This is a genomic window from Nonomuraea bangladeshensis, from assembly GCF_039529455.1.
GTDB lineage: Bacteria > Actinomycetota > Actinomycetes > Streptosporangiales > Streptosporangiaceae > Nonomuraea > Nonomuraea bangladeshensis.
The window spans coordinates 389,964-447,634 of the sequence record NZ_BAAAMV010000010.1; the positions used below are offsets into that span (position 1 = coordinate 389,964).

Below are 57,671 nucleotides of genomic sequence, written 5' to 3' on the forward strand. Positions count from 1 at the left end.
CCCCTCGCCGGACGCCCCTCGTCGGAGGAGGTACGGGCGGGCGTGGCGGGTCTGGTAGACGTTATGCGTGACCGACTCCGACGACGCCCTCCTGCCGCTCGACGCCGTGCGGCCCGCGGCCTCGTCGAAGGACACCAAGGGCGCCGTCGTGCCCGCGCCCGAGCGGCCCGTGGCCCGGGTCGCCGTGGACAGCCCGCTGCCCCACCTCGACCGCCCCTTCGACTACCTGGTGCCCGCCGCCCTGCACGAGACGGCCGAGCCCGGGGTGCGGGTGCGGGTGCGGTTCGCCGGCAAGCTGGTCGACGGGTTCCTGCTGGAGCGGGTGGACGAGAGCGACCATGAGGGGCGGCTCATGCCGCTCGAACGCGTGGTGTCCCCCGAGCGGGTGCTGACCCCCGAGATCGCCGGGCTGGCCAGGGCGGTCGCCGACCGCTACGCGGGCACCTTCACCGACGTGCTCCGCCTCGCCATCCCGCCCCGCCACGCCAAGGCCGAGTCCGAGACCCCGAAGCCGGACCGTTCCACGCGGCCGGACGCTCCCGAGGGGACGGACGTCCAGGGCGAGGGCGCGGGAAGTGCCCAGGACGGCGAAGGCGGCGGGGCGGTGGGAGGTGTCCGGGGCGGGGAGAGTGCCTGGGACGCCTATCCGATGGGGCCGTCCTTCCTGGATGCGCTTCGCCACGGCAGAGCCCCCAGGGCCGTCTGGTCCGCGCTGCCCGGCGCTCTCGGCTGGGCCCGCCCGATGGCCGAGGCCGTACGGGCGACGCTGGACGGCGGCAGGGGAGCGGTCGTCGTGGTCCCCGACGGCAAGGACGTGGCGCTGGCCGACGCCGAGCTCGCCCGCGTGCTGGGGCCGGGCAGGCACGTGGCGCTCACCGCCGACCTCGGCCCCGCCGAACGGTACCGCCGCTGGCTGAAGGTGCTGCGCGGCCAGGTGCGGGCCGTGGTCGGCACCCGGGCAGCCATGTTCGCCCCGGTCGCGGAGCTGGGGCTGGTGGCGATCTGGGACGACGGCGACGACCTGCACGCCGAGCGGCTGGCCCCCTACCCGCACGCGCGGGAGGTGCTGGGCCTGCGCGCGCACCGCACCGGGGCGGCCATGCTGATCGGCGGCTACGCCCGTACCGCCGAGGCCACCCAGCTCATCGCCGGGCGCTGGGCCCGTCCCATCGTGGCGGCGAGGACCACGATCAGGAGCCTCGCGCCGCGCGTACGGCCCGCGGGCGAGGACGCCGAGCTGGCCAAGGACCAGGCCGCGCGGCAGGCCCGCCTGCCCAGCCTCGCCTGGCGGGCCCTGCGGCACGGGCTGGACGGCGGCGGCCCGGTGCTGGTCCAGGTGCCGCGGCGCGGCTACCTGCCCGCCCTGGCCTGCCGGCACTGCCGTACGCCCGCCCGGTGCGTGCTCCCGCCCACCCGCACCCTCCTCGTCCCGCCCGGGACGGACGCGTCCCCGGCCGTCGCCCCCTCCGGCCCGTCGTCGGGCTTCCCAGGGGGCGGGGGAGAGGCGCGTGGGCGCGCGGGTGGTGGACAGGACCTGGGCCGTCTCCCCGGCGGTCCGGCCCGCGTGCCGTCGGGCATCGCCGGTGGTGGGCAGGAGGCGCGTCACCTCCCGGGTGGTTCGTCCCGCCCGGCGTCGGGCCTGGCCGGTGGCCAGGAGGCTCGTCACTTCCCGGGTGCTTCGTCCCTCGCGCCGTCGGACCCGGCCGGCGGTGGACAGGAAGTGCTTCACCTCCCGGGCGGCCCACCGGCGGACCCGGTGCGAAGTGGGGAGAGCGAGCGCGGCTTCTCCGGCGATCCGGACCGTCAGGGCCCTCCGGGGTCCGATGATCGGGCCCGTCATGTTCGTCCGGGGTCCGGTGATTCGGGACGGGAGGTCGTCGGCGAGGGGGCCAGCGCCGCGCTGCCGCTGGAACTGGCGGGGACGCCGGCCGCGTCGTGTCACGGGCCCCTGGCCCTGCGGGGCGGGTACGCCGCGCCCTACTGCCGCTGGTGCGGCCGGGTGGACGCCGCGTGGCGCTGTCCGTCGTGCGGCAGCCCGCACCTGCGGGCCGTGGTCATCGGCGCCCGCCGTACGGCCGAGGAGCTGGGCCGGGCCTTCCCGTCGATCCCCGTGCGCACGTCCGGGCGGGACGGGGTGCTGGCGACCGTGCCCGCCTCCCGCGCGCTGGTCGTCGCCACGCCGGGGGCCGAGCCGGTGGCCGAGGGAGGGTACGCCGCCGCCGTCCTGCTCGACGGCTGGGCGCTGCTCGGCCGGGCCGACCTGCGGGCCGGCGAGGAGGCCGTACGCCGCTGGATGAACGCCGCCGCCCTGCTGCGCCCCGGCGCGGAGCTGGTGGTGCTGGCCGACGCCGCGCTGCCCGCCGTGCAGGCTCTGGTGCGCTGGGACCCGATCACGCACGCCGAGCGCGAGCTGGCCGACCGGGCCGAGCTGGGTTTCCCGCCGGCCGTCCGGATGGCCACGCTCACCGGCCCGGCGGCCGCCGTCCGGCAGATGATCGACGAGGCCCACCTGCCCGCCGAGGCGCAGGTGCTCGGCCCCGTGCCGGTCGACGACGAGGGCCAGGAGCGGGCCATGATCCGGGTACGCAGAACCGGTGGTGCGGCGCTGGCGGCAGCGCTCAAGGGGGCCAGCGGGGTGCGCGCGGCGCGTAAGACGCCGGATGTCGTGAGGGTGAGTGTCGACCCACTCGACCTGATTTAGACCGTTTCCCCGATTCGCTCATCCGGAGACCAGCCGTTAGCGTGCCCCTGTGTCGATCGAATGGGTGAACCAAGCCATCGACGACCTGCGCGCCTGGGGGCGCGCGCGGGAAGTCGAGGTGGACGCGGACGAGGTCCGCCTGCTCTGCGACTACGCCAGCGACTACCTCAACGTCAACGAACCAGGTGATTTCACTCCCGAGACCTTCGACGAGCTGCTCCTGTCCATCTATCCGCGCAAGGTCATCGCGCCTCCGGAGAGCGCCCCGGAGACCATCGCCGCAGCCCGCACCCTGGTCGCCTACCTCACCGAGACGGGCGCCGTTCCCGAGGAACGGGCGGCCCGCATGCGCGAGCGCATCGCCGACATCGAGCCCCGCCTGTCCGACGCGCTCGCCGACACCGCCAACTTCGGCATGGCCAAGAGCCTGTTCAGCTCCATCGGCCCCGAGTCGCTGGAGCAGTCGATCGCCATCCCCTCCGGCGAGGTGCCCGACCTCGGCGAGGCGCCCTGCGACTGCCCCGGCTGCACCCCGCTGCCCGCGGCCCGCCTCGCCCCGCCCGAGGAGCTGACCGCCGCCCTGGGCGAGGTCCCGATGCTGCGCGAGCGGCCACTGCCGGGGGCCGGCGAGCCGCTGCGCGAGTGGGCCGACGTCGTCACCGGCGTTCTCGAACGCGACCCGCGCGGCTCGGTCACCGGCTCCGCCGAGCTGGACGAGGGACTCTACGACCTGTTCGACATGCTCTACCGCCTCCAGGTGCGGGTGCCGGTCGGCGTGATCGGCGACTACCTCGACGACCTGTCCTGCGAAGGCGAGGTCGACCTGGACGCCGTGCTCGACCGGCTGTCCTGGTGCGGCCTGCTCCGGGTGGAGGACGGCGAGGCCGAGCTCACCCCGCTGGCCGTCTGGGGCCTGCGCGAGCACTACCTCGCGCTCGGCCTCGACGCCCCGCTCGCCCCCGACCTGGCCGAGGCCGACGCGTTCGGACTCATCCAGGGGCTGCTCGAAGGCGTGCCCGCCGAGCTCGCCGAGGGCGACATCGACCGCTGGCTGAGCGGCCGCACCCCCGGCGAGGCGGCCGGCGAGCTGCTGGCCGCCGCCTCCGGCGCGCCCGCCGTGGCCCGCGGCATCGCCGTCACCATCGTCGACCGGCTCGGCGCCGAGGCCGAGCCCCAGGTGCGCGACCACCTCGACGACGCCGAGCTGCGCCCCCACGTCATCCACTGGCTGGCCGCCCGCCGCCTGCCCGCGCCGCAGCTCACCCAGGACGAGCTGCTGTGGGTCAGCGTGGACATGCTCGCCCTCGCCATGCCGGCCGCCGAGGAGGACCCGGAGATCTTCGCCGAGAACATGGCGGCGTCCGGTCCGCCGGCGCATATGATCGAGGAGATGTGGCGGGTCGACCACCCTGACGTCGTCGAGGTCCTGGAGCTGCTGGGACGCTCGATCCCCGACGGCACGGTCGCCAAGGCCGCCCGCAAGGCGGCCTTCAAGGCCCGCTCCCGGACGATCCGTTGAGTACGCTCATGTGACTGCCGTGCAGTAAGTTTCGTGAGTGGCCAACAACGTCTTCGACCTCGCCGAGCTGCGCAAGCTGATCGATGAGCAGGCTGCCGTGCCCCCACGGCAGGCCGAGGCGGCTCCCGCCGAGGAGCACGAAGCGCTGACCTTCCCGCCGGTCCTGCTGGCGTCCGACGCCGAGCTGGCCCGGGCCGTCCCCGCGGTGCCGCTCGTGGCCGACGCCATCAGGCTCACCGCGTGGACGGGCGAGCGCGCCGTCGGCCCCGACGGGCACCTCGGCGAGTCCGACGCGGCGGCCGCCGCCGCCCGGTTCGGCCTGAGCGCCGCCCGGCTGCGCCTGGTCTGGATCGTCGCCGTCAACACCGGCCTGCTGCGCATCACGGCCGGACGCGCCGCGCGGGGGCCGCTGTCGATGCAGCTCACGGTCGAGGCCACGCTGGAGTTCTGGGACGGCGTGGTCATGGACGTCCTCGACCGCGCCGACGAGGGCCTGACCGGCTCGGCCGTGGTGGACGGCCACCTGGCCGAGATGCTCGCCACCATCTACTCCGTACGCTCCGGCGTCGCCACCGCCAACCTCGCCCGCGGCATCCTCCAGTCCCACGAGGTCGCCTGCGCCCCCGGGGCGGCCGAGATGCGCAGGCTGGCCGCCGCGCTGCCGGCCGAGCTGCTGGAGGCGCTGTCGCTGCTCACGTACTGCGGACTGGTCGAGCAGACCCCCGCGGGGCGCACCGCGCTCACCCCGCTCGGGGTGTGGGCCGTCCGCCGTGACCTGCTGCGTGAGGGGCACGACGCGCCGACCGCGGAGGAGGTGGAGGTCTTCGCCGACCTGTCGGCGGCCGAGCTGGTCGAGGCGCTGGTCAAGGGCACGGCCACGCAGAGCGCCGTCGCCGGGTGGCTGGAGCGCCGCTCGCCCGAGTCGGCCGCGCGCGACCTCGTCGCGATCGCCGCCTCCGGCACCGCCGGGCAGCGCGGCGCGGTGGGCGCGATCCTGGAGGAGCTGGGTCCCGAGGCCGAGGCCCCCGTGCGCGAGGCGCTCGACGAGCCCCTCCTGCGCCGCTACGCCGCCTCCTGGCTGCACATCCGCGACCTGCCGGCCCCGGCGCTCGGCCCCGAGGACCACACCTGGCTCGCGGTCGACTCCCTGGCGGCCCTGCTGCACCTGTCCGGGCCCGCCGCGGCGCGGCTCGACCCGCCGGAAGACCTCGTCAAGCTCGTCGCCGAGATGCCCGCCGTCGGCCACCCCGACACCATCGCCGTGCTCGACCTGCTGGCCGGCCGCCACGACGACGAGTCGGTGGCCAAGGCCGCCCGCAAAGCCGCGATGAAGGCCCGCTCGCTCCAGCACACTAAACTGGGCTGATCCCTCGCGACGAAACGGAGTGACCCCTTTGGCGATCCAGTCGATCCGGCTGTTCGGAGACCCGGTGCTGCGCACCCCGGCGGCCCCGGTCGTCGATTTCGACAAGGAGCTCCGCAAGCTGGTCAAAGACCTCACCGACACGATGATGGACGCGCCGGGCGCGGGCCTCGCGGCACCGCAGATCGGCGTCGGTCTGCGGGTGTTCACCTACTACGTCGACGACCAGCTCGGCCACCTGATCAACCCCGACCTCGACCTGTCGTCCGAGCTGGACGAGGAGGGCGAGGAGGGCTGCCTGTCCTTCCCCGGGCTGTCGTTCCCGACGCCGCGGGCCGTGCGCGCCGTGGCCAAGGGCTTCAACATGCACGGCGAGCCGGTCACGCTGGAGGGCACCGACCTCATGGCACGATGCTTCCAGCACGAGACCGACCACCTCGACGGCATCCTGTTCATCGACCGCATGGATCCCAAGCAGCGCAAGCTCGCCATGAAGGCGGTCCGCGAGGCCGAGTGGAGCGGGCTCGCCGCGCCCGTCGTCAAGTTCTCGCCGCACGCGACCGGCGGAAAGGCACTCTGACAAGCATGCGTCTGGTCTTCGCGGGCACGCCCGAGACGGCTCTGCCGTCGCTGCGCACCCTGATCGACTCGCCCCGGCATGAGGTGGTGGCCGTCGTCACCCGGCCCGACGCCCAGTCCGGGCGCGGGCGCAAGGTCCACCCCTCGCCGGTGGCCGAGCTCGCCGAGGAGGCGGGCATCGAGGTGCTGCGCCCGCAGAAGGCCGGCGATCCCGCGTTCCTCGACCGGCTGCGGGAGATCGGGCCCGACTGCTGCCCCGTGGTGGCCTACGGCGCGCTGCTGCCCCAGTCCGCGCTCGACGTCCCCCGGCACGGCTGGATCAACCTGCACTTCTCGATCCTGCCCGCGTGGCGCGGCGCCGCGCCCGTCCAGCACGCGGTCCTGCACGGTGACGAGATCACCGGCGCGACCACGTTCCAGATCGTCAAGGAGCTCGACGCCGGGCCCGTCTACGGGGTCGTCACCGAGGAGGTCCGCCGCGACGACACCAGCGGGGCGCTGCTGGAGCGGCTTGCGGTGTCCGGGGCGGGGCTGCTGGCCGCCACGCTCGACGGGGTCGAGGACGGCACGCTGGAGGCCCGGCCGCAGCCGGCCGACGGCGTCACCATCGCCCCCAAGCTCAACGTCGCCGACGCGCGGGTCGCCTGGGACAAGCCGGCCATGCACGTCGATCGCCTCATCCGGGCCTGCACGCCCGGCCCCGGCGCGTGGACCGAGTTCCGCGGCACGCGGATCAAGCTCGGGCCGGTGCGGCCGGTCCCCGGGGAGCGGCTGGCTCCCGGCGAGGTCGCCGCGGGCAAGTCCCGCGTGCTCGTCGGCACCGCCACGGACGCGGTCGAGCTGGGCGAGGTGCAGCCCCAGGGCAAGCGGGTCATGGGGGCCGTGGAGTGGGCTCGGGGAGTCCGCCCGGAGGGCAAAGAGATCTTCGCGTGAGCGGTCAGCACAACGACGGGGGCCGCGACCGGCCCCGCGGCGGCGCGAAGAACCGCGCCGGCGGCCAGTCCCGCGACGCCCAGGCCCGGGGTGGGCAGGCGCGTGGCGGGCAGGCCCAGGGCGGGCAGACTCGCGACGGCCAGGCCCGTGGTGGGCAGGGGCGGGCGCAGGGCGGGCGTGGGGGGCGGCGGGTGCCTCGGGATGAGGCCAGGATCGCCGCGTTCGACGTCATCAGGGCCGTGGACGAGCGTGACTCCTACGCCAATCTGCTCCTGCCGCGCATCCTGCGCGAGCGCGGCATCAGGGGCCGTGACGCCGCCCTCGCCACCGAGCTGGCCTACGGGACGCTGCGCGGGCTCGGCACGTACGACGCGATCATCGAGATGTGCAGCGACCGCGCGCCCGATCCCGACGTGCGCGACGCCCTGCGGCTCGGCGCCCACCAGCTCCTGCGCATGCGGGTCCCGCCGCACGCCGCCGTCGGCACCACGGTCGACCTCGTACGCCTGCGCGTCGGCCCCGGCCCCGCCAAGTTCGCCAACGCCGTGCTGCGCAAGATCGCGTCCAGGACGATCGAGGAGTGGGTGCCCATCGTCGCGCCCGACGCCGGCACCGACCCGGTCGGCCACCTCGCCGTCGCCCACGCGCACCCGCGCTGGATCGTCTCGGCCTTCCGCGACGCGCTCGGCGGCGACGCCGAGCTGACCGACCTGCTCGCCGCCGACAACGTCCGTCCCCTGGTGACCCTGGTCGCCCGGCCGGGGCGCAGCTCGGTCAAGGAGCTGGAGGAGGCCGGGGCCACGCCGGGCCGCTACTCGCCGTACGCGGCCTATCTGGGTGAGGGCGACCCCGGGCAGATCGAGGCCGTGGCGGGCACCCGTGCGGCCGTCCAGGACGAGGCCAGCCAGCTCGTGGCGCTCGCCCTCACCCGCGTCCCGCTCGACGACGGCGACGCGCCGGCGGGCGGTCCGGGCGGCGGCGGGGAGCGGTGGCTCGACATGTGCGCCGGGCCCGGAGGCAAGGCCGGGCTGCTCGACGCCATCGCCACCCACGGCGACACGGCCGCCGACGGCCCGGCCGGGTTCCCCGGCGGGGCGCGGCTGCTGGCGGCCGACGTCCAGTTCCATCGCGCGCGGCTGGTATGGCAGACCACCCGGCACGCGGACGTGATCACCGCCGACGGCACCGAGCCCGCCTGGCGTCCCGGGGTGTTCGACCGGGTCATGCTGGACGCGCCCTGCACCGGGCTCGGCGCGCTGCGGCGGCGGCCGGAGGCCCGGTGGCGCCGCGACCCGTCGGCCATCGCCGAGCTGGGCCGGCTGCAGCGCCGGCTGCTCGGCACCGCCCTCGACGCGGTCCGGCCCGGCGGGGTCGTCGCGTACGTCACCTGCTCGCCGCACCTGGCCGAGACCAGGGTCGTGGTGGGCGACGTGCTCGCCCGCCGCGACGACGCCGAGCAGCTCGACGCGCGCGCCTACCTGCCCGAGGTCGACGGCCTCGGCGACGGCCCGCACGCGCAGTTCTGGCCGCACCGCCACGGCACCGACGCGATGTTCCTGGCGCTCGTCCGCAAGCGCCGCACGTGACGCGGCGGGGGCACGTCTCCCGCCGTTCACTAGACTGGGCGAAATCATGGCCGTACAGATCTCGCCCAGCATCCTCGCCGCCGACTTCGCCAGGCTCGCCGACGAGGCCGCCGCCGTGCCCAACGCCGACTGGCTGCACGTCGACGTCATGGACTACCACTTCGTGCCCAACCTGACCCTCGGGCTGCCCGTCGTCGAGGCGCTGCGCAAGGCGACCGCCACGCCGCTCGACTGCCACCTGATGATCGCCGACCCCGACCGCTGGGCGCCGCAGTACGCCGAGGCGGGCGCGGGCAGCGTCACCATCCACGCCGAGGCCGCCAAGGCGCCCGTCCGCACGCTGCGCGAGATCCGCGCGCAGGGGGCGCGGGCGGGGCTCGCGCTCAACCCGGCCACGGCGGTCGAGCCGTACGAAGACCTGCTGCCCGAGCTCGACATGCTGCTGCTGATGACCGTGGAGCCGGGTTTCGGCGGGCAGAAGTTCCTCGACATGGTGCTGCCGAAGGTCCGCCGGGCGCGTGAGCTGGTGCGGCGGCACGGCGGCCGGATCTGGGTGCAGGTCGACGGCGGCGTGGACGCCGAGACGATCGGGCGGTGCGCCGAGGCGGGGGCGGACGTGTTCGTGGCGGGCAGCGCCGTCTACGGCGCCTCCGACCCGGGCGCGGCCATCGACGAGCTGCGCGCGGCCGCCACCCGCGCCCAGGGCTGACCATCCCGCGCCCAGGGCTGACCATCCCGCGCCCAGGGCTGACCATCCCGCGTCCACGGCTGAGCACCCGCGCCCGGGGTTGAGCCGCCGGCGTGGAGGTTTCCATGCCGGGCCGGGATTGACACCCGACGGGGCCACAATCGACACATAGATGTCACCCAACCTGGGTAATTATCCACTTATGAGTGACCATGGCATCTTCGGCCCCGGCTCGGTCACCTGGCGGGTGATGGGCGAACCCATCCTGCTCGTCGGCGGCTTCCGCGCCCTGCTCATGCAGGGCCTGCACCCGCGGGCGATGCGCGGCGTGCTGCAGAACTCCGCGCTCATGGACCCGGCCGAGTCCTGGGCGCGCTTCCAGCGCACCACGGAGTTCGTCCGGGTCCGCACGTACGGCACCACGGAGGAGGTCGAGCGGGCGGGCCGCCGGGTACGCAAGATCCACGCCAGCCTCACCGCCCACGACCCCGACACCGGAGAGACCTACCGTCTCGACGACCCCGACGCCCTGCGCTGGGTGCACGTCGGCGAGGTCGACTCCTACCTGTCGGTTGCCCGGCGGGCCGGCGTACGGCTGAGCGACGCCGAGGCCGACACGTTCGTGGCCGAGTGGCGGCGGGCCGCCGAGGTGGTCGGGCTCAAGGCCGAGGACGTGCCGGGCTCGGTCGCCGAGCTGGAGGACTACATCCGGGCCGAACGGCCGGGGCTGCGTTTCGTCCCGGAGGCGGCCCATCCGCTGCGCCTGTCGCTCAACGCGCCGCTGCCGCTCCTGCTGACCCCGCTCAAGCCCGCCCTGCCGGCGCTCACGCTGCTGGCCTTCGCCACGCTGCCGCGCTGGGCCCGGCGGCTGTACGGCCTGCCCGCCACCCCCGTCGGCGACCTGTGGGCGACGGCGACCCTGCGTACCCTGCACACCGGGCTCGGGCTGGTGCCCCCGCAGGTCAGGTACGCGCCGGTGGCCCGCCGGGCGCGCCGGATGACGGCCGCCTGAATCCCCGCGCAGGGGGCGGTCGCGCTCGGCGTTTCGGACATGGCACACTGATGGGAGAACAGAGCTAGCGTGCTCCGGGGTCGGTGAAACTCCGAACCGGCGGTTACAGTCCGCGACCCGGCCGATGCCATCGGCCGGTTGACCCGGTGAAATTCCGGGACCGACGGTTAAAGTCCGGATGGGAGGCAGCGCGCGAGGTGTCCGGCATACCGCCGGATGCCTGCTGTGGTGCATGTCGTGCACCATCGAGTCCCCCGGGGCCCGCCGTGGCTTGAAGCTACTGGCGAGTAGGAGACCCCGGGTGGAGCTACCCGAGCAGGACGCCGCCCCCATGGCGCGCGCCGTCGCGCTGGCCGCGCGCGGTCACGGCACCACCAGCCCCAACCCGGTCGTCGGCTGCGTCGTGCTGGACGCGGACGGCGCGGTCGCCGGGGAGGGCTTCCACGCGTACGCGGGCGGGCCGCACGCCGAGATCGGCGCGCTCGCCCAGGCGGGGGAGCGGGCCCGGGGCGGCACGGCGTACGTGACGCTGGAGCCCTGCGACCACACCGGGCGGACGGGGCCGTGCAGCCGGGCGCTGCTCGACGCCGGGATCGCGCGGGTCGTGGTCGCGGTGGCCGACCCCAACCCCAAGGCGGCGGGCGGCGCGGCGCGGTTGCGGGCCGCCGGGGTCGAGGTGACCACGGGCGTGCTGGCGGCCGAGGCCGAACGGGTCAACGAGGAGTGGCTCACCTACGCGCGGCTCGGCCGCTCCCACGTGACCTGGAAGTTCGCCGCCACGCTCGACGGCCGCTCGGCCGCCGAGGACGGCACCAGCCAGTGGATCACCTCGCCGGAGTCACGGGCCGACGTGCACCGGATGCGGGCCGCCGCCGACGCGATCGTCGCGGGCGTCGGCACCGTGCTCGCCGACGACCCCCGCCTCACCGCCCGACCGGACGGCCCGTCCGCGCGGCGCAGTGACCCCCGGCTCACCCCCCGACCGGAGGGCCCGTCCGCCCGGCGCAGGCCGCCGCTGCGGGTCGTGGTCGACACCGAGGCCCGTACGCCCCCCGAAGCTCGCGTGCTCGACGACCAGGCCCCCACCCTCCTCGCCGTGGCCGACGACGCCGACACTGGCCGGCTCAAGGCCGACATCCTGCGCCTGCCCCGCCACGGGAGCGGCCTCGACCTGCGCGCCCTGCTGACCGAGCTGGCCGCCCGCGAGGTCGTCGGCGTCTTCCTCGAAGGCGGGCCCGCGCTCGCGGGATCGTTCCTGCGCGAGGGGCTGACCGACCGGGTGGTCGCGTACGTGGCCCCGGCGCTGCTCGGCTCCGGCCGCGCCGCGCTCGGCCCGGCCGGGGTGGGCACGATCGACGCCATCCATCGCCTGACCTTTGACGAGATTTCCCCAATAGGGCCAGATGTTCGGCTGATCGCCCGGCCCGTCGCGCAACCCAGCAGGGAGCAGTGATCGATGTTCACCGGAATCATTGAGGAAAAGGGCGAGGTCGTCGCCATCGAACACGCCGGCGGCGGCGCCCGGCTGTCCGTACGCGGCCCGCTGGTCACCTCCGACGCCCGCCACGGCGACTCCATCGCCGTCAACGGCGTGTGCCTGACGGTGGTCGAGGCCGCGGACGGCGTCTTCACCGTGGACGTGATGCGGGAGTCCCTCGACCGCACCTCCCTCGGCGCGCTGTCCGCCGGGTCCGCGGTCAACCTGGAGCGGGCCGTACGCGCCGACCAGCGCCTCGGCGGCCACATCGTACAGGGCCACGTGGACGGCACCGCCGTGCTGCTGTCCCGCGCCCCCGGCGAGAACTGGGACGACCTGCGTTTCTCCCTCCCGGAGCCGCTGAGCCGGTACGTCGCCGAGAAGGGCTCCATCGCGATCGACGGAATCAGCCTGACGGTCACCACGGTTGACGACGACGGCTTCGGCGTGAGCCTCATCCCGACCACGCTGCGGCTCACCACCATGGGCGAACGCCAGGTGGGCGACCTGGTGAACATCGAGGTCGACGTGATCGCGAAGTATGTGGAAAGGCTGGTGGTCAGGCAGTGAACTGGGCGGACGCCGGATTCACGGTATTCGGCACACACGTGCTCTGGACGGACCTGATCGGCAACATCGCCGCGCTGTCCACGGTGCTGCTGGCCATGCGCAAGTCGATGTGGACCTGGCCGGTGCAGTTCGCCGGCTCGGTGCTGTTGTTCATCGCCTCGATCAACGCGCACATCACCGGCAACGCGCTGAAGCAGGCGATGTTCGGGATCCTGGCGCTGTACGGCTGGTGGGCGTGGCGGCGCGGCACCCAGGGCGGCAAGCAGCTCCCGATCAGGCCGGCCGCCCTGTGGGAGCGGCTGGTGCTGGTCGGCGCGCTGCTGGCGGGGACCGCGCTGGTCGGGCTGCTGTTCTGGGTGACGAAGCTGTCGTGGGGCGCGCAGGTGCCGCTGCCGAAGGGCGCGTTCCTGGTGGCCGCCGACGCCTACATCTTCGTCGGCAGCGCGATCGCCACCTGGGCGCAGGGGCGGGCGCTGGTCGACTTCTGGATCGTGTGGGTGGCCGTCGACCTCGTCGGGGTGCCGCTCGCCTTCAGCTCGGGGCTGGTCGTCTCCGGATGGGTGTACGGGGTGTTCTTCGTGCTGGTCGTCGTCGGGTTCGTCAAGTGGCTGCGCGAGTACCGCGCGGGCACGGGCGCCGCGCCGCAGGTGGCGGTGGCCCAGTGAGGGAGGAGAAGAAGATCGAGCTCGACCCGATCGAACGCGCCATCGAGGACATCCGCAACGGCAAGCCGGTCGTGGTCGTGGACGACGAGAACCGCGAGAACGAGGGCGACCTCATCTTCGCCGCGGCCAAGGCGACGCCCGAGCTGTGCACGTTCACGATCCGGCACACCAGCGGCATGATCTGCGTGGCCATGGAGGGCAGGGAGCTCGACCGGCTCGGGCTGCCGCTCATGGTGTTCCACAACAAGGAGCGCATGCGCACGGCGTACACGATCACCGTGGACGCCCGCGACGGCGTCACCACCGGCATCTCCGCGGCCGACCGGGCGCGGACCATCCGCACGCTCGCCGACTCCGCGACCGAGCCCAACGAGCTGGTCCGCCCCGGGCACGTCTTCCCGCTGCGCTACCACGAGGGCGGCGTGCTGGCCAGGCGCGGCCACACCGAGGCCGCCGTGGACCTGGCCAGGCTCGCCGGCCTGTCCGGGGCCGGGGCGCTGGCCGAGGTCGTCAACGACGACGGCAGCATGGCCCGCCTGCCCGAGCTGCGGCGCTTCGCCGATCAGCACGGCCTCGCGCTGGTCTCCATCGAGCAGCTCGTGGACCACCGGCGGCGGGTCGAGAGCATGGTCACCCGGGTCGCCGAGACGCGCCTGCCGAACGTGTACGGCATGTGGCGCGGCTACGGCTACGCCAGCGCCCTCGACGGCGGCGAGCACATGGCGCTGGTCTACGGCGAGCTGGGCGACGGCGAGAACGTCCTGGTCCGCGCCCACTCCGAGTGCCTGACCGGCGACGTGTTCGGCTCGCTGCGCTGCGACTGCGGCGTGCAGCTCGACAGCGCGATGTCGGCCATCGCCCAGGAGGGCCGCGGCGTCGTCGTCTACCTGCGCGGGCACGAGGGCAGGGGGATCGGGCTGCTGGCCAAGCTCAAGGCGTACAGCCTGCAGGACAACGGCTCCGACACCGTGGACGCCAACCTGGAGCTCGGGCTGCCGGTGGACGCGCGGGAGTTCTCCAACGCGGGGCAGATCCTCGCCGACCTCGGCGTGAAGTCGGTGCGGCTGCTCACCAACAACCCGTCCAAGCTCAAGGGCATGGACGGCTACGGCATCAAGGTCCTCGGCCGCGAGCCCATGCCCGTGGCCATGAACCCCTACAACGAGCGGTACCTGAAGGCCAAGCGCGATCGCCTCGGCCACGACATCTCGGAGGCATCATGAGCGGGGAAGGACGCCCCCAGGCCGCGGCGCCGGACGCGGCGGGGCTGACGGTGGGGGTGGTGGCCGCCACCTGGCACGCCAAGATCACCGACCAGCTCGTGGCGCGGGCCGTGGCGGCGTGCGACGACAGCGGCGCGCGGGCCACCGTGGTGCGGGTGCCGGGATCACTGGAGATCCCGGTGGTCGCCCAGGCGCTGGCCCGCCGCTGCGACGCCGTGGTGGCGCTCGGCGCGGTCATCCGCGGCGAGACCGCCCACTTCGACTACGTCTGCGACTCGGTGACCGCCGGTCTGACCCGGGTCTCGCTGGACGAGCGCACGCCGGTCGGCAACGGCGTGCTCACCTGCGAGACCCTGGACCAGGCGCTCGACCGGTCGGGGCTGCCGGGCAGCAAGGAGGACAAGGGGTACGAGTCGGCGGTCGCCGCCCTGGAGACCGCGCTCCTCCTGCGCGATCTTTCCTGAGCCGCGCGCCCGCAGGGGGAGCGGCCCGTCCCGACATGGGGCCGAACCGGCGACTCCTCCTGCGGGACCTGCCCTGAGCTGCGGTAGGTTCTCCTCGTGTCCGAGCCCGCCGTCCCGCCGCCGTCCCTGCCCGTCACCTGGCGCCCGCGCGTCCCGCGCATGGTCGCCTACGGCTTCGCCGCGCTGGTCGTGGCGGGCGCGGTGATCATGGCGATCTTCATCTCCGAGCCGTTCAAGCTGCCCGACCGCATCGCGATCGTCGCGTTCGGCGTGGCGGTGGCGTACGTGCTGCACCTGCTGGGCCGGGTGCGGGTGGACGCCGACGAGCAGGGCGTGACCCTCGTCAACGCCGTACGCACCCACCGCTACTCCTGGCCGGAGGTCCTGGAGGTGTCGATGACGCCGGGCGAGCCGTGGCCGCGCGTCGACTTCTCCGACGGCAGCACGATCGGCGCGATGGGCATCCAGGGCTCGGAGAAGGAGCGCGCCGCGCAGGCCGTCGCCGAGCTGACGGCGCTCATCCACGAGCGCGGAGAGGCGCCGGAGCGGCCCTGACCTCAAGTCGGGCCGGCGTCTTATCGCCGGGCGGGGTGGCGACGTAGCCTGAAGGCGTGCTGCGCCGGACAATCAGGACGATGGACATCCAGTCGCCGGAAAAGCTCATCGAGCTGCTCGATCGGCACGCCTACCTGGCCGACGAGGGGCTCGCGACGGCCGCCTTCCTCGCGCTGCGCATGGGACGGCCGCTGTTCCTGGAGGGGGAGGCGGGCGTCGGCAAGACCGAGCTGGCCAAGACCCTCGCCACGCTGCTGCGGGCGCCGCTCATCCGGCTCCAGTGCTACGAGGGCCTGGACGCCGCCCAGGCGCTCTACGACTGGGACTTCGCCCGCCAGCTCCTGCATCTCAAGGCCGCCGAGGCGGCCGGGGTCACCGACGTCGCCCGGCTGGAGGGCGAGATCTACGACCGGCGCTTCCTCATCGCCCGCCCGCTGCTGAAGGCCGTCGAGACGCAGCCCAGCGTGCTGCTGGTGGACGAGATCGACCGGGCCGACGACGAGTTCGAGGCGTTCCTGCTGGAGGTGCTGTCGGACTTCACGATCTCGATCCCCGAGCTGGGCACGATCAGGGCGGAGACGCCGCCGGTGGTCGTGGTGACCTCCAACCGCACCCGTGAGGTCCACGACGCGCTCAAGCGGCGCTGTCTCTACCACTGGCTGGAGCACCCGTCCTACGACCGCGAGGTGGCCATCCTGCTGCGCCGCCTGCCGCAGTGCACCGAGACCCTGGCGCTGCAGGTGGCGCGGGCGGCCGAGCGGCTGCGCCGGGCCGACCTGGTCAAGCCGCCCGGCGTGGCCGAGACGCTGGACTGGACGGAGGCGCTGCTGACGCTGGGCGCGAAGGAGCTGGACCCGGGGCTGGCCGCCGCCACTTTGGGGGCGGCGCTGAAGTACCGGGAGGACGTGGTGAGCGTCCTCGGCAACGGGCTGCTGTCCCATGACTGACCTCTCCGGGGACGCAGGCGGGCTGGTCGCCGTCATGACGGGTTTCGCCAGGACGCTGCGGGCGGCCGGGGTGGCCGCCGACCACGACCGCACCCAGAGCCTGCTGGCCGCGCTCGCCCACCTCGACGTGACCGACCGCGCCGCCGTCTACTGGGCCGGGCGGCTCACGCTGTGCGCGACGCCGGACGACCTGCCCCGCTACGACCGCTGCTTCGCCGCCTACTTCGCCGGGCGGCGCGCGACGCTCGCCCGTACGGCCGTCACGAGCGTCACCCGGCACCTGGCGGCGCGCGAGGACCCGGGCGGCGAGGAGGAGGGCGGCGGCGAGGCGACGGCGGCCCCCGCGACCGCGAGCCGCGCCGAGATCCTGCGCCACCGGGACGTGGCCAGGCTCACCGAGGCCGAGCGGGCCGAGGTGCACCGCCTGCTGGCCCTGCTGCGCGACCGGCGGGCCCGGCGGCGCTCGCGCCGCTTCGAGCGCGCCCGCCGCGGCGCGCTCGACCGGCGCAGGACGATCCGCGAGGCGCTGCGCAAGGGCGAGGTGGCCGGTCTCCGCCACCGCGTGCACGCCACCCGGCCCCGTGCGGTGGTGCTGTTCGTGGACGTCAGCGGCTCCATGGCCCCCTACGCCGAGACCCTGCTGCGCTTCGCCCACGCCCTGGTCAGGAGCGAGCCGCGGGCCACCAGGGTCTACTCCGTCGGCACCCGCCTCACCCCGCTCACCGCCGAGCTGCGCCACCGCGACCCCGGCACCGCGCTGAACGAGGCCTCGAAGGCCATCCCCGACTGGAGCGGCGGCACCCGGCTGGGGGAGGAGCTGCGCGAGTACCTGACCCGGTTCAGCGCGCGGGGCGCGATCGTGGTGATCGCCTCCGACGGCTGGGAACGCGGCGACCCCGGCCTGCTGGCCGCCCAGATGGCCAGGGTCTCGCGGCAGGCGTACCGCGTCATCTGGGTCAACCCGCACAAGGGGTATGAGGACTACCAGCCGCTCACGGGCGGGATGCGGGCCGCACTGCCGTACATCGACGACCTGGTGGCCGGGCACAGCCTGGCCGCCTTCGAGCAACTCAGCGAAAGGCTCGCCCATGCGTGACGTGCTGCCGGAGATCATGCGCTGGTACCGGTCGGGGCTCAAGTTCGGGCTGGCGACCGTGGTCAGCACGTTCAGCAGCGCGCCGCGACCGCCGGGCGCGGCGATGGCGGTGCGCGGCGACGAGGTCGTGGGCAGCGTGTCCGGCGGCTGCGTCGAGGGCGCGGTGTTCGAGCTGGCCGGCGAGATCGACACGCCGGTGCTCCAGCGCTACGGGGTCACCGACGACGACGCCTTCGCCGTCGGGCTCACCTGCGGCGGCATCATCGACATCCTCGTCGAGCCCATCTCGATCGAGACCTTCCCCCAGCTCGGCGAGGTGGCCGCGTCGATCGAGGCGCACGAGCCGGTCGCCGTCGCCACCGTCGTCTCCGGCCCCGGACGGATCGGGGCGCGCCGGATCATCTGGCCGGACCGCGCCTCGGGCACCCTCGGGGTGCGCCGGCTCGACGAGGCCGTGGACGACGACGCCCGCGGCATGCTCGCCCAGGGCGCGACCGGCATCCGCCGCTACGGCGGCGAGGGGGAGCGGCGGCTGGACGACCTCGCGGTGTTCGTGCACGCGTTCGCGCCGCCGCCGCGCATGCTGGTGTTCGGGGCGATCGACTTCGCGGCGGCGGTGGCGCGGGTCGGCAAGTTCCTCGGCTACCACGTCACGGTCTGCGACGCTCGGCCGGTCTTCGCCACGCAGAAGCGCTTCCCCGACGCCGACGAGGTCGTGGTCAAGTGGCCGCACGACTACCTCGCCACGGTGGAGGTGGACGAGCGCACGGTGATCTGCGTGCTCACCCACGACCCGAAGTTCGACGTGCCGCTGCTGGAGGTGGCGCTGCGCACCGGCGCCGGGTACGTCGGGGCGATGGGCTCGCGCCGTACGCACGAGGACCGCCTGGCCCGGCTGCGCGAGGCCGGGCTCACCGAGGAGGAGCTGGCCCGGCTGCGCTCGCCCATCGGCCTGGACCTCGGCGCGCGCACCCCCGAGGAGACCGCCGTGTCGATCGCCGCCGAGCTGATCCAGCTCCGCTGGGGCGGCACCGGCCGCCCGCTGTCCACCACGCGCGGCCGCATCCACCACGAGTCGCCGTGATCGCGGGGCTGCTGCTCGCGGCCGGGCGCGGCGCACGGCTCGGCACGCCGAAGGCGCTCGTCGAGTACGACGGCGAACGCCTGCTCGACCGGGGCGTACGGCTGCTCGCGGAGGGCGGCTGCCACCCGGTCGTGGTGGTGCTGGGCGCGGCAGACGCGCAGGTGCGCGGGGCGGTCGCGGTGCGCAACCCCGGCTGGGCCTCCGGCATGGGCTCGTCGCTGCGGGCCGGCCTGGCCGCGCTGCCCGAGGAGGCGGAGGCCGTGGTGATCGCGCTGGTCGACCAGCCGCTGATCCGGCCGGGCGCGGTGCGCGCGCTGATCGAGGCGCGCGCCGGGCTGGCCGTCGCGACGTACGGGGGCCGGCGCAGGAACCCGGTGCTCGTCGCCCGCGAGCACTTCGCCGAGGTGGCCGAGCGCGCGGTGGGGGACGTCGGGGCCCGCGCGTTCATCAAGGCCCATCCCGAGCTGGTCACCGAGGTGCCGTGCGACGACCACGGCGACCCCGCCGACATCGACACGCCGGGAGACCTCGCCGCCCTGCGCAGCCAGGGCTAGAAGCGGAACGAGGCGATCGCCGCGCGGTGGTCGCTGCCGGTCGCCGGGGCCACGCCCGCCTCGGTGGCCTCCATCCCCTTGAACAGGATGTGGTCGGGCCGGGTGACCGGGAACTCGGCCGGCCAGGTGAAGCCGAACCCGTCGCCCGCGACGCTCTGCGCGTCGGTGAGCGGCGGGGTGAGGCCGCGCAGGTTGCGGTCGGTGGTGGCGGTGTTGAGGTCGCCGAGCAGCAGGATGCGCTTGCTCGGATCGGCGTCGACCAGCGCGCGGGCGCGGGCCAGCGAGGCGTCGCGCGAGGCGGTGTGGCCGGGCCGGGCCGAGGCGAGGTGCATGACGTAGACGGTGACCTTGCCCTTGGGGGTCTCGGCGACGGCTCGCAGGGCGCGCGGCCAGCCCAGGCCGACGTCCAGCGGCTCGGTGCGGCTGAGCGGGTAGCGGCTCCACAGGCCGACCGTGCTGACCGGGTAGTGGTACTTGAACATCTTGTTGAGCTGCTTGGCGGCCGGGCCGCCGGGCGTCAGCTCCTGGGCGGCCAGCAGGTCGAGGTCCTTGGCGATGGCGCGTACGGCCTCGCCGGAGGCGTCGTTGCGCACGCCGACGTTGACCGTGCCCACGGACAGGTCGCTGGCCCCGCCGGGCGGCGTGCGCAGGAGCGTCGAGCCGAACATCGCCGCCCACACCACCCCCGGCACCAGCGCGGCCGCGGCGGCCACGGTGGAACGCGCCAGCGCGGCGGCGAGCAGCAGCACCGGCACGGCCAGCCCGATCCAGGGCAGCAGGCTCTCCAGGACGGGGGTGAACCCGCCGAGCGAGGGGATCAGCCGATGACCCGCCAGAGCCGCGGCCACCACCGCAGACAGCACCACGACAACGCGACTCAGCACCCGTCCCAGGCTAGCCGCTCCCCGCCGGAGAGCCGACGCGATAGCCTGTTCGCGTCGAAACGGAACATCATTCGGTTCTAGGGGAGCCCGGCATGCGCATCGGTATGGCAATCAACTACTCGGGCGGCTTCAAGGAGACCGTCGCCGAGCTGGCGGACTACGAGAAGGCCGGACTGGACATCGTGTTCGTGGCCGAGGCCTACAGCTTCGACGCGGTCAGCCAGATGGGCTACATCGCGGCGAAGACCGAGCGGCTGCAGATCGCCTCCGGCATCCTGCCGATCTACTCGCGCACGCCGACGCTCCTGGCCATGACCGCCGCCGGGCTCGACTTCGTCTCCGACGGGCGTTTCACGCTCGGCATCGGCGCGTCGGGGCCGCAGGTGATCGAGGGGTTCCACGGGGTGCCGTACACCGCGCCGCTGGCGCGTACGCGGGAGGTCATCGAGATCTGCCGCCAGGTGTGGCGGCGCGAGCGCGTGGAGCACCAGGGCCGCCACTACCAGGTGCCGCTCCCGCCCGGCCAGGGCACCGGCCTGGGCAAGGCCCTGAAGATCATCAACCACCCGGTGCGTCCCCGCATCCCCATCGTGGTCGCCGCCATCGGGCCGAAGAACGTCGAGCTGGCCGCCGAGCTGGCCGAGGGCTGGGAGCCGATCTTCTACGTGCCGGAGAAGGCCGGCGAGGTCTGGGGCGAGGCCCTGGCCGCGGGCAAGGCCAAGCGCGACCCCGAGCTGGGCGAGCTGGACGTGATCGCGCAGGCGTCCCTCGCGATCGGCGACGACGTGTCCGGGCTGCTGGAGTTCGGGCGGCCGATGGCGGCCCTCTACATCGGCGGCATGGGCGCCAAGGGCAAGAACTTCTACAACGACCTGGCCAGGCGCTACGGCTACGAGAAGGAGGCCGAGGAGATCCAGGACCTCTACCTCGCGGGCAAGAAGGACGAGGCCGCCGCCAAGGTGCCCACCGAGCTGCTGGAGAAGCAGTCGCTGATCGGCAGCGAGGGCTTCGTGCGCGACCGGGTGCAGGCGCTGAAGGAGTCGGGGGTCACCACGCTGAACGTGGCGCCGCTCGGGCGTACGCACGAGGAGCGGGTCCGGCTCATCGAGCAGATCAAGGACATCGCCGGATGACCGGTTAAGTGGGGTGAATCACCCTTTCCGTGAGGAATGCTCCGGACCTCACCGGCGTTGACAGGCCCCGTGAGGTTCTCCCTGGTGCTCGTGCTGCTCGTCGAGCGGCTGCACGTCGACCTGTGCCGGTTGCACACGTCGCTGTGTCGCTGACCGTACGACGTCGCGACCACCCATAACCTCACAAGTCCGGAGCTTTCCTCCCGTGAAGAGATTCTCTTTCTCGCTCCAGCTCCTCACCGGCCTCGCCGCCGGCGTCGCGCTGGGCTTCGCCGCCAGGATCTGGGACGTGACCTGGCTGGCCGAGACCCTGAACAGGGTCGGCCAGATCTTCGTCCAGCTGCTCAAGCTCGCCGTGCCGCCGCTGGTCTTCACCGCCGTGCTGGTCAGCGTCGCCAACCTGCGCAACGTCAACGGCGCGGCCAGGCTCGCCGCCAAGACCCTGATGTGGTTCCTGATCACCGCCGCGGTGGCGGTGGCCCTCGCCATCGGGCTCGGCCTGCTCATCGACCCCGGCCGCGGCGTCAGCCTCGACACCGGCGCCGCCAAGGCCCCCGAGCACGCCGGCACCTGGCTCGACTTCGTCACCGGCATCCTCCCGACCAACGTCGTCACCGCCTTCACCGAGGTCAACGTCCTGCAGATCGTCTTCCTGGGCGCCGTGCTCGGCGCGGCCGCCCTGGCGGCGGGGGAGAAGGCCGAACCGGCCCTCGCGCTCGCCCGCTCGGTGCTGGAGCTGGTCCAGAAGGCGCTGTGGTGGGTCATCAGGCTCGCGCCCATCGGCACGGCGGGCCTCATCGGCAAGGCCGTGTCCACGTACGGGTGGGACCTGCTCGCGCCGCTCGCCAAGTTCAGCGCCGGGGTCTACGCCGGCTGCCTCCTGGTGCTGCTGGCCGTCTACCCGACGCTGCTGGCGGTCTGGGGCAAGGTCAGCCCCGTGCGCTTCTTCCGCAACGCCTGGCCCGCGATCGAGCTGGCGTTCGTCTCGCGCTCGTCGGTCGGCACGCTGCCGCTGACGCAGCGGGTCACGATCGAGCGCAACGGCGTGGACCCCGACTACGCCTCCTTCGCGGTGCCGTTCGGCGCGACCACCAAGATGGACGGCTGCGCCTCGGTCTACCCGGCGCTGGCCGCGATCTTCGTGGCGCAGGTCTTCGGCGTGCCGCTCGGCCTCGGCGACTACCTGCTGATCGCGTTCGTCTCGATCGTCGGCTCGGCGGCCACCGCGGGGCTCACCGGCGCGACCGTCATGCTGACGCTCACGCTCAGCACCCTGGGACTGCCGCTGGAGGGCGTCGGCCTGCTGCTGGCCATCGACCCGATCCTCGACATGATGCGCACCGCCACGAACGTCGCCGGCCAGATGGTGGTGCCGGTGCTGGTGGCCCGCTCGGAGGGCCGCCTCGACACGGCGGTCTTCAACGCCCCTCCGCAGCCGCTCGACGACGCCCCGTCCGGGACGCGGCGGACGCCGGAGCCGGTCGCCGCCTGAACCGCTCCCTCTCGCTCTCGCGGAGGCGCGCGGCGCCGTGGGGGCCTATGGTGGGTCGGAAATCATGATTTTCGAGTGTTTGGCGGAGATATGTCCGACGCGACGACGCCGGCGTTGATAGCCGACCGGTACCGGCTGGAGGAGCGCATCGGCGCCGGACCGGTGGGCGAGGTGTGGCGCGGGTACGACACCCGCGCCGACTGGGTCGTGGCCGTGAAGCTGCTGCGGGGCGCGGGAACCCCGGAAACGCTCAGGCAGCACGCCCAGGCCGTGGCCAAGGTCATCCATCCGAACGTGGCCATGGTCCTGGACGTCGGCGAGCACGACGGGGCGCCGTTCCTGGTGATGGAGCACCTCACGGGGATGAGCCTCGGCGAGGAGCGGGAGGCCGCGGGCGGCACCCTCGGCGTGGTGGAGACGTGCGACCTGGTGGCGCAGGCGGCCGCCGGGCTGGACGCCGCGCACCGCGCCGGGGTGGTGCACGGGGAGATCGACCCCGACAGCTTCCGGCGGGCCGGCAGCGGCGTGCTCAAGGTCGTCGGGTTCGGGCTCGGCGGCGCGGCCACGCCCGGCGGCGACCCCCGCTACCTGGCCCCCGAGCGGGCCGCGGGGGACGAGGCGCGGCCCGCCGGCGACGTGTACGCCCTCGGCTGCGTCTGCTACGAGCTGCTGTCCGGCCGCCACCCCTTCGAGGCCGCCGCCACGGAGAACGCCCCTGCCACGGGCGTCTCCGGCACGGAGGGCGCCCCCGCCACGGGCGTCTCCGCCACGGGCGCCCCCGGCGCGGGGCCGGTGCCGCCCAGTGCGTTCAGGGCCGGGGTGCCCGCCGAGCTCGACCGCCTGGTGCTGGCCATGATCGCGGAGGATCCCGCGCGCCGCCCGGCCGGCGGCGAGACCATCCGCCGCGCGCTGGTGACCATCGCCCACCCCCGCGCCAACCCCGACGCCCCGGCGGCCCCCGCCGGCGTGCCCGTGACCGGCGCCATGCTGCGCGGCGACGTTCCCGGCGCCGCACCGGCGGCCCGCGCCGGGGACACCGCCGTCTACCAGGCCGGCGACCTCGCGGTGGAGGGCCCGCGGCAGCCGGCGCGCGGCGGGCGCAGGCTCGTCGTCCAGCTCGGCGCGGCCGTGGCCGCCATCGTCGCGGTGACCGTCGGCATGGTCCTCTGGGCGAACGCGGGCGGCGACGAGCCCGAGGGCCGCGACCCGGTCGCGGTGGCCACCCCCAGCGACGCGCCCACCACGGACGTCGTGCCGGGACAGACGCCCACCACGACGTCCGACTGGCCCACCGGCGAGCCCTCCAGCCCGCCGGCCCAGCCGTCGCCGGGCAACGTGATCACCTTCGGGCCGGACAGCGAGCTGCCCAGTGCGCTGCGCGAGACGCCCCCCGTACGCGGCACCCTCCGCCCCGGCCAGGAGCCGCCCGGCGGCTTCGACCGGTGGCTGAGCGCGTTCGACCAGGCCGTGACGCACCAGGTCGGCACCAACGGCATCAACCCGCGCGTCGCCTCCAAGGCCCAGGACAAGCTGCGCAAGGCGGCGGGCAAGTACGCCGCCGGCCACCGCGAGGCCGCGCTCAAGCAGGTCGCCGACGTCTACCGCGACCTGGAGCGCGCCCAGCAGAAGGGCGACATGGAGCCGACCGGCCCGCTCGCCGAGTTCATCCGCGAATGGGCCGTACCGGGCCGCTGACCCGTCGCGCGCCGCGAGGGCCGGGGAGCGGCCGTAGATTGGCGGGATGACCTTCGACCACGCGGCGCGCCTGGCGCGGCTCGCCGCGCTGCTCCCCGCCCGCGAGGTGCCGGCGCTCCTCGTCACCTCCGCGGTCAACGTCCGCTATCTGACGGGCCTGGCCAGCTCGAACGCGGCCGTCCTGGTCCGGGCCGACGGCTCGGCGCTGCTCGCCACCGACAACCGTTACATCGGCAAGGCCCGCACCCTCGGCGTTCCGGTCGTCGAGGCGTCCGACGTGGCGGCCAGGCTGGCCGAGCCGGGCGCGGGCATCGAGGCGGCGAGCATGACCGTGGCCACCTACCGCCGCCTGGGCGAGGGGCTGGTGCCGCTCGGCCCGGTGGTCGAGGAGCTGCGCGCCGTCAAGGACGACGCCGAGCTGGAGCTGCTGCGCACCGCCTGCGCGATCACCGATCAGGCGTTCGCCGACGTCTCGGCCCGCATCGTCCCCGGCATGACCGAGCGCGAGCTCGCCCGGCTGCTGGAGAACCGCATGACCGAGCTGGGCGCCGACAAGCCCGCGTTCGACTCGATCGTGGCCGCGGGCGAGAACGGCGCGATCCCGCACCACGCCCCCACCGGCAGGGAGCTGCGCGCCGGCGACCTGGTGACGATGGACTTCGGCGCCCGCTACCGGGGCTATCACGCCGACATGACCCGTACGGTCAGCCTCGGGCCGCCCGCCGGCTGGCAGCGCGAGCTCTACGACCTGGTGGCCGAAGCCCAGCGGGCGGGCCGGCACGCGCTCGCGCCCGGCGCGGCGGCCGGTGACGTGGACCGCGCGGCCCGCTCGATCGTGGCGGAGGCGGGCCACGGCGAGCACTTCAGGCACGGCCTCGGGCACGGCGTCGGCCTGGAGATCCACGAGGAGCCGTTCCTGGGCCCCTCGCGTACCGGTAGACTAGAGGATCGAGTTCCGATCACCGTCGAGCCTGGGGTCTACCTCCCGGGCCGAGGCGGCGTCCGGATCGAGGACACCCTCGTGACCCGTGCGGGCGGGCCGGAGCTTTTCACCAAGACGACCAAGGAGCTGCTCGTCCTTTAGAGCGGCCGCACGCGGGAGAAGAACGAGTGGCGACGACCAACGACCTCAAGAACGGCATCGTGCTGAAGCTCGAGGGCGGTGAGCTCTGGAGCGTTGTCGAGTTCCAGCACGTCAAGCCGGGCAAGGGCGGCGCGTTCGTGCGCACCAAGCTGAAGAACGTCCTCTCCGGCAAGGTCGTCGACAAGACCTTCAACGCCGGCGTGAAGGTCGACGTGGCCAACGTCGACAAGCGCGAGATGCAGTACTCCTACCGCGACGGCGACGACTTCGTCTTCATGGACACCGAGACCTACGACATGGTCAACGTGTCCGCCGCCACGGTCGGCACCGCCGCCAACTACATGCTGGAGAACACCACGGCCACGGTCGCCTTCAACGAGGGCGCCGCCCTCTACGTCGACCTGCCCGCCGCGGCCGAGCTCACCATCGCCGAGACCGAGCCGGGCCTGCAGGGCGACCGCTCCACCGGCGGCACCAAGCCCGCCAAGCTGGAGACCGGCGCGGAGATCAAGGTCCCGCTGTTCATCACGACGGGCGAGAAGGTGAAGGTCGACACCCGCACCGGCGAGTACCTCGGCCGGGCCTGAGGTGTCGGCACGTGGCAAGGCGCGCAGGCGTGCGCTCGACATCCTCTTCGAGTCCGAACTCCGTGGCGAGGATCCGCTGAAGATCCTCGCCGAGCGCGTGGAGCGGCAGGAGCCCCCGGTCAACGAATACACCTCGGCCATCGTCGAGGGCGTGGCCAGGCACCGCCCGCGCATCGACGAGCTCATCACCACCTACGCCGAGGGCTGGACCCTCGACCGCATGCCCGCGGTCGACCGCAACCTGCTGCGCGGCGGCACCTACGAGCTGCTGTGGATGCCCGATGTCCCCGAGGGCGTGGTGATCAGCGAGTGGGTGCACCTGGCGGGCGAGCTGTCCACCGACGAGTCCCCTCAGTTCGTCAACGGGCTGCTGGCCAGATTCAAGCAACTCAAGCCAAGCCTCACCCTTTAGAGACCCGTCGAAACCGGTCGTTTCGGGGTAGCCTCCAAGCACAGCGACCGCTCGGCCGTGGGGGCGCGGGCGGCGTGATCGCGTACGGAGAAGTGGCGCGTCACCAGCCGCGACGCGCCCCTTCTGCGTTTCCCGCCCCTCTCGGGCCCGTTCCCCCCACCGGGCAGCGGGCGATGCCCCGCACGGCGTAGGCTGGGGCGCGTCCGCGAAGGAGCCCGCCGCGAAGCAGCAGCTCGCGGGGCGAGAGGGAGGCGAGCCCAACGGTGCGTGCTGAAAGCGTCACGAGGACCCCGGCGGTGCGCACCGCCGTCGTCTGGGACGCGCTGCGGTCGGTCCTGGCCGAGCGGGCCGCGGCCACCGGCCGCGAGGCGCTCGACATCGTCGACGCGGGCGGGGGCACCGGCGGCTTCGCCGTGCCGCTCGCCGCGCTGGGCCACTCCGTCACCGTCGTCGACCCGAGCCCCGACTCGCTGGCCGCGCTGGAGCGCCGGGCCAAGGAGAAGGGCGTGGGCGTGCGTTCGCTGCAGGGCGACGCCGACGCCCTGGGCGAGCTGCTCCAGCGCGACAGCGCCGATCTGGTGCTCTGCCACAGCGTCCTGGAGTACGTCGAGGACCCCGTCAGCGCGCTGGCCGCCGTCGCGGGCGTGCTGCGCCCGGGCGGCGCGGTCAGCGTGCTGGCCGCCAACCCGGTCGCCACCGCGATCCACCGCGCGCTCGCCGGCCAGTTCGACGAGGCGCGGGCGGTGCTCGACGACCCGCGGGGCACCTGGGGCGATCGCGACCCCACGCCCCGCCGCTTCACCGCGGAGGCGCTGAACGGGCTGCTGGAGGCCGCCGGGTTCGCGGCCGGGCCGGTCCACGGCGTGCGCGTCTTCGCCGACCTGGTGCCGAGCCGGCTGGTGGACGGCGAGCCCGGCGCGGCCGAGTCGCTGGCGGCGCTGGAGCAGGCCGCCGCCGCGCATCCGGTGCTGCGCGACATCGCGGCCCAGCTGCACGTGCTGGGCCGCCGCGCCTGAACGCCCCTCGGGGCGTCCCCTGTATCGAATTCGTGTTCGGATAGAATCGACGGCGTGTCCCGTAAGCAGATCACCGGCATCGGCCCCGCTCCGCGCACCGGGGCCGATGACAGCGGCTGCCCGATCCTCCACGTCGACATGGACGCCTTCTTCGCCAGCGTCGAGCTGCTCGAACGCCCCGAGCTGCGCGGCCGCCCGGTCATCGTGGGCTCGCCCGCCGGGCGCGGCGTCGTGCTGAGCGCCACCTACGAGGCCCGCGCCCACGGCGTGCACTCCGCGATGCCGATGAGCCGGGCCCGCAGGCTCTGCCCGCAGGCCGTGATCATCCCGCCCAGCCACGGGAAATACTCCGAGGTCTCCAAGGGCGTCATGGAGATCTTCCACGCGATCACCCCGCTGGTCGAGCCGATCGCCTCCGACGAGGCGTTCCTCGACGTCGGCGGCGCCAGGCGGAGGCTCGGCCCGCCCGCCGCCATCGCCGCGACGATCAAGGAGCAGGTCCTGGAGCGCTACGGCATCACGTGCTCGGTGGGCGTGGCCGCCAGCAAATTCGTCGCCAAGCTGGCCTCCAAGCAGTGCAAGCCGGACGGCCTGCTGGTGGTCCCGGCCGACGAGGTGGTCGCCTTCCTCCACCCGCTGCCCGTGTCGGCCCTCTGGGGCGTCGGTGAGCGCACCGAGCAGTCCCTGGTCCGCCTCGGCATCCGCACCGTCGGAGACCTCGCCAGGGTGCCGCCCGGCACGCTCCAGCGCGAGCTGGGGCAGGCGGTGGGCGGCCATCTGGCGGCGCTGGCCTGGGGGCGCGACGAGCGCCCGGTGACCGCGCACGTGCCCGACAAGAGCATCGGCAACGAGGAGACCTTCGCCGCCGACGTCGACGACCCCGACGTCATCAGGCGTGAGCTGCTGCGGCTGTCGGAGCGGGTCGCCGCGAGGATGCGTAAGGGCGGCCACGTGGGAAGAACTGTAAGTGTGAAGCTTCGCCGAGCCGATTTCACGACGATCACGCGCTCGCGCACGTTGCGCGAGCCGACCGACGTGGCCCAGGTGATTTACGCCACTGCCTGCGAGCTCTACCAGGCCGCGGGCCTGGAGCGGGTGCGGCTGCGGCTCGTGGGGGTGCGGATGGAGAACCTGCGCCCGGCGGAGGAGGCCACCAGGCAGCTCAGCCTCGGCGAGCGGGAGACCGGGTGGCGGGAGGCCGAGCAGGCGATGGACAAGGCGATTCGAAGATTCGGTCCCGATGCGGTGGTCCCAGCATCGCTCGTACGTGGCAAGCTTGATGAAATAGAGACATGACGCCGATGTCCCTACTTCGTGGTGCGCCGGAGTCACAATTTTGGGGAGAGGGGGGCGAGATGGGCCACAATGGAGCCATGACGTCACCTCCGGTTTGGTCTGCGTTGGACGTTTGCTTTCGCCTACGTCTACAGCCTCGTATTCTGGGGATAACCGACCGCGAGGTTCGGACACCCCGTGTCGTCCGTTGCCGTCTTCCCCGTCCTGGGGCTGTCCTTGGGAGGCGCCGTGCCGCTCTCTGAGCACGAGCAGCGCTTGCTCGACCAGATCGAGCAGGCCCTCTACGCCGAGGACCCGAAGTGGGCCAACACCGTAAGGATCAGTGACCCGCGCCGTCACTACAAGCGTCGCCTCATCAAGGCCACCATCGGCTTTGCCCTCGGCGTCGTCGTCATGATGGTCGGCGTCGTCGTGAGCGGCAATGCTCTGATCCCCCTCGGCGTCGGCGGTTTCGTGGTCATGCTCGCCGCGTGTCTGTGGGGCCTGTCGAGCTGGAAACGCATGAACGGGTTCGGCGACGTCCCGCCGGCCGCCCCCGGGCAGGCCGCGCCGGGCAGGCCCGCCCGCCGGACCAACCGGGGCACCTTCATGGAGCGCATGGAGGAGCGCTGGCGCCGCCGGCACGACGAACGCTGACGTAGGACCAGAGGACGTAGGACAGAAGAGCGTGCGGCCCCTCCCCGATCGGGGAGTGGCCGCACGCTCTGTCATGTTCCGCCCGCGCGGCCGGTCAGGAGCCCTTCTCCGCCGCCGTGCGCCGCAGCCTGATGGTCTCCAGCAGGTCGAACCCGTCCAGCAGCCGCTCGCCGAAGCCGCGCAGCCGCCGCAGCGTGGACGGCGGCAGCAGCACCGCCCGGATCCGCCGCCGCCGCGACACCGTGGCCGCGACGGCCTGGCGCACCGTGCGCAGCTCCTTGCGCAGCGGCCCGGTCCGGCCCGGGTCACGGGCGAACAGCACCCGCTCGACGGCCGAGGCGATGGCCGACAGGGCCGCCGCCGCGTCCGCGCCGAACTCGTACTGCTGCACCAGCCGCCGCGCCAGCGCCCGCGGGGTCTCGCTGGCGTGGCGGGCCAGGCCGTAGTCGTACAGGACGTCGTCCAGCTCGGCCCAGGCCGCCGTGACCGAGGGGGCGCGCCCGGCGGTGGCCCTGGCCGTCACCCCGTCCGACGGCTGTGCCGGTTGCCGGTCCAGCGCCCTTATCCGGCGGTTCCTGGTGACCACCCGCGCGGCGGCGGGGATCAGCAGGACGAGCAGCAGCCCGGCGAGCCCGAGGGCGACCTTGCCGATCACCGGCGAGGACTCCTCCGGCGCCGGCGCGCCGCCCGGCAGGAGCTGGCTCTCCCGGTCCACCGCGCGCGGGTTCTGCTGCGAGCCGGGGGCGATCTCGTCGCTGCCCGCAGAGCTCGTCGCGCCCGGCGTCGGCGTCGAGGAGTCACCGGTGGACTCAGGCGCCGGCACCGAGTACGCCGGCGGCCGCGCGCTGCCCTGCCCCAGCGAGCCCGAGGGCGTCGGCTCGAACGGCAGCCAGCCCACGCCCTCGAAGTACAGCTCGGGCCACGAGTGGGAGTCGTTGGTCCCCACCTGCCACCGGCCGCCGACGACGCTCCCGCCGGTGTAGCCGATCGCCACCCGCGCCGGGATGCCCATCAGCCGGGCCAGCACCGCCATCGACGCGGCGAACTGCTCGCAGTAGCCCGTCCGGCTGTGCAGCAGGAAGTCGGCCAGCGCCGAGGTGCTGTGCCCCTGCGTCCGCAGGTTGTAGGTGAAACCGCCGTCCTCGGTGAACCACTTCTGCAGCTTCACCGCCGCCTCGTACGGCGAGGACACCTCACCGACGATGCGCCGCGGCAGCGCCCGGATCTCGGCCGGCAGGTCCTCGGGCAGCGCGAGGAAACGCGGGTCCACCGCGTCCCGGTCGAACGGCAGCGACTCCAGCAGCTCACGCGTCGGCGCCGGCTCCGACGTCAGCACCCGGTACCCCAGCCCCGCCGCCTCGTCCCGGGTGGAGAAGACCATCAGCGTGTCCACGTCGGCCCGCCAGTCGCCGTCCACCTGGATCTCCCTCGGCGGGTACGGCAGCGGCAGGAACATCAGCTCCGCGACCTGGTCGCTGATCTCGATGTCGGTGGTCACGTTCGTGACGTCGGTCCTGCCGGTCAGTCCTGGCGGCTCGGGCAGCGGGCCGTTGTCGGTGCGGTTGGCGACGGCGCCCTTCGGCTTGGTCATGCCGAACTGTTGGCCGTCGAACGTGTCGAGCGCGTAGATCCGCAGGTAGCGAGGCTGGTTGTCGTTGCTGGCGTAGGTGAGGACGATGCGCCGCTCGGGCAGTTCGAGCTGGCCACGCAGACCGGCGATCGGGTTGGGGATGCTGATGGAGTTGCCGCGCCCGCCCGTCCCGCTGCCGCCCACGCCGAACTGGAAGAACGACACCGGCTCCATCGCCGGCAGCAGCGCGGGCACCAGCACGGCCAGCGCGATCGCGGCGAACCCGATCCGCTTGCCCGACAGCCGCAGCCCGCTCGTGTCGGCCGCCGCCGTCTGCCGCGCCGTCTGCCGGGCCGTAGCCCCGGTCCGTCCCGGGGCTCCCTGCGACGGCGTCGCCGCCATGCGGGTCCTGCGCACCAGCACCGCCCGGCCCCAGTGGCCGATCCGCTCCCGCCCGTCCGCGACGAGCAGCCCGACGAAGCCGAACGCGGCGATGATGAACGCCGGCCAGCTGATCGGGTCGGGCAGGATCGTCGCCGGGACCGTCGCGAGCGCCAGCAGCGGCAGCCCCGCCAGGGCGGCCCGGCGCAGCCGCGCCGCGAACAGGTCCACGAGGATCGCGATGAGCGCGACCCCGCCGGTGGTCAGCAGCACGATGCCCTCGGTGTCGGGCACCGGGGCGGCGAAGCGCTGGATGTCGGCCCAGCCGACCCCGAGCAGCCGGCCGAGCTCCAGCACCGACGCCTTCGTCGGCACCACCAGCCCCCACGCCTCCTCGGCGGCGAACGACACCGTCAGGTAGATCCCCGTGACGGCCAGGGCCAGGACCGGCGCCGCCCACGCGGGCAGCGACAGGCGGCTGCTCACCAGGCCGGCCGCCATCACGGCCAGCACCGCGCCGAGCGACGACCAGAACCACGTACCGCCCTCGAACAGGGGGTAGAGCAGGATGGCCGCGGTGAACGTGGCCGCTCCCGAGGCGACGGTCAGTCTCATTTCCTCCCCCTCACGCCGGGCCTCCCGCGGGATTGAGCACGTACCGGCCGCGGTTGGCGGCGTGCTGCCACACCGACGCGATCGAGGCGCCGGCGGGCAGGTTGACGATGCGCCAGCCGTACCCGGCGAGCACGGCCTGCACGGCCTGGTGGTCGTCGGCCGAGCCCGGCGCGCCGCCGTCCCAGGTGCCGACGTCGAGCAGCACCGCCACGCCGGTGATGCTGCTGTGCCGCAGCCGGGCCAGCTCCCTCGCCTCCTCCGGCTCCAGCGCGCCGAGCACGGCCACGATCAGCCCGTCGCCGCCGCCCTGGCGCAGCGCCGAGACGCCCATCTCCAGCGAGCGGGCGGGGCTGTGCCTGATCACGGCGAGGGTGTCGAGCAGCGAGTAGCTGAGCCCGCTGTCGGTCAGGTGCTCGGGCCCCTGGTCGGTGACCAGCCGCAGGCCCAGGCCCTCGTGGGCGAGGTGCACGCCGATGGAGGCCGCGGCCGAGACCGCCACCTCGAACGACGAGCGAGGCCCCTCGCCGCGGTGGGCGTGCCTGCGGGTGTCGAGCAGGAGCGCGCCGCGGCTCTGCCACTGCTGCTCCTCCCGCCGTACCATCAGCTCGCCGCGCCTGGCGGTCGAGCGCCAGTGCACCCGGCGCAGGTCGTCGCCCTGGCGGTACTCGCGCGGCGCCACGTCGTCGTCGCCGGCCGCCGCCACGCTACGCGTGCGGCTCTCGCCGCCGCCCGACCACTCGCCCGACAGCCGTACGTGCGGCAGCGCCGCCACGTGCGGGGTCACCACGAGCGTGTCGCTGATCGTGAACGAGCGGGTCAGCTCCACCAGCCCGAACGGGTCGGCGATCCGGATGGACAGGGGCCCGATCGTGTAGCGGCCCCGCAGGTCGGAGCGCACCCGGTAGTCGATCTCCCGTACGCCGCGCGGCTCCACCCGGTCCAGCACGAACCGGGGCCGCACGCCCAGCGCGTACGGGACGGTGTCCTCGATGAGCAGCAGCCCGGTGGGCAGCCGGGTGACGTTCTCCAGCCGCAGGGTCACCGTGGCCTCGCCGCCCACCTCGGCCCTCGGCGGGTCCAGCCGCCGGGCGCAGCTCAGCCGGTAGCGGGTCCGCGCCACCACCATGGCGGCCAGCAGCGGCAGCGCCGTGATCAGCACCCCGATCCTGAACAGGTCGCTCTCGCCGAGGAAGAACGCCATCAGCAGGGCCGCGATCCCCGACGCGAGGAACGAGCGGCCCCTGCTGGTCAGCGCCCGCAGCCCGGCCCTCATGACGTGCCGCCCGTGCGGTGCCGCCCGGGGTGCCGCCCGGAGGCGTGCGCGCGCCGCCGGCCCATCAACGGCCTCGCGTCTCCGGCACCGGCACGCGCCTGATCAGGTCGGCCACCACCTGCTCGGGCAGCCGGCGCTGGCCCTGGGCCTCGACGCTGGGCAGCAGCCGGTGCGCCAGCACCGGGATCGCGAGGTCCTGCAGGTCGTCGGGGATGACGTAGTCGCGGCCGGCCAGCGCGGCGTGCGCCCTCGCCGCGCGTACGAGCTGCAGCGTGGACCGGGGCGAGGCCCCCAGCCGCAGGTCGGGGGAGTGGCGGGTGGCCACGACCAGGTCGATGGCGTACTTCTTGACCGCCTGGGAGACGTACACGCCGCGCACGGCCTCGATGAGCGAGCGCACCTCCGAGGTGGTCGCCACCGGCTCCAGCTTGTCCAGCGGCGAGGTGCCGCCGTGCACGTCGAGCATCTCCAGCTCGGCCGTGGGCTCGGGGTAGCCCATGGCGACCCGGGCGGTGAAGCGGTCGCGCTGCGCCTCGGGGAGGGGATAGGTGCCCTCCATCTCGATCGGGTTCTGGGTGGCGATCACCATGAAGGGCGCGTCGAGCTGGTACGTCACGCCGTCCACGGTCACCTGGTGCTCCTCCATGCATTCGAGGAGCGCCGACTGCGTCTTGGGGGAGGCGCGGTTGATCTCGTCGCCCACCACGATGTTGGCGAAGACCGGGCCCGGCTTGAACTCGAACTCCCGGGTCTGCTGGTTGTAGGCGCTCACCCCGGTGATGTCGCTGGGCAACAGGTCGGGGGTGAACTGCACGCGGCGTACGGGGCAGTCGATGGAACGCGCCAGCGCCTTGGCCAGCATGGTCTTGCCGACGCCGGGGACGTCCTCGATGAGCAGGTGGCCCTCCGAGAGCAGGACGGTGAGGGTGAGCCGGACGGCGTCGCCCTTGCCCTCGATCACCGACTCGATCGCCTCGCGGATCCGGTGGGCCACGGTGACCAGCTCGTCGAGCTGGGGAGGGACGTCATGGGTTACTGCCACCAGGCCTCCATGAGAAGTGCTACGGCTGTCCCGGCGTTGCCTTTGCGGGAGCCATGCCGTTCCTTTTCCATTGTGTGTACGACCCTACGACGCTGTGGGTTGTCGAGCGACATTTGTGGATATTCCAGGGAACCTGGGCGATGTTCCCGTTTTGGTGCCACCGGGGTCCGCGTCCTGTGACACACTGGCCCGCTCGCCACTCCACTTTCCTCCACGCGGCCGTTCCCGGGCCCCTCCAGAGCCGCCCCTGGCCCGCGTTCCCGGGCTTCGCGCACGTCTCGACACGCCCGTGAGAGTTGATCGCGCCCCCACCCCCCACCGCGCCGACCCCCCTCTCTGACCTGCGGTAACGCAAGGGAAACCGATGATGAAGACGGTTCGAATCAGTTGACGGTGGGGAGAAGTGGAGTATGGTGGTGCGCAGTGGAGGGCCCGGTGCACCAGCGCTGAGCGCTTCACTAGGCACGGGAGGTGGCGCCGATGTTCCTCGGCACCCATCACCCGCGCCTCGACGACAAGGGACGGCTGTTCCTGCCGGCTAAGTACCGTGAGGAGCTGGCGGAGGGTCTTGTGATCACCAAAGGCCAGGAGCGATGCCTCTACGTCTTTCCCGTGGAGGAGTTCCAGCGCATTACCGAGGCTCTCCGGACCGCCCCGGTCACCGCCAAGGCGGTGCGTGACTACAGCCGCGTCTTCTTCGCCAGCGCGTCCGACGAGACGCCGGACAAACAAGGACGCATCACGATCCCGCAGGGCCTGCGCCACTACGCCGGCCTGGAGCGTGACTGCGTCGTCATCGGAGCCAACACCCGGCTGGAGATCTGGGACTCCCAGGCCTGGGACACCTATCTCAGCGAACAGGAGCAGGCGTTCGCCGATCTGTCGGAGGAGGTGCTGCCAGGGATCTTGTGATGTAGCCACGGTCGATCCGTCGGAGCTGTCGTTCGGCGAGGTCTCCACCCGCAACCACTGCCGGTCAACTGATGCACCTTCCCCGGTGTCAGTGGACGGGCGTCCACGAAGAGGGTGCGGATGGGGACCTGGCCGGGCGGCGCCGGGTGGGGACCCAGGAAGAACCGGATCGATCGACACGCGTCATCCGCGAGCAAGGACGCGAAAGGGGGGTTGGAGATGCAGGACGACGTCGGCACGGGTGGTCACGTTCCGGTGATGCTCGGCCGCGTACTGGAACTGCTGGGCCCCGCGCTCACCGGCCCCGATCCCGTCGTGGTCGACGCCAATCTCGGCCTCGGCGGCCATTCTGAGGCCCTGCTCGCGGCCCACCCGTCGCTTCACCTGATCGGGATCGACCGCGACCCGTTCGCGATCGAGCACTCCACACGCAGGCTGAGCCCGTACGCGGACCGCATCACGCTGGTCCACGCCTCGTCCGGCGACCTGCGGGAGGTGCTCGCGCGGGCCGGGCGTCCCGTCGTCAACGGGGTGCTGTTCGACCTCGGGGTGTCCTCGCCGCAGCTCGACGAGGCCGAGCGGGGGTTCGCCTACTCCTACGACGCGCCGCTCGACATGCGCATGGACACCGAGCAGGAGCTGACGGCGGAGACGGTGGTCAACACCTACTCTGCCGCCGAGCTGACCCGCATCCTGCGCGTCTACGGCGAGGAGCGATTCGCTCCGCGTGTCGCGGGCCTGATCATCAAAGAACGCGCCAAAGAGGCAATAACCTCGACCAAGCGGCTCGCGGACATCGTGCGCGACGCGATCCCCGCCGCTACCCGGCGCACCGGGGGAAACCCCGCCAAGAGGACTTTTCAGGCGCTGCGCATCGAGGTGAACGCGGAACTGTCCGCCCTGGAGGCGGCGCTGCCCGCGGCACTCGACGCGCTCGCCCTGGGTGGTCGAGTCGTCGTGCTCTCATACCACTCACTTGAGGACCGGCTCACCAAGCAGGCCCTCACGGCGCGAACCAGGGACACCAGCCCCCCCGGGCTGCCCGTCCCCCTGGAGGCTCACCAGCCCAGGTTCCGCCTGCTGACGAGGGGAGCGGAGCTCCCGAGCGAAGAAGAAGTCGCCCGCAACCCGCGGGCGACCTCGGCCCGGCTACGGGCGGCAGAGAGGATCCGTGTTGACGACTGAGCAGGAGACCGGCCGGGTCGCGGCCGTGCGCCGCGCGGCGCCCGCCGCAGCGTCCAAGGTGGGTTCCAAGGCGGGTGGCAAGACGGGGGCCAAGACGGTCCCCCGGACCGGCGTGCGCCGCTCCCCGGCCCCGCTCCAGTCCAAGCCGCAGCCCGCCGAGCCGCAGCAGACGAAGACGCGCACCCGCACCGACGCGCGTCCGGGCACTCGTACCGACCCCCGTACCACCGCGCGTCCCGGGACCCGTTCCGGCGCGCGTCCCGATGCGGCGGGCAGGCCCGCGGGCGCCCAGGCGCGGCCCGCGGCGGGGCGGCGGCCCGCGCGGCGCCAGCGCACGCCGTTCGTGCTGCTCGTCGTCGGGCTGATGTCCGGCGGCCTGGTCAGCCTGTTGCTGCTCAACACCATGCTCGCGCAGGACGCCATCACCGACGCCAAGCTGCGCGAGCAGATCGCGGTGGCGCGGCAGGAGAAGGAGAAGATCGAGCAGGACTACCAGCGCAAGAACCAGCCCGGCGTCCTCGCCGAGCTCGCCGAGCAGCAGGGGCAGCACCCCGACTGGGACAGCGTCAACGTCTGGAACGGTGACCAGGCACGCCAGGCGGACACGCAGCGGTGAGGGAATCAGGCGGCAGGGGGCAGGGACCCGGCCGCGGCGCTGGCGGCGCCGGCTCTCAAGGAGGGCCCGGCGCCGCTCGTCGTACGCCGGGCGGACCTGGACGGGCGGGGCGTCAGGGCGGCTCCGCCCGTTCGGACGGCGCGGGCCGCCCGGCGCCGCCGGACAACCCGCCCCGGCAGCCGCGCAAGCGGCCCGACCCGCTGGACCTGCCGTTCGGCCCCGACGACGACCCGCGGGCCCGCCCCTCCCGCGACGACGACCCCCCACCCTCCGACGGCGCCGACCCCGGCGACCGCCGCTCCACGGGGGGCCGCGCCGGTGGGCGCGGACGGGCCGAGGGTGGACGCGACCGCCGCGCGGGCGGCCGGGCCGGCCCCGAGGACGGCCGCGGCCGCCCCCGCGGCGCCACCGGCGAGCCGGGCTCCCGCCGCCGCCCGTCCAGCGAGGACGACCGCCCCCGCGGCCGCACCGCCGCCCAGAGCCGCGACCCCGGCCCACGCACCCGCACCCCAGGCAGTCGTGGCGACGACGACCGCCCACGCCGCACGGCCGCCGAGCGTGACGACGACGGCCGTCCGCGCCGCTCCTCCGCCGAGCGGGACGACGACGGCCGTCCCCGCCGCACGGACGCTGAGCGTGACGGCCATGGCCGCTCCCGCCGCTCCTCCGCTGAGCGCGACGACAACGGCCGTTCGCGTCGCTCCTCGGCCGAGCGTGACGACGACGGCCGCTCCCGCCGTACCTCCGCCGAGCGTGACGACGACGGCCCTTCCCGCCGTTCCTCCGCCGAGCGTGATGACGCGGGGCGGTCGCGGCGTGTTGCCGGTGAGCGGGACGATGACCGCATGCGGGGGCGGGTCCAGGATCGCAACGACCGGCGGACGCTCCGGGAGGGGCGTCCGGGGGAGGCGCGCGGCCGAGGGCGTCAGGACGACGACGGGCGGGCGCGTGGCGACACGCGCGGGCGTCAGGACGACGGGCCGCGCCGTGCCCGGCCGGGCGAACGCGACCGCGTCCCGCCGCGCCGTCCCGCCGACGGCCCCCGGGGCCCGCGCGGCGGGGACGTCCCGCCGCCGAGGGGCTTCGGCCGCCGCCCGCCGGCCCCGCCGCGCCCGCCAAAGCCGCCGCTGGTGCTGCGGCTCGGCAGCCCGCGCCGGCGCATCAACATCGGCCTGATCGGCATGACGTTCGTCCTGTCGATCTTCGCCGGCCGCCTGATCCAGATGCAGGGCCTCGACTCCAAGGTGTACGAGGCCGCCGCCGTGGACCAGCGCCAGCACGTCGAGACGATCCCCGCCAAGCGCGGCTCGATCACCGACGTCAACGGCCACGAGCTGGCGGTGACGGTCGAGGCCCGCGAGCTGTCCATCGACCCATCCAAGATCACCGACGCGGGGGTGCGCGCGAAGGCCGCCAAGCTCCTCGCCCAGCAGCTCGGCAAGAGCGAGCAGGACATGGCCGCCAAGCTGGCCCGTACCGACACCCGCTACCAGCGCCTGGCGAGCGACGTCGACCCGCTCGTGGCGAGCCGGCTGCTGCAGGCGTCCATCCCGGCGCTGAACGCGAAGAAGACCTACCGCCGCCTCTATCCGGGCGGCGACCTCGCGGGCAGCCTCATCGGCTTCATCGGCGACGAGGGCAAGGGCCTGATCGGCATCGAGCGCACCAGCAACAAGCTGCTCGCCGGCCGCGACGGGCAGCAGCGCATGGAGACCGGCCGCGACGGCCAGCAGATCCCGATGACCAGCAGCCAGCGCACGGCCCCCGTCAACGGCCAGAACGTCCGGCTGACCCTCGACCGCGACGTCCAGTGGGCCGCCCAGAAGTCGGTCGCCGACCAGGTCAAGGAGTCGGGCGCGGACAGCGGCACGGTCATCGTCATGGACGTGCGCACCGCGCAGATCGTCGCCATGGCCAACGCCCCCGAGCTCGATCTCGGCAACTGGCGCTCGGCCCCGGCCTCCAGCCAGATCAACAAGGCCGCCGCCGACGTCTTCGAGCCGGGCAGCACCAACAAGGTCATCACGGCCGCCGCCGCGCTGGAGGCCGGGATGGTCACCCCGGACACCGTGTTCGAGGTGCCCGACCGGATCAAGTGCTACGACCAGGTGCTGCGCGACGCGCACGCGCACGCGGCCGAGTCGATGACGTTCCGCCAGGCGATGGCCGAGTCCAGCAACGTGGCCACGATCATGGCCGCGCGCAAGGTCGGCAGCGCCCGCCTGTACGCGATGCTGAAGGCGTTCGGCTTCGGCAGCACGCCGGGCGGCGGGGTGCCGGGCGCCGAGGCGGGCCTGCTGCCCGACTACCGCAAGTGGTCCGGCAGCCAGAGCTGCACCGTAGCCTATGGACAGGGCGTGTCGGTGACCGCGCTGCAGATGGCCAGCGTCTACCAGACCATCGCCAACGGCGGCGTCAAGATCGAGCCGCAGATCGTGGCGGGCACCACGGACGCATCCGGCCACTTCGTCCCCGCCGCCCCCGGCAAGCAGACCAGGGTGGTGAGCGAGACCACCGCCAAGGAGATCACGACCATGCTGGAGAGCGCCGTCGGCGAGGAGGGCACCGGCCATCTGGCCGCCATCCCCGGCTACCGGGTGGCGGGCAAGACCGGCACCGCCAACCGCTACGACGCCGCCCTCGGCCGCTACGACGGCTACACTGCCTCGTTCGTCGGTTTCGCGCCGGCCGACGACCCGCGCCTGGTGGTGCTGTCGGTGCTGCAGAACCCGAAGAACGGGCACTTCGGCGGGCAGCTCGCGGCCCCCGTGTTCAAGGATGTGATGACGTTCGCCATCAAGAGCAAGAAGATTCCTCCCACAGGCTCCTCCGCGACGCCGGTGCGTACGCGCGCCGGAGAGTGACCAGGGAAGGTACGCTCTCGCCGTGCGTCCCCCGTCGTCTATGCGTCCCACGACCAATCCGCCTCGCCCGCTGACCGGGCTCGCGACCATGCTCGACGCCGGCTCCGGCACGTCGAGGTCGCCTCACGCCGCCCTGACCGGCGTCACCATCGACTCCCGCGACGTCCGGCGAGGTGATCTCTACGTCGCCCTGCCCGGCAGCCAGGCGCACGGCGCCACGTTCGCCGCGCAGGCGATGGCCGGCGGCGCGGTGGCGATCCTGACCGACCCCGCCGGGCGCGAGGCCGCCGCGGCCACCGGGCTGCCCGTGCTGATCGTGCCGGAGCCGCGCGCGCTGCTCGGGCAGATCTCCTCCTGGGTCTACGGCCAGCCGGCCCACGACATCCAGGTCCTCGGCGTGACCGGCACCAGCGGCAAGTCCACCACCACGTTCATGCTGGAGGCGGGCCTGCGGGCGGCCGGGCACACGACGGGCCTGGTGGGCGGCGTCGAGATCCGCGCGGGCGAGCTGCGCTTCCAGCCGACGCTGACCACGCCGGAGGCCACGGCGCTGCACGGCCTGTTCGCCCTCATGCGCGAGCGGTCCGTCACCGCGGCCGCCATGGAGGTCTCCAGCCACGCGCTCGCCCTCGGCAGGATCGACGGTGTCTACTACGACGTGGCGCTGTTCACGAACCTCTCGCAGGACCACCTCGACTTCCACAAGGACTTCGAGGACTACTTCGCCGCCAAGACGCGGCTGTTCCAGCCGGAGCTGAGCCGCGCGGGCGTCACCAACCTCGACGACCGCCACGGCCGCGAGCTGCTGCACCGGGCCAAGGTGCCGATGACCACGTTCTCGGCGGAGGGCGACCCGGAGGCCGACTGGCGGGCGCTGGACGTCCGCCTGGGCGCCGACGGCAGCGCCTTCCGGGTGACCGGTCCCGGCGGCGTGGAGGCCGACGCGCGGATCGCCCTGCCGGGGCCGTTCAACGTCGCCAACGCGCTAGGCGCCATCGTCACCCTGGTCGAGGCCGGGGTGCCGCTGCAGACCGCCGTGCACGGCGTCGGCACGCTCGCCGGCGTGCCGGGCCGCATGCAGCGCGTCACGACCGCCGAGGACGACTTCCAGGCGATCGTCGACTACTCGCACAAACCGGGCGCGGTGGAGTCGGTGCTGCGCTCGCTGCGTACGGTCACCGCCGGCCGGCTGGTCATCGTCCTCGGCTGCGGCGGCGACCGCGACAAGGGCAAAAGGCCCATCATGGGCGAGATCTCCGCCGAGCTGGCGGATGTGGCCATTTTCACCAGCGACAATCCCCGTACGGAGGATCCGCTCGCCATTCTCTCGGCGATGATGGAAGGAGCGCTCCGCGTTCCGCAGCACGGCCGCGCTCATGTGATCATTGAGCCCGACCGCGCCGCCGCCATCGGCCTGGCGATCGCCAGGGCCGGGCGCGGCGACGTGATCGTCGTGGCAGGCAAGGGTCACGAGCAGGGCCAGTACGTCTCAGGCGAAGTGATCCCCTTCGACGACCGCGAGGCCGTCGCCGAGGCGATCCACGCGCGCAAGGAAAGCACGGAAAGCAGGAAGCACTGATGATCCCGTTGCCGCTGGCCAGGATCGCCGAGATCACCTCCGGCACCCTGTCGGGCAAGGCCGATCCCCGCGCCGTCGTGCGCGGGCCCGTCGTGATCGACTCGCGGGCCGTCGAACCGGGATCGTTGTTCGTCGCGTTCGCGGGCGCGCGCGTGGACGGCCACGACTTCGCCGCCCAGGCCGTCAGGGCCGGGGCCGTCGCCGTGCTGGCCACCAGGCCCGTCGAGGCGCCCGCGGTGATCGTCGAGGACGCCGCGGCGGCCCTCGCCGTGCTGGCCTCCGCGCAGGTGGCCGCGCTGCCCCGCACCACCGTGATCGGCGTGACCGGCTCGGCCGGCAAGACCACCACCAAGGACCTCCTGGCCCGGCTCACGGCCAGGATGGGCCCGACCATCGCCCCCGTCGGCAGCTTCAACAACGAGCTCGGCCACCCGCTGACCGTGCTGCGCGCCGACCAGGACACCCGGTTCATGGTGCTGGAGCTGGCCGCCCGCAACATCGGCCACATCAAGGAGCTGACCCGCATCGCGCCGCCGAGCATCGGCGTCGTGCTCAACGTCGGCACCGCCCACCTCGGCGTGTTCGGCGGCAAGGAGGCCATCGCCAAGGCCAAGGGCGAGCTGGTCGAGGCGCTGTCCGGGGAGGGCGTGGCGGTGCTCAACGCCGACGACCCCCTCGTCCGCGAGATGGCTTCGCGCACCGAGGCCAGGGTCACCTTCTACGGCCGGGGCGAGGACGCCGCGATCCGCGCCGAGGACGTCACCATGGACGAGCGCGGGCGGGCCTCCTTCACCCTGCGCACCCCGTCCGGCGCCGCGCCCGTCACGCTCCAGCTCTACGGCGGCCACGCGGTCGACAACGCGCTCGCGGCGGCCGCGGCGGCGTACGAGCTGGGGCTGCCCGTCGCCACCATCGCCGAGGAGCTGTCGCAGGCCACGCCGGCCAGCCGGTGGCGGATGGAGGTCAGTGAGCGGGCCGACGGCGTCACCGTGATCAACGACGCCTACAACGCCAACCCCGACTCGATGCGGGCCGCGTTCGAGACGTTCGCCGTGCTCGGTCAGGGGCGGCGGCGCTTCGCCGTCATCGCGGCCCTGCGCGAGCTGGGCGAGGAGGCCGCCGCGCTCAACCGCGAGCTCGGCGTCCTGGCCGGCGGTGCGGGCCTGACGGGCCTCGTCGTGGCCGGGCCCGACGCCGAGCCCGTCCTGGAGGGCGCCCACGAGGCCGCGAAGGCCGCGCAGGCGCCGCCGGGCGGCCCGCCCGGCGAGACCGGGCCGCGCATCGTGCACGTCCCCGACGCCGCCGCGGCCGCCGCCGCGCTCGGCGAGTGGCTGCGGCCCGGCGACGCGGTGCTGATCAAGGGCCCGCGCGCCATGGGCCTGGAGCGTACGGCCGAACTGGTCCTCGGAGGTGCCCCCCAGTGACCAACATCATCATCGCCGGCGCGGTGGGCCTCATCCTCTCGATGCTGGGCACCCCGCTGGCGATCCGGCTCTTGACGCGGCGCGGCATCGGCCAGCAGGTCCGGGAGGAGGGCGTGCAGGCCCACCTCGGCAAGCGGGGCACCCCCACCATGGGCGGCATCGTGTTCGTCCTGGCCGCACTGTTCGCCTACGGGGCCTCCCACCTGGCCACCCTCACGCCGCCGACCGTCTCGGGCACGCTGGTGCTGTTCCTGATGACGGGGCTCGGCGCGGTCGGGTTCCTCGACGACTTCATCAAGATCTACAAGCAGCGCAGCCTCGGCCTGCGCAGCGGCGCCAAGGCGCTCGGCCAGCTCGTCGTCGGCGCGGTCTTCGCCGTCCTCGTCGTCCGCCAGCCCAACGTCTACGGCATCACCCCCGCCGAGACCCGGGTGTCGTTCCTGCGCGACATCGGCCCTTCGATCGGCATCGTCGGGTTCACCATCTGGGTGCTCATCATGATCGTCGGGTTCTCCAACGCGGTGAACCTCACCGACGGGCTCGACGGCCTGGCGAGCGGCGCCGCCGGCGTGGTGCTGGCGGCGTACGTGCTGATCGGCAACTGGCAGCTGCGCAACAACTGCATCGACCAGCTCGGCCCCAACTGCTACTGGGTACGCGACCCCCTCGACCTCGCCGTGGTCGCCGCGGCGGTGCTGGGGGCGCTCATCGGCTTCCTGTGGTGGAACGCCCCGCCCGCCCGCATCTTCATGGGCGACACCGGCTCGCTCGCCCTCGGCGGCGTGCTGGCGGGCCTGGCCATCGCCACCCGCACCCAGCTCCTCCTCATCATCCTCGCCGGCCTGTGCGTGATCATCACCCTGTCCGTGATCATCCAGGTCGGGTCGTTCAAGATGACCGGCAAACGCGTCTTCCGCATGGCCCCGCTCCAGCACCACTTCGAGCTCAAGGGCTGGGCGGAGACCACGATCGTGGTCCGCTTCTGGCTCATCGCCATGCTCTGCGCCGCGCTCGGGCTCGGCCTGTTCTACGTCGAGTGGATGCCCAAGCCATGACCTTCACCTGCGTCGCCGGGCTCGGCGTCTCCGGCACCGCCGTGGCGCGGGCCCTCGCCGGGCGCGGCGAGCGCGTCGTCGTCGTGGAGGCCGCCGAGGGGGAGCGCCAGCTCGCCGCCGCGGCCGAGCTGGCCGGGCTCGGCGTCGAGACCCGCTTCGGCGCGATGGCCCTGCCCGAGGGCGCCACGCGGCTCGTCACCACCGGCTGGGCGCCGCACCACCCGCTCGTCGCCGCCGCGCTGGAGGCGGGCGTGGAGGTCGTGGGGGAGGTCGAGCTGGCCTGGCGGCTGCGCCCGGCCCAGGCCGCCCCGTGGCTCGCCCTGACCGGCACCAACGGCAAGACCACCGCCGTGCGCATGCTCACCTCGATCCTGCTCGCCGCCGGGCACAAGGCCCTGGCCGTGGGCAACGTGGGCCTGCCCGTGGTGCGGGCGGTCGCGGAGCCGTACGACGTGCTGGCCGTCGAGCTGTCCAGCTTCCAGCTCCACTGGTCGGCCACGCTGGCCCCGCACGCCGCGGCCGTGCTCAACGTCGCCCCCGACCACCTCGACTGGCACGGCTCCATGGAGGCGTACGCCGCCGCCAAGGGCCGCGTCTTCGAGCGCGCGGGCACCGTGATCTACAACGCCGACGACCCCGAGGCGACCCGGCTGGCCGCGCCCTACCCGGGGGCCGTCGGGTTCACGCTGCGGGTGCCGAAGCCCGGGCAGCTCGGCGTCGTGGAGGACCTGCTGGTCGACCGGGCGTTCGTGGCCGACCCGGTGGAGGCGGCCGAGGAGCTCGCCACGCTGGGCGACATCCGCCCCCTCGCCCCGCACAACGTGGCCAACGCCCTGGCCGCGGCGGCGCTGGCCCGCGCGTTCGGCGTGCCCGGCGAGGCGGTCGCGCGGGGCCTTCGGGACTTCGTGCCCGACCCGCACCGGCTGGCGCTGGTCGAGCGGGTCGGCGACGTCGACTACGTGGACGACTCCAAGGCCACCAACCCGCACGCCGCCGCCGCCGCCCTGGCCTCCTACCCGTCGGTCGTGTGGGTGGCGGGCGGCCAGCTCAAGGGCGCCGACGTGGACGACCTCGTCCGCCGGGCCGCCCCCCGGCTGCGCGGCGCCGTGCTGCTCGGCGCCGACCGCGCCCAGATCGCCGAAGCCCTCGCGCGACACGCCCCGAATGTCCCCGTCGTGGACATCGCCGATCGGGACACTGGTGCGATGGAGAAAGTCGTCATCGCAGCCGCCGGCCTGGCCTCGCCGGGCGACACCGTGCTGCTCTCCCCGTCGGCGGCCTCACTCGACATGTACCCCGGCTATCCGGCGCGGGGCGAGGCGTTCGCGCGCGCCGTACGCGGGCTGAAGGAGCGGGCCGAGGGAGCGGTGTGAGCGCGACCGCCGAGAAGCGCGCGCACCCCGCCCCCGCCTCTGCCTCCGCCGAGGGGCCGCAGGGCTGGGCCCGCGAGCAGCTCGCCACCCTGCGCGAGCTGCTCGGCAGGCCGCTCACCACCTACTACCTGATCATCATGTGCGGCGCCCTGCTGCTCGCGCTGGGCCTGATGATGGTGCTGTCGGCCTCCAGCGTCGAGGCGCTGCAGAAGACCGGCAGCCCCTTCTCGTGGTTCATCAAGCAGTCGCTGTCGGCCGCGATCGGCCTGCCGGTCATGTACGCCTGCTCGCGCCTGCCGGTGAAGTTCTTCCGCTGGGCCGGCTATCCGCTGATGGCGCTGTCGATCATCCTGCTGGTGATGGTGCTGTTCATCGGCTCCGCGGAGCAGGGCGCGCAGCGCTGGATCTACGTCGGATCCCTCACCATCCAGCCGTCGGAGCCGGCCAAGCTCGCGCTCGTGCTGTGGGGTGCCGACCTGCTGGCACGGCGGGCACGGCAGGGCCGCATCGAATGGCGGCAGCTGCTGATCCCGCTGATGCCGGGCACCGCCATCATGGTCGTGCTGGTGCTGCTGGGCAGCGACCTCGGCACCACGCTGGTGCTCTTCATGGTCTTCCTGTCCCTGCTGTGGGTGGTGGGCGCGCCGATCAAGCTGTTCGGCGGCATCATGTCGCTGGCCGTGCTGGCCGCGGTCATCATGATCAAGGTGGAGCCCTACCGGATGCGGCGCATCGGCGCCTTCCTCAACCCCTGGGCCGACGCGCAGGACGCCGGCTACCAGGCCGTGCAGGGGCAGATCGCGATGGGCTCCGGAGGCTGGTTCGGGGTGGGGCTCGGCCAGAGCCGGCAGAAGTGGAGCTGGCTGCCGCACGGCGAGAGCGACTTCATCTTCGCCATCGTCGGCGAGGAGCTGGGGCTCATGGGCACGCTCCTGGTCGTCGCGCTGTTCGGGCTGCTCGGCTACGCGGGGCTGCGCGTCGCCGTACGCGTCAACGACCCCTTCATCCGGCTGACCGCGGCCGCCATGGTCGCCTGGATCGTCGGGCAGGCCATCGTCAACATGGGCGCCGTCCTCGGCGTCCTGCCCATCACCGGCATCACCCTTCCGCTGGTCTCGTACGGCGGCTCGTCGCTGCTGCCCACGCTCGCCGCGCTCGGCATGCTGCTGTCGTTCGCCAAACACGAGCCGGGCGCGCGCGAGGCTCTGGCCGCTCGTGGCCCCGGACCCGGCGCGCGGGCCCTAAGCTGGCTGGGCCTGGGGGGTACGTCCAGAGGCCGAGCGACACGTTAGGGAGTGACCTTGATGAGGGTGGTCCTCGCCGGTGGGGGGACGGCCGGGCACATCGAGCCCGCGCTAGCCCTTGCGGACGCGCTGCGCCATCTCGATCCCGGCATCGGCGTCACCTGCGTCGGCACCGATCGCGGCCTGGAGACCCGGCTGGTGCCCGCCAGAGGCTACGACCTGGAGCTGGTGCCCGCGGTCCCGCTGCCGCGCGCGATCACCCCCAGCCTGCTGACCGTCCCCGGCCGGCTGGCCGGGGCGATCAACGCGGTCGCGAACGTGCTCGAACGCGTCCAGGCCGACGTGCTGGTCGGCTTCGGCGGCTACGTCGCCACGCCCGCCTACCTGGCGGCCAAGCGGCGCGGCCTGCCGATCGTCGTCCACGAGGCCAACCCGCGCGCCGGGCTGGCCAACCGGCTCGGCGCGCGGCTCACCGAGCACGTCTTCACCGGCCACCCCGAGGCCGCGCTGCCGAAGGCCGACTACATCGGCACGCCGCTGCGCCGCGAGATCGTCACGCTCGACCGGCTGTCCATGGGCGACAAGGCGCGCTCGTGGTTCGGGCTGGAGACCGACCGGCCCACGCTGCTGGTCTTCGGCGGCTCGCAGGGGGCCCGCTCGATCAACGAGGCCGCGCTGGCCGCCGCGCCCGCGCTGCGCGGGGCCGGGGTGCAGGTGCTGCACGTGATCGGGCCGAAGAACGTCATCGAGCGCGAGCCGCCGCCCGGCGACCCGCAGTACGTCCTGCTGCCCTACGTCGACCGCATGGACCTCGCCTACGCCGCCGCCGACGTGGCCCTGTGCCGCAGCGGCGCGCTCACCTGCGCCGAGCTGACCGCGGTGGGGCTGCCGGCCGCGTACGTGCCGCTGCCGCACGGCAACGGCGAGCAGGCGCTCAACGCCGAGCGGATCGTGCGCGGCGGGGGCGGGCTCATGGTCGACGACGCCGAGCTGTCGCCCGACTGGATCATCAGGAACGTGCTGCCGATGCTGCACGACCCCGAGCGCGTCGCCGCCATGTCGGAGGCCGCCGCCAGGCTCGGCCGTAAGGACGCAGATATCATGCTTGCCAGGAAAGTGTTGGAGATAGCCCGATGAGTCTCGTGAAGCTGGTCGATCCCGTCCGCGTCGAAGAACTGGGGCGGGTGCACTTCATCGGCATCGGCGGAGCGGGCATGTCCGGCATCGCGCGCATCCTGCTCAAGCGCGGCGTGCGCGTGTCGGGCAGCGACGCCCGCAGCTCCGAGCTGGTCGCCGAGCTGCGCGAGCTCGGCGCGTCCGTGCACATCGGCCACGCCGCCTCGCACATCAAGGACGTCGACACCGTCGTCGTCTCGACCGCCATCCGCGACTCCAACCCCGAGCTGGGCGAGGCGCTCAAGCAGGGGCTGCGGATCATCCCGCGGGCGGCCGCCCTCGCCTCCGTGATGGCCGGGCGCACCGCCGTGGCCATCGCCGGCACCCACGGCAAGACCACCACGACCTCGATGCTGACGGTGGCGCTGCAGAAGTGCGGCGCCGACCCGTCCTACTGCGTGGGCGGCCAGCTCGTCACCACCGGGCTCGGCGCCGACGACGGGGCCGGCACGGTGTTCGTGGCCGAGGCCGACGAGAGCGACGGCTCCTTCCTCATGCTGGCCCCCGACATCGCCGTGGTCACCAATGTCGAGGCCGACCACCTCGACAACTACGGCGACCCGCGGGCCGTGCACGACAGCTTCGCCCGCTTCGCCGACCGGGTCGGCTCGCTGCTGGTGATCTGCGCCGACGACCCGGGCTCGGCCGAGCTGGCCGACCGGGCTCGCGAGCGCGGGCTGCGGGTGCGCACCTACGGCGCCGCCGAGGGCGCCGACTACCGCCTCTCCGGGGTCCGGCCCGACGGGTTCGGCACGGTCTTCGAGATCGAGGGGCGCGGAGACGTGCGCCTGGCCGTTCCCGGGGCGCACAACGCGCTCAACGCCACCGCGGCGATCGCCGTGGCCGACGAGCTGGGGCTGTCCTTCGAGGAGATCAGAGGGGGCCTGGGGGCCTTCACGGGGGCCAAACGGCGCTTCGAGGCCAAGGGGGAGGCCGGGGGCGTCGCCGTGTTCGACAGCTACGCCCACCATCCGACCGAGCTGGCCGCCGACCTGCGGGCCGCCCGCGACGTCGTCGCCTCCTACTCGGGCGACGGGCGGGTCGTCGCGATCTTCCAGCCGCACCTCTACTCGCGCACCCGCTTCTTCGCCGACGAGTTCGGCGCGGCGCTGGGGCTCGCCGACGAGGTCGTCGTGCTCGACGTCTACGGGGCCCGTGAGGACCCGGAGCCGGGCGTGTCGGGGGCGATGGTGGCCTCGCGGGTGCCGCTGCCCGCGGAGCGGGTCTCGTACGCGCCGGACCGGGCCGCCGTGCCCGCGCTGGTGGCCGAGCGGGCGCGGCCGGGCGACATCGTCCTCACGATGGGCGCCGGCGACGTCACCGAGCTGGGCCCCCAGATCGTCGCCCGGCTCTCCTCCTGACGGCCACCCGGGCGTGGCGCCGGGTCTCAGGCGTCGCGCGGGCGTAGGTTCGGTGCCGATATGCGTGATCTGGGAGGGCGATGAAGGCGCGGACGGCGTTCCTGGTCCTGCTCACGGCGGGGGTGGTGGGCACGGCCGCGTGGCTGGTGTTCTTCTCGCCCGTGCTGGGCGTGCGTTCGGTGGAGATCGTGGGAAATATCACAGTCTCCCGCGAGCACATCGAACGGCAGGCCGCGGTGGCCGACCTGCACCCCCTGGCCACCGTCGACCTGGCGGGCGTCGAGTCGCGGGTGCTCGGCATCAGACAGCTCGCCAGCGCCAAGGTGGACCGGATCTGGCCGGGCACGCTGCGGATCGAGGTCGTCGAGCGGGAGGCCGTGGCGGCCATCCCCGCGGGCGGCCAGGTCGCGATCGTGGACGGCCAGGGCGTGGTGATCGAGGTCAGGCAGGAGGTCCCGCCCCTGCTGCCGGTGCTCCGGGTGGACAACCCCTCGGCCACCGACCCGGCGACGGTCGCCGCGCTCCAGGTCATCAAGGCGGTTCCCGGCGCGATCGCGCCGAAGGTCAGGCAGGTGCGCGCCGGCACGGCCGAGGGCGTCACGCTGGTGCTGTCCGACGGCCGTACGGTCGTGTGGGGCGGCACCGACCGGCCCAAGGAGAAGGGCCGCATCCTGGCCTCGCTGCTGAAGCGCGAGAAGGCGAACGTCTACGACGTGAGCTCGCCCGACGTGGTCACCCTGAAGTGATCAAGACCGTCAGGGTCTGGCAACCCAGCGGCAACGGCATCGCCCAGGCTGTGCGAGGCAGGGGTCGCGGCGTGAGAGCCTAAAGTCGTGATCGGCCAGGGGAGTGCCCCGACCAGGCACGACTTCGGAGCGAACCGGACAGCCCGCGACACGCCGGACGTGCTTGCGGCGCGGTTAGTTGACCCGCCCGGAGCGTAACTCCTACTGTCCGTATCAATCCTCAGGTTGACATAAATCTAAATCTCAACCTGAGGTTGAGAGTTACCCGAACTGACAAAAAGCGGAGACAATCCGCACCGAAATGGCAAGTCAACGAGCGGAAAGGCCCCTCGTCGTGGCAGCACCGCAGAACTACCTCGCGGTCATCAAGGTCGTCGGCATCGGCGGCGGCGGAGTCAACGCCGTCAACCGGATGATCGAGGAGGGACTCAAGGGCGTCGAGTTCATCGCCATCAACACCGACGCCCAGGCGCTGCTGATGAGTGACGCCGACGTGAAACTCGACGTGGGCCGCGAGCTCACGCGCGGACTGGGCGCGGGCGCCAACCCCGACGTCGGGCGCAAGGCCGCCGAGGACCACCGCGAGGAGATCGAGGAGGTCCTCAAGGGGGCCGACATGGTCTTCGTCACGGCGGGCGAGGGCGGCGGCACCGGCACCGGCGGCGCCCCCGTGGTGGCCAACATCGCCAGGTCGCTGGGCGCACTCACCATCGGCGTCGTCACCAGGCCGTTCAGCTTCGAGGGGCGCCGCAGGGCCATGCAGGCCGAGGCGGGCATCGAGACGCTGCGCGACGAGGTCGACACGCTGATCGTCATCCCCAACGACCGGCTGCTGTCGATCTCCGACCGGCAGGTCAGCGTGCTGGACGCGTTCAAGGCGGCCGACCAGGTGCTGCTGTCCGGTGTCCAGGGCATCACCGACCTCATCACCACCCCCGGTCTGATCAACCTGGACTTCGCCGACGTCAAGTCGGTCATGTCCGGCGCCGGCTCGGCCCTCATGGGCATCGGCCACGCCCGCGGCGACGACCGCTCGGTGGCGGCCGCCGAGATGGCGGTCTCCAGCCCGCTGCTGGAGGCCAGCATCGACGGCGCCCACGGCGTGCTGCTGTCCATCGCGGGCGGCTCCGACCTCGGCCTGTTCGAGATCAACGAGGCCGCCCAGCTCGTGTCGATGGCCGCGGCGCCCGACGCCAACATCATCTTCGGCACGGTCATCGACGACGCACTCGGCGACGAGGTGCGCGTGACGGTGATCGCGGCCGGCTTCGACGACGTGCCGGGACCGGCGGTCAAGGAGGTGCCGCGGCCGGCCGGCCGCGCCGCCGCCGCGCCGCCGCCCGCGCCCCCGGTGTCCTCACCTGTGCGGCCGAGCGTGTCGTCGCCCAGCGTCAAGTCCGAGCCGCCCGTGCTGCGCCCCGAGCCACGCCCGGAGCCCCGTCCCGAGCCGCGCGCGGACTTCCGTACGGAGACCCGCCCCGAGCCGCGCCCCGAGCCGCGTCCTGAGCCCCGCCCCGAGCCGCGCCCCGAGCCCCGGCAGGAGTTCAGGCCGGAGCCGCGTCCCGAGCCGGTGCGGCCGGTGGAGCCGGTGCAGGCCGTCGCCGAGCCGGCCGGGGAGCCGCCCGCCGACGAGCCGTCCGGGCCCGTCTCCATCCCGCGGCCCACTCCCGAGCCCGCCAACCCGCCCACGCCCATCACCTCCCGCATGCAGGAGCCGGCCAAACGTCCCCGGGTGATCTTCGAGGAGCAGGAAGAGGAGCTCGACGTTCCCGACTTCCTCAAGTAGCACAGGCGTTCCACGCCGCTCCCCGGGGACACGGGAGCGGCGCCGTCATGTGCGCGGCAGGTCCGGACGCGACGACTCCGGCACGAAGACGCAGGGAGACTCAGGTGAGAAGGGACGAGATCGCGGCCGGCCTCGCCCAGGTCGACGAGAGCATCGCGGCGGCCTGCCGCGCGGTGGGCCGCGACCGGGGCGAGGTCACGCTGATCGCCGTCACCAAGACCCGCCCGGCCGAGGACGTCAGGATCCTCGCCGAGCTGGGCGTGCGCGACGTCGGCGAGAACCGCGACCAGGAGGCCGCGCCCAAGGCGGCCGAGCTGGCCGGGCTCCCGCTGACCTGGCACTTCGTGGGGCAGCTGCAGACCAACAAGGTCCGCTCCGTCGTCGCCTACGCCGACGTGATCCACTCCGTGGACCGTGTACGGCTGGTGGAGGCGATCAGCCGCGAGGCGGTCCGCCAGGGACGCGACGTCGGCTGCCTCATCCAGGTCGCCCTCGACGACGACCCGGCCAGGGGCGGCGCCCGCCCCGCCGACGTGCCGGAGCTCGCCGACGAGGTGGCGCTGGCCGAGGGCGTGTGGCTCGGGGGCGTCATGGCGGTCGCCCCGCTGGGGGAGGAGCCCGCCAAGGCGTTCGCCCGGCTGCGCGAGGTGGCCACCCGGGTGCAGGAGCAGCACCCCCGCGCCACGATGGTCTCCGCCGGGATGAGCGGCGACCTCGCCGAGGCGATCGCGCACGGCGCGACACACGTGCGGGTCGGTACGGCGTTGCTCGGTCGTCGCAAGCCCTTCGTCAGGTAATGTCCCCTCAAGTGGGTCTTCAGGCCCATGATCAGGTAGAGGTCGAGCCGGTGGAGGGTCTGAGCGGGTCACGTGATACCGCCTCGGCGCCGGGACACCGGGCCCGAGCGAGGGCGACCATGAGCAGGAGGACGACGTAGCGATGGCCGGCGCGATGCGCAAGATGGCGGTCTACCTCGGTCTCGTGGAGGACGACCGCTACGAGAGGTATGAGACCTACCAGGACGATTACGCCTACGAGGACGAGGCGCAGCGGACCGGCGAGGAGCGGCCCGTGGCGGTCCAGGACCGCGACGACGAGCCTGACGCCCCGGTGCCCGCGCCCAGGCCCTCCACGGCGATCCTGGAGCGCCGCACGACCGATCTGGCCCGCATCACCACGCTCCACCCGCGCACGTACAACGAGGCGCGCACCATCGGCGAGCACTTCCGCGACGGCACCCCGGTCATCATGAACCTGACCGAAATGGTTGACAGCGACGCCAAACGGCTGGTCGATTTCGCGGCAGGTCTGGTCTTTGGCCTACACGGAAGCATTGAACGTGTTACCAACAAGGTGTTCCTGTTGTCCCCTGCCAATGTCGAGGTGACCGCCGAGGACAAGGCTCGAATCGCGGAACGCGGGTTCTTCAATCAGAGTTAGAGTCTCTGTATGTCCAACCCACCCCACCCGGTCTCGGCGAGACGGGGAGGGCTCATCAGAAGTGGAGGCTCGGCCGGGCCGTGGCGATCGTAGGTCAGATCTTGGTCGTAGTCCTGTCTCTCTACTTGGTGCTGCTCATCGGCAGAATGATCTTCGAGACCGTGCAGGCCTTCGCCAGACACTGGCGGCCGACCGGGCTCGTGCTGGTGCTGGCAGAGGCCACGTACACCGCGACGGATCCACCTCTGAAGTTCCTCCGCCGTTTCATTCCCCCGCTCCGGTTGGGTACGGTGGCCTTTGACCTAAGCTTCACCGTCCTCTTCATCGTGGTCCTGATCCTGATCCAGCTCGCGGGGCTGCTGCGGTGAACGGGACCGGTGCCGCGCAGGTCGTGTTCCAACTCGTGTCCGCGCTGAAGTGATTCGGGTTACCGTCCCTCCGGACAGACTCCAAGCGCGCCAAGGAGACCAAAAAGATGCCGCTGACGCCCGCTGATGTGCGGAACAAGCAGTTCAGTACCACCCGGCTGCGGCCGGGCTACGACGAGGAAGAGGTCGACGCCTTCCTCGACGAGGTGGAGGCTGAGCTTGACCGCCTGATCCAAGAGAACGAGGAGCTCCGAGCCAAGCTGGCCGAGTGCCTGCGCGGGAAGGTGCCGGGCGGCATGAGCATGCCCATGGCCTCCGCCCCGGTCCAGGAGCAGCCCAAGCCCGAGATGATGGCGCCGCCGCAGCCGGAGCCCATGCGGGCCCCCGAGCCGCCGCCGGTGCAGCAGCAGCCGATGCCCGTGGCCATGAACATGCCTCCCGCCGAGGACAACATGGACACCGCGGCCCGCGTGCTCGCGCTCGCCCAGCAGACCGCCGACCAGGCGATCGCCGACGCCCGCCGCGAGGCGGACGAGACCGTCACCCGCGCCCGCCGCGAGGCCGACGAGATCCTCACCAAGGCCCGCCGCCAGGCCGAGCAGGTCATCGGCGACGCCCGCGCCCGCGCCGAGACCCTGGAGCGCGACGCGCAGGAGCGCCACCGTCAGGCCATGGGCTCGCTGGTGCAGACCCGCGACGAGCTGGAGCGCAAGGTCGAGGAGCTGCGCAGCTTCGAGCGTGAATACCGCAGCAGGCTCAAGCTCTACCTGGAGAACCAGCTCGCCGAGCTCAACGTCTCGGCCGAGGGCAGCGGAGGGTTCCCGGTCATGTCCGGTGGTCCCGGCGGTCAGGCTCCGGCCATGCACGCCGTGCCGCAGGGCGGCCAGCCGCCGCTTCCCGGCAGCCCCAACCCCTTCGGCGGCGAGGCTCCTCAGGGTGCTTTTCCCGGCGGTGACGGTCCCCACAACGACCGCCGGTAAAGTAACGGGTCACTAGGACCTGTCACTCGAAAGAGCCCTCTGTGATCCTTATCAGTGCTGGTTTGGTGCTCGCGGCGGTCGTGTTGCTGATCGCGGGCTTCGTACTGGCGAAGCCGTTCCTGATCATGTGGTCCATCGTGGTCAGCGTGCTGTCCGCGCTGTTCCTGGTGATCGGGGCGTTCCTGCGGAGACACGAGCTGTTCCCCGGTGGTGGGCGGGCCGCCGCACCGGCCACCCCCCCTCCTACGGGGCTCATGCCGCCGCCTCCTGGCTCGCCGTACAACCAGACCGGTCCTGTGGCTCACCAGCCGCCGCCCCATACGCGCCCGCAGCCGCAGCCGCCGCAGCGGACGGTGACCCTTCCGGCCACCGGTCCGCGCCGCCCCCCGGCCGGCGGTGTCGCACCGGACGCGATCGTGCTGGTGATCCCCGGCCGCAAGCGCTACCACGTGGCCGGCTGCCGGCAGCTCGCCGGCCGGGAGCACGAGGAGCTCACCTACGAGGAGGCACGCGAGGAGGGCTTCACGCCCTGCACGGCGTGCCTGCCCGACGCAGCGCTCGGCGGACGGCAGCTGCCGCCTGCCGCCGACCCCGAGCCCGCCGCCGCCCCCGGCTCCGCGCCCGCCGTGGAGAGCCGGGCGGAGCCGCCCGCAGAACCCCGCACCCCGTCCACGCCTCGCCCAGGCCCGCAACCGGCCAGCGGCCCGCAGCCGTCTACTGGCCCGCAGGCGTCTACTGGTGCACGCTCAGCCGCCGATGCGCAACCGGGCACCGGCCCGCGGTCGCCCAGTGGCCCGCAGCCGTCTTCCGGCCCGCAGGCGTCTACTGGTGCACGCCCGGCCGCCGATGCGCAGCCGGCCACAGGCCCCCAGTCGGGCACCGGCCCTCAGTCGGGCAGCCGTCCGCAGCCGTCCACCGGCCCGCAGGCGGCTACTGGCCCACGGTCGCCCAGTGGCCCGCAGGCGGCTTCCGGTCCGCACGCGGGTACCGGTCCGAAGCCCGGTGAAGGCGCTCGGTCCGGCGATGTGCCGCAGTCCGGAACCAGACCGGCTGCCCGGCAGGAGCCCGCCGGAGCTGAGGCCGAGGGGGCGAAGTCCGGAGACAGGCCGGAGCAGGCCGCCGCCCGCGAGGAAGGCGCCACCGGATGGTTCGGCAGGCCGGCCGCCGCGTCGGCAGGCCAGGCCGGGGCCAAGGGCCCGGCCGCCCCCCGCGCTGGGTCCGAGGACGAGCAGGGGGAGACGCAGACCTCCATCTTCCGGCCGCCGCCGTACGCGAGCCGGCCCCAGTCCACGCCGCCCGGCAAGAGCTCCCGTTCCGAGGACGAGCCCGGCCCGCGCCCCGAGGGCAAGAAGCCCGGCACCCCGTCCGCGAAGCCCACCGCCTCCGGCACTACGGGAGCGGCATCCGAGGCCGCCGCCGGCAAGCCCGGCAAGCCCGGCGCGACGCCTGGCAAGCCCACTGCGACTTCCGGGGAGCCTGCCGGCAAGTCCAGTAAGCCTGCCGGCAAGTCCAGTAAGCCTGCCACGACGTCTGGCGAGCCTGTCGGCGCGTCCGGCAAGTCTGCCGCGACCCCCGGTAAGTCCGCCGTCACGTCCGCCGAGCCAGTCGGCGCATCCGGTGAGCCTGGCGAGAAGCCTGGTAAGCCTGCCGCGACGTCCGGGGAGCCTGCCGGTACGTCCGGCAAGCCTGGTGCGACGTCCGGTAAGTCCGTTGCCGGCAAGTCCGCTGCCACCCCCGGTGCATCCGGCGAGCCCGCCGCGGCGTCCGGTAAGTCCACCACCACCTCCGGTAAGCCCGTCACGTCCGGTGGTTCCTCTGGAGTCAAGGGTGGGACGCCGCCCGAGGGGGACGCCGAGCGTACCGATCCCGCGCTGCGCCTTCCGGGTCGGCCTGAGGGGGCGGGGCGGGCCGGCGGTGACGAGGATGATGATTCCGGGCCGTCCACGGCGCCGCAGCCGCGGATCACGGTCGCGCCGAAGGAGCGGACCGAGCGGGCGCAGGAGTCTTCCGCCGCTTCCCGGACCACGGTGTTCCCCGTCGCCGGACAGGAGGAGTCCGAGGGTGAGAGCGGTGAGGAGCCGGCGGGGCCGAAGCAGGCGGACCAGGGTGCCGGCGCGGTGAAGGTCATCGCCGGCACGCGCCGCTACCACGGCGCCGACTGTCCGTTGATCAAGGGTGCGGGGGACCGCGACATCGAGACGATGACGGTCGCCGCGGCGGAGGCCGCCGGGCTGACGATCTGCCCGATCTGCCGGCACGACCGCGAATCGGTCTCCTGACCCCTCCTTCCCGAGCACACGCGAACGCCCCCGGTCAGTACACGACCGGGGGCGTTCGCCGTACCAGAAGGGGTCAGGCGCGGCGGAGCTGGAAGGTCAGGGACAGGTCGTCGTCCGTGTGGACGGGCAGACCGTCGGCGGTGCCCTCCGTCAGCGACGTCGCCAGCACCTCCTCCGCCACGACGCGCGGCTCCTCCCGCAGCGCGGCGGCGAGCTCCGGCGACGTGGCCGACCACCACAGCTCGATGCGGTCCGTGATCGACAGCCCGGTGGCCTTGCGGGCCTCCTGGACCAGGCGGATCACCTCGCGCAGCAGCCCGGCGCGGCGCAGCTCGTCCGTGAGCTCCAGGTCCAGGGCGATGGTCTCGCCCGCGCCCGCGCCGATGGCGCCGGTCTCCACGGCCCAGCCCGACTTGGGCTGCTCGTTGACGATCACGTCGTCGGGGCCGAGCATGATCTCGCCGAGCTCGTCCGCCTCGACCATGACCGTGCCGCCGGCGCGGATGGCGCGGGCCACGCGGGCCGGGTCGGCGGCGGTGACGGCCGCGGCCACCAGCTTCGTACGGGGCCCGAACCGCTTGCCCAGCGTCCGGAAGTTGGGCTTGACCGTGTAGGACACGAGGTCGGCGCTGAAGCCCGACATGTCCTCCAGGGTCTGGACGTTGAGCTCCTCGGCCACCAGCCCCCGCAGCTCGCCGGGCAGCGTCTGCCAGCCGTGCGCGCCCACCAGCGCCCGCCGCAGCGGCTGCCGGGTCTTGACGCCGGAGGTGGCGCGGGCCGAGCGGCCCAGCTCCACCAGCCGCCGCACCAGCGCCATCCGGTCGGACAGCACCGGGTCGATGAGGTCCTGGCGCGCCTCCGGCCAGGACGCCAGGTGCACGGAGACGGGGGCGTCGGCCGGGCGGAGGACGTCCCAGAGGTGGTCGGTGACGAACGGCGTGACGGGCGCCATCAGCCGCAGCACCGTCTCCAGGCACTCGTACAGGGTCGCGAAGGCGTCCTCGGAGCCCTGCCAGAAGCGGCGGCGCGAGCGGCGGACGTACCAGTTGGACAGGTCGTCGAGGAACTCGGCGAGGCGGCGGCCGGCCCGCTGGGTGTCGTACTCGTCGAAGGCGGCCGTGACCTCGGCGACCGTGCGGTGCAGCTCGGCG

The 57,671-nt window shown here is 73.4% G+C and carries 50 protein-coding genes and 1 riboswitch (1 of these 51 only partly in view); of the genes, 45 read left to right on the top strand and 5 right to left on the bottom strand.

Translation table 11 applies throughout. From position 1 onward, the window contains the following. Window positions 1-67 precede the first annotated feature (67 nt). The 18 genes from ABD292_RS34465 (at window position 68) to ABD292_RS34550 (ending at window position 19,016) form a co-directional block, all read left to right on the top strand. The gene (locus ABD292_RS34465; protein ID WP_425565223.1) at window positions 68-2,701 is read left to right on the top strand and encodes a primosomal protein N'; all 2,634 of its coding nucleotides are present in this window, start codon (window positions 68-70) and stop codon (window positions 2,699-2,701) included. A 49-nt stretch (window positions 2,702-2,750) separates the two neighbouring features. After that, on the top strand, window positions 2,751-4,220 hold the full coding sequence (locus tag ABD292_RS34470) for a hypothetical protein (RefSeq protein ID WP_344214801.1): 1,470 nt from the start codon (window positions 2,751-2,753) through the stop codon (window positions 4,218-4,220). Between the two features lie 37 nt (window positions 4,221-4,257). Next, window positions 4,258-5,586, top strand: coding sequence for a hypothetical protein (locus tag ABD292_RS34475; protein WP_344214803.1), 1,329 nt, complete (start codon window positions 4,258-4,260; stop codon window positions 5,584-5,586). A gap of 28 nt (window positions 5,587-5,614) precedes the next feature. Further along, the gene (gene def, locus ABD292_RS34480) at window positions 5,615-6,163 is read left to right on the top strand and encodes a peptide deformylase (RefSeq protein WP_344214805.1); all 549 of its coding nucleotides are present in this window, start codon (window positions 5,615-5,617) and stop codon (window positions 6,161-6,163) included. A gap of 5 nt (window positions 6,164-6,168) precedes the next feature. Continuing rightward, window positions 6,169-7,095: a methionyl-tRNA formyltransferase gene (gene fmt / locus ABD292_RS34485; protein WP_344214807.1), complete on the top strand. Its 927-nt coding sequence runs from the start codon at window positions 6,169-6,171 to the stop codon at window positions 7,093-7,095. A 191-nt stretch (window positions 7,096-7,286) separates the two neighbouring features. Further along, window positions 7,287-8,681, top strand: coding sequence for an RsmB/NOP family class I SAM-dependent RNA methyltransferase (locus ABD292_RS34490; RefSeq protein WP_344215062.1), 1,395 nt, complete (start codon window positions 7,287-7,289; stop codon window positions 8,679-8,681). A 46-nt stretch (window positions 8,682-8,727) separates the two neighbouring features. After that, the gene (gene rpe / locus ABD292_RS34495) at window positions 8,728-9,390 is read left to right on the top strand and encodes a ribulose-phosphate 3-epimerase (RefSeq protein ID WP_344214809.1); all 663 of its coding nucleotides are present in this window, start codon (window positions 8,728-8,730) and stop codon (window positions 9,388-9,390) included. A gap of 181 nt (window positions 9,391-9,571) precedes the next feature. Further along, entirely contained in the window at window positions 9,572-10,381 is an 810-nt protein-coding gene (locus ABD292_RS34500) for an oxygenase MpaB family protein (RefSeq protein ID WP_344214811.1), read from the top strand. Between the two features lie 65 nt (window positions 10,382-10,446). Continuing rightward, a riboswitch (FMN riboswitch) is annotated at window positions 10,447-10,577 on the top strand. A gap of 105 nt (window positions 10,578-10,682) precedes the next feature. After that, window positions 10,683-11,834 carry a bifunctional diaminohydroxyphosphoribosylaminopyrimidine deaminase/5-amino-6-(5-phosphoribosylamino)uracil reductase RibD gene (ribD, locus tag ABD292_RS34505; RefSeq protein WP_344214813.1) on the top strand — a complete coding sequence of 384 codons (1,152 nt, stop codon included), beginning with the start codon at window positions 10,683-10,685 and terminating at the stop codon, window positions 11,832-11,834. A gap of 3 nt (window positions 11,835-11,837) precedes the next feature. Beyond that, window positions 11,838-12,428, top strand: coding sequence for a riboflavin synthase (locus ABD292_RS34510; RefSeq protein ID WP_344214815.1), 591 nt, complete (start codon window positions 11,838-11,840; stop codon window positions 12,426-12,428). Beyond that, window positions 12,425-13,093: a nicotinamide mononucleotide transporter family protein gene (locus tag ABD292_RS34515; protein ID WP_344214817.1), complete on the top strand. Its 669-nt coding sequence runs from the start codon at window positions 12,425-12,427 to the stop codon at window positions 13,091-13,093. The genes ABD292_RS34510 and ABD292_RS34515 overlap by 4 nt, the downstream gene beginning before the upstream one ends. Beyond that, entirely contained in the window at window positions 13,090-14,316 is a 1,227-nt protein-coding gene (locus ABD292_RS34520) for a bifunctional 3,4-dihydroxy-2-butanone-4-phosphate synthase/GTP cyclohydrolase II (protein ID WP_344214819.1), read from the top strand. Before ABD292_RS34515 ends, ABD292_RS34520 begins: the two co-directional genes overlap by 4 nt. Then, complete coding sequence (ribH, locus tag ABD292_RS34525; RefSeq protein WP_344214821.1) at window positions 14,313-14,780, top strand: 6,7-dimethyl-8-ribityllumazine synthase; 468 nt, start codon at window positions 14,313-14,315, stop codon at window positions 14,778-14,780. The genes ABD292_RS34520 and ribH overlap by 4 nt, the downstream gene beginning before the upstream one ends. Before the next feature lie 96 nt (window positions 14,781-14,876). Then, window positions 14,877-15,335, top strand: a complete 459-nt coding sequence (locus tag ABD292_RS34530; protein WP_344214823.1) for a PH domain-containing protein — start codon at window positions 14,877-14,879, stop codon at window positions 15,333-15,335. A gap of 80 nt (window positions 15,336-15,415) precedes the next feature. Next, on the top strand, window positions 15,416-16,282 hold the full coding sequence (locus ABD292_RS34535; protein ID WP_344215064.1) for an AAA family ATPase: 867 nt from the start codon (window positions 15,416-15,418) through the stop codon (window positions 16,280-16,282). Beyond that, on the top strand, window positions 16,275-17,378 hold the full coding sequence (locus ABD292_RS34540; protein WP_344214825.1) for a vWA domain-containing protein: 1,104 nt from the start codon (window positions 16,275-16,277) through the stop codon (window positions 17,376-17,378). Before ABD292_RS34535 ends, ABD292_RS34540 begins: the two co-directional genes overlap by 8 nt. Next, window positions 17,371-18,462 carry an XdhC family protein gene (locus ABD292_RS34545; protein WP_344214827.1) on the top strand — a complete coding sequence of 364 codons (1,092 nt, stop codon included), beginning with the start codon at window positions 17,371-17,373 and terminating at the stop codon, window positions 18,460-18,462. Before ABD292_RS34540 ends, ABD292_RS34545 begins: the two co-directional genes overlap by 8 nt. After that, window positions 18,462-19,016: a nucleotidyltransferase family protein gene (locus tag ABD292_RS34550; protein ID WP_344215066.1), complete on the top strand. Its 555-nt coding sequence runs from the start codon at window positions 18,462-18,464 to the stop codon at window positions 19,014-19,016. The genes ABD292_RS34545 and ABD292_RS34550 overlap by 1 nt, the downstream gene beginning before the upstream one ends. On the opposite strand, the gene ABD292_RS34555 is transcribed toward ABD292_RS34550, so the two are convergent. Further along, window positions 19,013-19,900 (bottom strand): endonuclease/exonuclease/phosphatase family protein, encoded by an 888-nt coding sequence (locus ABD292_RS34555; RefSeq protein WP_344214829.1) that lies wholly within the window; start codon window positions 19,898-19,900, stop codon window positions 19,013-19,015. The two genes, ABD292_RS34550 and ABD292_RS34555, sit on opposite strands and share 4 nt — an antisense overlap. Before the next feature lie 92 nt (window positions 19,901-19,992). Here ABD292_RS34555 and ABD292_RS34560 point away from each other — a divergent pair, with 92 nt between their 5' ends. The 9 genes from ABD292_RS34560 to ABD292_RS34600 all read left to right on the top strand — a co-directional run bounded on the left by ABD292_RS34560 (window position 19,993) and on the right by ABD292_RS34600 (window position 29,251). Further along, window positions 19,993-21,033 (top strand): LLM class F420-dependent oxidoreductase, encoded by a 1,041-nt coding sequence (locus ABD292_RS34560; protein WP_344214831.1) that lies wholly within the window; start codon window positions 19,993-19,995, stop codon window positions 21,031-21,033. Between the two features lie 205 nt (window positions 21,034-21,238). Next, entirely contained in the window at window positions 21,239-22,525 is a 1,287-nt protein-coding gene (locus tag ABD292_RS34565; protein ID WP_344214833.1) for a dicarboxylate/amino acid:cation symporter, read from the top strand. 90 nt (window positions 22,526-22,615) lie between these two features. After that, on the top strand, window positions 22,616-24,220 hold the full coding sequence (locus tag ABD292_RS34570) for a serine/threonine-protein kinase (RefSeq protein WP_344214836.1): 1,605 nt from the start codon (window positions 22,616-22,618) through the stop codon (window positions 24,218-24,220). 46 nt (window positions 24,221-24,266) lie between these two features. Then, entirely contained in the window at window positions 24,267-25,304 is a 1,038-nt protein-coding gene (locus ABD292_RS34575; RefSeq protein WP_344214838.1) for a M24 family metallopeptidase, read from the top strand. 26 nt (window positions 25,305-25,330) lie between these two features. After that, entirely contained in the window at window positions 25,331-25,891 is a 561-nt protein-coding gene (gene efp / locus ABD292_RS34580) for an elongation factor P (RefSeq protein ID WP_344214840.1), read from the top strand. A gap of 1 nt (window position 25,892) precedes the next feature. Continuing rightward, on the top strand, window positions 25,893-26,303 hold the full coding sequence (gene nusB, locus ABD292_RS34585) for a transcription antitermination factor NusB (RefSeq protein WP_329580500.1): 411 nt from the start codon (window positions 25,893-25,895) through the stop codon (window positions 26,301-26,303). A gap of 263 nt (window positions 26,304-26,566) precedes the next feature. Next, window positions 26,567-27,319: a methyltransferase domain-containing protein gene (locus ABD292_RS34590; protein WP_344214843.1), complete on the top strand. Its 753-nt coding sequence runs from the start codon at window positions 26,567-26,569 to the stop codon at window positions 27,317-27,319. 54 nt (window positions 27,320-27,373) lie between these two features. Beyond that, a complete protein-coding gene (locus ABD292_RS34595; protein ID WP_344214845.1) occupies window positions 27,374-28,615 on the top strand; it encodes a DNA polymerase IV in 1,242 nt (413 codons plus the stop codon). Window positions 28,616-28,843: 228 nt separating this feature from the next. Continuing rightward, window positions 28,844-29,251 carry a DUF3040 domain-containing protein gene (locus tag ABD292_RS34600; RefSeq protein ID WP_344214847.1) on the top strand — a complete coding sequence of 136 codons (408 nt, stop codon included), beginning with the start codon at window positions 28,844-28,846 and terminating at the stop codon, window positions 29,249-29,251. A gap of 94 nt (window positions 29,252-29,345) precedes the next feature. Here ABD292_RS34600 and ABD292_RS34605 read toward each other — a convergent pair whose 3' ends face one another. The 3 genes from ABD292_RS34605 to ABD292_RS34615 form a co-directional block, all read right to left on the bottom strand. Continuing rightward, window positions 29,346-31,817 (bottom strand): transglutaminaseTgpA domain-containing protein, encoded by a 2,472-nt coding sequence (locus ABD292_RS34605; protein ID WP_344214849.1) that lies wholly within the window; start codon window positions 31,815-31,817, stop codon window positions 29,346-29,348. Window positions 31,818-31,827: 10 nt separating this feature from the next. Next, a complete protein-coding gene (locus ABD292_RS34610) occupies window positions 31,828-33,090 on the bottom strand; it encodes a DUF58 domain-containing protein (RefSeq protein ID WP_344214851.1) in 1,263 nt (420 codons plus the stop codon). 64 nt (window positions 33,091-33,154) lie between these two features. Beyond that, window positions 33,155-34,132 carry an AAA family ATPase gene (locus ABD292_RS34615; RefSeq protein WP_344214853.1) on the bottom strand — a complete coding sequence of 326 codons (978 nt, stop codon included), beginning with the start codon at window positions 34,130-34,132 and terminating at the stop codon, window positions 33,155-33,157. 480 nt (window positions 34,133-34,612) lie between these two features. Between ABD292_RS34615 and mraZ the strand changes: the two genes are divergently transcribed. The 18 genes from mraZ to ABD292_RS34705 all read left to right on the top strand — a co-directional run bounded on the left by mraZ (window position 34,613) and on the right by ABD292_RS34705 (window position 56,520). After that, entirely contained in the window at window positions 34,613-35,044 is a 432-nt protein-coding gene (mraZ, locus tag ABD292_RS34620; RefSeq protein WP_344214855.1) for a division/cell wall cluster transcriptional repressor MraZ, read from the top strand. A 219-nt stretch (window positions 35,045-35,263) separates the two neighbouring features. After that, the gene (gene rsmH / locus ABD292_RS34625; RefSeq protein WP_344214857.1) at window positions 35,264-36,229 is read left to right on the top strand and encodes a 16S rRNA (cytosine(1402)-N(4))-methyltransferase RsmH; all 966 of its coding nucleotides are present in this window, start codon (window positions 35,264-35,266) and stop codon (window positions 36,227-36,229) included. Beyond that, entirely contained in the window at window positions 36,219-36,845 is a 627-nt protein-coding gene (locus ABD292_RS34630) for a hypothetical protein (protein WP_344214859.1), read from the top strand. Before rsmH ends, ABD292_RS34630 begins: the two co-directional genes overlap by 11 nt. A 1,130-nt stretch (window positions 36,846-37,975) precedes the next feature. After that, window positions 37,976-39,709 carry a peptidoglycan D,D-transpeptidase FtsI family protein gene (locus ABD292_RS49190; protein WP_486348471.1) on the top strand — a complete coding sequence of 578 codons (1,734 nt, stop codon included), beginning with the start codon at window positions 37,976-37,978 and terminating at the stop codon, window positions 39,707-39,709. A 40-nt stretch (window positions 39,710-39,749) separates the two neighbouring features. Further along, entirely contained in the window at window positions 39,750-41,288 is a 1,539-nt protein-coding gene (locus ABD292_RS34640) for a UDP-N-acetylmuramoyl-L-alanyl-D-glutamate--2,6-diaminopimelate ligase (protein WP_344214863.1), read from the top strand. Beyond that, window positions 41,288-42,712: a UDP-N-acetylmuramoyl-tripeptide--D-alanyl-D-alanine ligase gene (locus ABD292_RS34645; protein WP_344214865.1), complete on the top strand. Its 1,425-nt coding sequence runs from the start codon at window positions 41,288-41,290 to the stop codon at window positions 42,710-42,712. The genes ABD292_RS34640 and ABD292_RS34645 overlap by 1 nt, the downstream gene beginning before the upstream one ends. After that, the gene (gene mraY / locus ABD292_RS34650) at window positions 42,709-43,767 is read left to right on the top strand and encodes a phospho-N-acetylmuramoyl-pentapeptide-transferase (RefSeq protein WP_329580462.1); all 1,059 of its coding nucleotides are present in this window, start codon (window positions 42,709-42,711) and stop codon (window positions 43,765-43,767) included. The genes ABD292_RS34645 and mraY overlap by 4 nt, the downstream gene beginning before the upstream one ends. Beyond that, window positions 43,764-45,140, top strand: a complete 1,377-nt coding sequence (gene murD, locus ABD292_RS34655; protein ID WP_344214867.1) for a UDP-N-acetylmuramoyl-L-alanine--D-glutamate ligase — start codon at window positions 43,764-43,766, stop codon at window positions 45,138-45,140. Before mraY ends, murD begins: the two co-directional genes overlap by 4 nt. Continuing rightward, entirely contained in the window at window positions 45,137-46,432 is a 1,296-nt protein-coding gene (gene ftsW / locus ABD292_RS34660; RefSeq protein WP_344214869.1) for a putative lipid II flippase FtsW, read from the top strand. The genes murD and ftsW overlap by 4 nt, the downstream gene beginning before the upstream one ends. A gap of 12 nt (window positions 46,433-46,444) precedes the next feature. Continuing rightward, on the top strand, window positions 46,445-47,521 hold the full coding sequence (gene murG / locus ABD292_RS34665) for an undecaprenyldiphospho-muramoylpentapeptide beta-N-acetylglucosaminyltransferase (protein WP_344214871.1): 1,077 nt from the start codon (window positions 46,445-46,447) through the stop codon (window positions 47,519-47,521). Continuing rightward, window positions 47,518-48,921 (top strand): UDP-N-acetylmuramate--L-alanine ligase, encoded by a 1,404-nt coding sequence (gene murC, locus ABD292_RS34670; protein WP_344214873.1) that lies wholly within the window; start codon window positions 47,518-47,520, stop codon window positions 48,919-48,921. Before murG ends, murC begins: the two co-directional genes overlap by 4 nt. 80 nt (window positions 48,922-49,001) lie before the next feature. Continuing rightward, complete coding sequence (locus ABD292_RS34675) at window positions 49,002-49,667, top strand: cell division protein FtsQ/DivIB (RefSeq protein WP_344214875.1); 666 nt, start codon at window positions 49,002-49,004, stop codon at window positions 49,665-49,667. A gap of 334 nt (window positions 49,668-50,001) precedes the next feature. Then, the gene (ftsZ, locus tag ABD292_RS34680) at window positions 50,002-51,453 is read left to right on the top strand and encodes a cell division protein FtsZ (RefSeq protein WP_344214877.1); all 1,452 of its coding nucleotides are present in this window, start codon (window positions 50,002-50,004) and stop codon (window positions 51,451-51,453) included. A 47-nt stretch (window positions 51,454-51,500) separates the two neighbouring features. Then, a complete protein-coding gene (locus ABD292_RS34685) occupies window positions 51,501-52,250 on the top strand; it encodes a YggS family pyridoxal phosphate-dependent enzyme (protein WP_371250252.1) in 750 nt (249 codons plus the stop codon). 142 nt (window positions 52,251-52,392) lie between these two features. Next, complete coding sequence (locus ABD292_RS34690; protein ID WP_091076051.1) at window positions 52,393-52,893, top strand: cell division protein SepF; 501 nt, start codon at window positions 52,393-52,395, stop codon at window positions 52,891-52,893. An 80-nt stretch (window positions 52,894-52,973) separates the two neighbouring features. Beyond that, window positions 52,974-53,261 (top strand): YggT family protein, encoded by a 288-nt coding sequence (locus ABD292_RS34695; protein ID WP_020545512.1) that lies wholly within the window; start codon window positions 52,974-52,976, stop codon window positions 53,259-53,261. A gap of 107 nt (window positions 53,262-53,368) precedes the next feature. Further along, entirely contained in the window at window positions 53,369-54,241 is an 873-nt protein-coding gene (locus tag ABD292_RS34700; RefSeq protein ID WP_344214883.1) for a DivIVA domain-containing protein, read from the top strand. Between the two features lie 41 nt (window positions 54,242-54,282). Further along, entirely contained in the window at window positions 54,283-56,520 is a 2,238-nt protein-coding gene (locus ABD292_RS34705; RefSeq protein ID WP_344214885.1) for a hypothetical protein, read from the top strand. A gap of 73 nt (window positions 56,521-56,593) precedes the next feature. On the opposite strand, the gene ileS is transcribed toward ABD292_RS34705, so the two are convergent. Continuing rightward, window positions 56,594-57,671, bottom strand: the final stretch of a protein-coding gene (ileS, locus tag ABD292_RS34710; RefSeq protein ID WP_344214887.1) for an isoleucine--tRNA ligase. 2,078 nt of this gene lie beyond the right edge of the window; the window shows 1,078 of its 3,156 coding nt (coding positions 2,079-3,156); its start codon lies off the right edge, out of view — the gene reads right to left on this strand; it ends in the stop codon at window positions 56,594-56,596.

Coding starts and splice junctions, on each gene's coding strand:
- ABD292_RS34500 (WP_344214811.1), top strand. CDS start 9,572: ATGAGTGACCATGGCATCTTCGGCCCCGGCTCGGTCACCTGGCGGGTG.
- ABD292_RS34605 (WP_344214849.1), bottom strand. CDS start 31,817: ATGAGACTGACCGTCGCCTCGGGAGCGGCCACGTTCACCGCGGCCATC.
- fmt (WP_344214807.1), top strand. CDS start 6,169: ATGCGTCTGGTCTTCGCGGGCACGCCCGAGACGGCTCTGCCGTCGCTG.
- ABD292_RS34535 (WP_344215064.1), top strand. CDS start 15,416: ATGGACATCCAGTCGCCGGAAAAGCTCATCGAGCTGCTCGATCGGCAC.
- murG (WP_344214871.1), top strand. CDS start 46,445: ATGAGGGTGGTCCTCGCCGGTGGGGGGACGGCCGGGCACATCGAGCCC.
- rpe (WP_344214809.1), top strand. CDS start 8,728: ATGGCCGTACAGATCTCGCCCAGCATCCTCGCCGCCGACTTCGCCAGG.
- ABD292_RS34640 (WP_344214863.1), top strand. CDS start 39,750: ATGCGTCCCACGACCAATCCGCCTCGCCCGCTGACCGGGCTCGCGACC.
- ABD292_RS34510 (WP_344214815.1), top strand. CDS start 11,838: ATGTTCACCGGAATCATTGAGGAAAAGGGCGAGGTCGTCGCCATCGAA.
- murC (WP_344214873.1), top strand. CDS start 47,518: ATGAGTCTCGTGAAGCTGGTCGATCCCGTCCGCGTCGAAGAACTGGGG.
- ribH (WP_344214821.1), top strand. CDS start 14,313: ATGAGCGGGGAAGGACGCCCCCAGGCCGCGGCGCCGGACGCGGCGGGG.
- ABD292_RS34675 (WP_344214875.1), top strand. CDS start 49,002: ATGAAGGCGCGGACGGCGTTCCTGGTCCTGCTCACGGCGGGGGTGGTG.
- murD (WP_344214867.1), top strand. CDS start 43,764: ATGACCTTCACCTGCGTCGCCGGGCTCGGCGTCTCCGGCACCGCCGTG.
- ABD292_RS34540 (WP_344214825.1), top strand. CDS start 16,275: ATGACTGACCTCTCCGGGGACGCAGGCGGGCTGGTCGCCGTCATGACG.
- rsmH (WP_344214857.1), top strand. CDS start 35,264: ATGCAGGACGACGTCGGCACGGGTGGTCACGTTCCGGTGATGCTCGGC.
- ABD292_RS34575 (WP_344214838.1), top strand. CDS start 24,267: ATGACCTTCGACCACGCGGCGCGCCTGGCGCGGCTCGCCGCGCTGCTC.
- ABD292_RS34645 (WP_344214865.1), top strand. CDS start 41,288: ATGATCCCGTTGCCGCTGGCCAGGATCGCCGAGATCACCTCCGGCACC.
- ABD292_RS34570 (WP_344214836.1), top strand. CDS start 22,616: ATGTCCGACGCGACGACGCCGGCGTTGATAGCCGACCGGTACCGGCTG.
- ABD292_RS34690 (WP_091076051.1), top strand. CDS start 52,393: ATGGCCGGCGCGATGCGCAAGATGGCGGTCTACCTCGGTCTCGTGGAG.
- ABD292_RS34685 (WP_371250252.1), top strand. CDS start 51,501: ATGTGCGCGGCAGGTCCGGACGCGACGACTCCGGCACGAAGACGCAGG.
- ABD292_RS34610 (WP_344214851.1), bottom strand. CDS start 33,090: ATGAGGGCCGGGCTGCGGGCGCTGACCAGCAGGGGCCGCTCGTTCCTC.
- ABD292_RS34700 (WP_344214883.1), top strand. CDS start 53,369: ATGCCGCTGACGCCCGCTGATGTGCGGAACAAGCAGTTCAGTACCACC.
- mraZ (WP_344214855.1), top strand. CDS start 34,613: ATGTTCCTCGGCACCCATCACCCGCGCCTCGACGACAAGGGACGGCTG.
- ABD292_RS34560 (WP_344214831.1), top strand. CDS start 19,993: ATGCGCATCGGTATGGCAATCAACTACTCGGGCGGCTTCAAGGAGACC.
- ABD292_RS34545 (WP_344214827.1), top strand. CDS start 17,371: ATGCGTGACGTGCTGCCGGAGATCATGCGCTGGTACCGGTCGGGGCTC.